Here is a 57,671-nt window from a genome sequence, read left to right as displayed (position 1 = left end):
TATTTCATCACTAATTCTAAATTAAGTCTTAGTTTATTAGAATTAATGTCATAAATAAATTATTGTAATTAAATATGTAATATAACTTAATTATATAATATAAATTTAATTTGGGCGTTAATAAAAAGATACAAAAAGCAGATATTTATAAAAAGTTTAAATTATTTTAATTAATAAGTTTACCTGTAAAAGATAAAATAGTATATAATTTCAATATATTATATTAATTGGAGGGGTTTATGAATAAATTTGCAAAAGGATTAATGGCGGCTATATTATTACCAATGTTATTAGTTGGATGTTCTAGTGGAAAGGGGAAAAGTGATTCTTTAGATAAAGAGGAAACAAAAGAGCAAGTATCAGCTTTTGTGGAGGTTCCAGAAAAACCAGAGATTCTACCAACAGCTACAATAAAAATTAAAAATTATGGAACTATGGAGGCTGAGTTATATCCACACAAAGCTCCTAACACTGTAAATAACTTTATAGAGTTAGCTAATAAAAAGTTTTATGATGGTTTAATAATTCATAGAGTTCAAAAAGATTTTGTAATTCAAGGAGGGGACCCAGAGGGAACAGGAATAGGAGGTCCAGGATATGAAATAAAGGGTGAATTCTTTGAAAATGGATTTAATGTTAATGATATAAGTCATAAAAAGGGTGTATTATCAATGGCAAGGGCACAACAATTAGATAGTGCAGGAAGTCAATTTTTCATAATGACTGATGATGCAACTCAATTAGATGGTGCTTATGCAGCTTTTGGAAAGCTTATTTCAGGAGAAGATGTTTTAGATAAGTTAAATATAGTGAAAGTGAATGGACAAACACCTATAGAGAGAATAGAAATAGAATCAATAAAAATTAATTTAAATGGATATAATGCTAAAGAAGCAGTTAAAATCAAAGGTTAGATTATTGAAATAGTATTTAACTTTGGTAAATTACTTAATTTAGGTTTATAATAAGATAAGATTAAAATTGGGGTGTATCAAAATGACTTTGATACATCCCCTAAATTTTAAGTGATTTTGACATTTTTAGTTTGGAGGGTTTTGCTATGAAGTTAATTTCATGGAATGTTAATGGGTTAAGAGCCTGTGTTACTAAAGGATTTTTAGATTATTTTAAAGAGCAGAATGCTGATATATTATGTATTCAAGAAAGTAAGCTTCAAGAAGGTCAAATTTCATTAGACCTAGAAGGATATTATGATTATTGGAATTATGCAGAGAAGAAGGGGTATTCAGGGACAGCTATTTTTACTAAGGAAAAACCTATTAATGTATTCTATGGAATGGGAATAGAAGAACATGATAAGGAAGGTAGACTTATAACCTTAGAATTTGAAAAATATTTTATGATAACAGTATACACTCCTAATTCACAAGGTGAGCTTAAAAGATTACCTTATAGAATGAAATGGGAAGATGATTTTAGAGAATATTTACTAAAACTTAATGAGAAAAAGCCAGTTATAGTTTGTGGAGATTTAAATGTAGCTCATAAGGAAATAGATTTAAAGAATCCAAAAAGCAATAGAAAAAATGCTGGTTTTACAGATGAGGAAAGAGAAAAATTAACAGAGCTATTAGATGCAGGTTTTGTAGATAGCTTTAGATATATTCATCCAAATGAAGAAGGAAGATATTCTTGGTGGTCATATAGATTTAATGCAAGAAAGAATAATGCAGGATGGAGAATAGACTATTTCCTTGTTTCAGAGAGAATAAAGGAAAATATAAAAGATGCAGATATTCATAGTGAAGTATTAGGATCTGACCATTGTCCTGTAATCTTAGAAATAGAAATTTAGGAAAGTAGATGTTTTATATAGCTAGATAAAAGACATAGAGGATGTATCTGTAATTTGATACATCCTCTGCTTTTTAAAGTTCAGATGAAGCTATATGTTTTTTTAGCATTTCAGATGCTTTAACAAGAGCATCTTTTTCACTGTCACTAAGAGGAACTTCAACTATTTTTTTAGCACCATCTCTAGTAACAATAGTAGGTATAGACATATAAATATCATTAATTCCATATTCACCTTCAAATAAAGAAGATACTGTTAAAATAGAATTTTCATCTCTTAGAATAGATTCCACAATTCTAGCTACAGCCATTCCTATTGCATAGTTTGTATAACCTTTTTTATTAATTATTTCATAGGCTGCATTTTTAACTTTTTCAGGTATAACTCTTTTAAAGTCTTCTTCACAAGTGTCAGAAACTTTATGACAATAATCATCTACATGCATTCCAGCAACATTTGCTAAACTCCATGCAGCTATTTCTGAATCTCCATGTTCTCCAATTATATAGGCTTCTATATCTCTAGAATCAATTTCAAAGTAATCACTTATGAGATATTTCAATCTAGATGAGTCTAAAACAGTACCAGATCCAATGACTTTTGACTTAGGGAACCCAGAGATTTCATAAGCAATTTGAGTAAGTAAGTCAACAGGGTTTGATACAACTAAAAGTATAGAATTAGGACTATATTGTACTACTTGTGGCACAATATCTTTAAAGACTTTAATATTTTTGTTAATTAAATCTAATCTAGTTTCCCCTGGTTTTTGTGCAGCACCTGCTGTAATCACAATAATATCAGAATTTGCTGTATCTTTATAATCTCCCGCAGTAACAGTAACTGGTTTTACAAAAGATGCACAGTGTGATAAATCCATTGCTTCAGCTTCAGCTTTTTCTTTATTTAAGTCAACAATAACTATTTCAGAACATAAGCCTTGAAGCATTAGTGCATAAGCAGAAGTTGAGCCAACAAAACCGGCACCTATTATAGAAATTTTAGATGTTTTTACAGTATTCATAAATAATCACCTCTTTTTTATTTTAGGCATCTAACATTGAATTATACTAGGATTGGACTGTGTATAATGGTAAATAATAAGATACCTAAAAATTTGTTAAAAATAATCATTATTATTAAATAAATTTTAGTTTATAATGATTTTTATTACATAATAACATTAAAATATAAATTTGTGAATAAAAAATGAATATTTTTTATAAAATAATGCAAAAAAGTGAAGTAAACCTTTACATTTGTATAGAAAGTTTAATTTAATTATAATACATGAATTAATAGTTTTGAGAGTTATTTAAATAAGTAATATAATATAAACTAAACGCTTATTTATTGAGGAGGTGCTTTTAAGTTGGGAGGCGGACAAATAAATGATATGTTATCCCGAAGAAAAAACTTAAAATATAGACTTATTTTTGAGGGCACAGTAGTCGGAGCACTAGCTGGAGTTGTAATAGTAATATATCGAGAATTAATAGATATGTTACTACCTAAGTTCACTGAGTTGTATCAATGGGCAAAAGGTGATGTAACAAGAATAATAGGAATATTTGTTTTATTATGTTTATTAGGTGCTATAGTTGGTTTTATGGTAAGATTAGAACCGATGATTTCAGGGAGTGGAATACCACAGGTTGAAGGTGATTTAAGTAGAAACTTAAAAATGAGTTGGTGGAAAATACTTATATTCAAATTTGTGGGTGGAGTTATATCTTTAGGAGCTGGACTTTCAGTTGGTAAAGAGGGACCATCTGTACAAATGGGTGCATCTGTGGGAAAAGGTTTTTCAAGAGTATTTAAGTTTTCAAAGGTAGAAGAAAAATTTCTAATAACAGCAGGGGCCGCAGCAGGATTAAGTTCTGCATTTAATGCACCACTTTCAGGGGCAATATTTGCATTAGAAGAAGTTCATAGAAACTTTTCACCTTTAGTTTTAATATCTGCAATGGCATCGTCATTGGCTTCCGATTTTATACTAAAGTTATTTTTACATCCAGGATTAGCACTAGGATTTAAATCACCACTTTTAGTATTACCATTAAAATATTATTGGATTTTAATAATATTAGGAATTATAATGGGTGTTGGTGGTGCTATATTTAATAAAGGAATTTTAAAAGTTCAAAGTCTTTATGGATGTATGAAGAAAGTACCTATAGAAATAAAAGTAATGATACCTTTTGTTATGACAGGTATAGCAGGAATGACAGCACCTATATTATTAAGTGGTGGTCATAATCTTATAATGAGCTTACCTACATCAAATTATGGATTAGATGTTCTTTTTGCAATGCTTATATTAAAATTTATTTTAACTTTATTTGCATTCGGTTCAGGTCTACCAGGTGGTATATTCTTCCCATTATTAGTTCTTGGCTCTATAATAGGAGATATATTCGGAATTGCAGCATGTCATTATTTTCATATTCCAGAAGTATATATATTAAATTTTATAATATTAGCAATGGCTGCTAACTTTGCATCTACAGTAAAGGCTCCTATAACAGGTATGGTATTAATATTAGAAATGACAGGATCTTTTGAACATATATTAGCATTATCAATAGTAGTAATTATTTCTTATGTAATATCAGAAGCTTTAAATGTAGAGCCAATTTATGAGTCATTACTTGGTCGATTATTAAATAGGGTTGGATTTAAAAATAGAGATGTAATAGCCACTAATAAAATAATTGTAGAACATTCAGTTGAACTTGGAAGTCCTATAGAAGGTAAATTAGTTAAAGATGTAGGGCTACCATCTTGCTGCTTGATAGTAGCTATTAAAAGAGGGGATAGTGAAATTATACCAAGAGGAAATACAAAAATACTAGCTGGTGATTATTTAATGGTAATGACTAGTGAGCAAAAATCAACTGAAATTTTTGATATGTTAGAAGTTAGCGGCGCTTCAGATGTGAAGTGTTGTGAGGATAGAAAATAAAAAATAGACCTAAAATCAGCTAGGAAGCTGATTCAGGTCTATTTTTTTCTTTATGATATATATTCAAATCAAAAATTTTTATTTTTTTAATTAAAATAGTTAATGAAATAATAAGACAAATAGCCTCAGAAATTGCAGCTGAAATCCAAATACCATTGCTTTTAAATATTAGAACCATTATAAATAGGCTTAAAGAAATAATAAATAAGCCTCTAGAAAGAGATATAATTGAAGCATATTTAGGTTTTTCTAAGGCTGAACAAAATCCACCTATTAAAACATTAAAGCCCATTAATAAGAAGGTGATTGAGTAAATACTAAATGCTTTAATAGTAAAGTTAAATAATTCTACATTAGAACTATCTAGAAAAGCTGAGACTATAGGCTTACTAAAGCATATAGACACTAAAAATGCAAAGGCAGAACTAATAGATACTGTTAATAAACTTAATTTTAATAATTTTTTTATAGATTCACGGTCACCTTTTCCGTAATAAAAGCTAACTAATGGTTGCATACCTTGACTTATTCCAAGCATAGTCATTAAAACTAAGCCGTTTATATAACTAATTACACTATAAGCTACTATTCCATTTTCACCAATAAGTTTTATTATAACTTGATTAAAAAGTAATATTACAATTCCGGCAGATAATTCTGTAATTGAATCAGGAAATCCAACTCGTACAGTTCTTGAAAAGTCATTTAAAGTAAATTTAAATTTAGTAAATTTTAATTTAGATTTTTTACTTAAAAAATAACTTAAAAAAATGATTGTTGATAAAACTTGAGATAAACCAGTAGCAAAGGCTGCACCAGCAACACCATAATTAAGTTTTACTACAAATATATAATCAAGAATTATATTAGTTAATGCTGATGATGTAACACCAATAGTAGATAAATAGGGTGCGCCATCTGCTTTACACAGAACTTCAAGATAGTAGGAAACCATAAAAAATCCATTAAAATAAGCTATGATTGATAAATATTCCTTCACAGTTGATAGGGTTGTACTATCTGCTCCTAAAAAATAAGCTAATCTATTAATATTAAAATGTGCTAATAAGAGTATAATTATTGAAGATATTATTAAAATTATTAAAGTAGAAGAAAATATCTTATCAGCATTTTTCTTTTGAGATTTTCCAAGATAAATGGATATAATAGTGGATGCTCCCACTGCAAATAGTAATGCAAAGGCAAAAATGAAACTTATAAAAGGCATAGATATATTTATTGATGCAAGAGCATTGGCTCCAACAAATTTTCCAACAAAAATACCATCTACCATTGTATAAATAGAAAATACCCACATAGCTGCAACAGAAGGCACTAAGTAATGTAGAAATTTTCTACTTAATTTAGTTTCTTTGTATTGTTTATTAGTCATTTTAAAACCTCCTTATTAAAATTTTAAACTATGGTATAATACTAGAGTCAATAGGATTTAATTTAATAATTGGGAAGTGAACGTAAAATGAAGGATTATTATAAAATCGGGGAAATTTCTAAAATATATTCTATAGGTAAGGATTCTTTGATGTATTACGAAAAGTTAGGCATATTAAATCCAATAAGAGATAAGAATGGATATAGATTATATAGTATAAATGATATTTGGAGATTAAATTTAATAAAGGAACTTAGAGCATTAAACTTTCCCATGAATAAAATAAAGGATTATTTAGATTGTAGAACTATAAAATCAACTAAAAATTTATTAGAAGAAGAATTAAATATGCTAGATGAAAAAATAAAGGAGTTTCTAAATCAAAAGGAAAATATAAAAAGTAGACTTTTAAATATAGAAAAAGAATTAGATTTTAATGATTTTGATAAGATAGAATTAAAATATTTTGATGATAGAAAAGCAATTATTCTTAATGGAGATATTGAAAGAGATTCAGAAGCAGATTTTTTAATAAAAAAGCTTCATAAAAAATTTGAAGAGAGATTTAATATTTTAGGTAATAATAATATTGGAGCTGTATTTTCTCTAGAGGAAATAAATAAAAATAATTTTAATTATTATAAGTCAGTTTTTTGTTTCTTAGAAGAAAATGAAGAGTTAAGTAACGTAATTATAGAAAAAGGGAATTATGTAACATGTACTTATAAGGGAGACTATAGTAATAAAAAATCATGCTTAAAAAGAATAATGAAATATATAGATAATAATCACTTAAAAATAAAAAGTGATCCTTTAGAGATATATAAGATAGATATTCATGAAACTGGAAATTATGAAGAATTCATAACAGAAATACAAGTTGCCATAGAGACCCAATAAAGGAGTAGTTTAATTAGTATATACTTTTCTAAGTTGCGGAAAATAATATTGAGATATTAATTAACTAAGAGATAAGGAGAAATTATTATGAGCAACAGAAATGAGAAAAAAATGTCAAATATTAAGAACTTTCAAGAAACTGGAGATAATAATCAATTAAATCAAAATATCAATAACATGAATAAAAGAGATCAAAGAGTGAAAAAAACAGAAAACCAACAATACTAAAATAATTAAATAAAAATTATGTTTTTGATGAGAATTTAAGTAGTAGTTGTAATATAAAGCACCCTCAATAATATATTTATTAGGGTGTTTTTTTTATTGATAAATGAAAATTAACCAATAAATGTATAGAATCAACATGATATTTCCATAATATACATATAAATAAAAATAATGAAAAGAAAATTTTAAGATGTTATGTGTAAGGGAGAGTTTTTATTATGATAAATACTTTATCAATTAGAAAATTAGTGAGTTATTTAAATAATCCAATAGAGCAAGGCGGTTTTTGGTTACCTAATGTACAAAGGTCCTTTGTATGGGATGAAAAGAAAATAGAAAAATTTTTAGATTCCATAATGAGAGAGTACCCAATTGGTCATTTTTTAGTTTTAAGAACTGAAAGTCCAATAAAATATAAAAGGTTTGTTAGTACATTTACAGATAAATTAAAATTAATAAGAATGAGTGAACCTATTAATGAGTATAAAAAATTCTTAGTTTTAGATGGACAACAAAGAATGCAATGTTTATATGTATCTATTTGTGGAAGTTATGAAGGTAAGGAAATGTATTTTAATTTGCTTAGTGGTCAAGAACCTAATGAAGAAAATATAAAATATGAATTTAAATTTATGAATAATGATGAAGCACCATGGTATTTTATTAGATTAAAAGACATAGTTAATTCTAAGGAGAGAAGAGGAGTTGCTAAGAGAAATTTAATTAATAAGATACAAAAGAGCTGTGATGATTTTACAGAGGAAATAAGATGTATAATAGATGATAATTTAGACCAAGTGATAAATAGATTTGTTAGTAAAGAAATAATTTCTTATGATGTATTAGATAATGTTGATAAGTCAAATTATTATGATTATCATGATATTTTAGAGATTATAACAAGAACCAATGAGGGTGGGACTATTTTAGAGAAAGAAGAACTAATTAAATCAATTCAAGTAAACTAATTAAGAGTTTCAATATATTTTTAATTAAGTTCTTAGATAAGAAAGTAAACATGGGATGAGCAGAAGGAGTAAACTAATAAAAAATAAAGGCCTCTTTAAATATATTTTTCTTTTTATTTATAAAATATGAGAAAAAGGAATAAGAATATAAAAGAGATAAATTTAAGGAGGAAGACCATGTCATTAATTTGGGTGGGAATTATAGGTGTAATAGCTTTAAGTGTAGCCTTCTTTATAAGAAAAGATATTATAAAGAAAGATGCTGGAAATGAAAAAATGAAAGAAATAGCCGAATGTATAGCTAAAGGAGCTATGGCATTTTTAAGAAAAGAGTATAAATACTTATTAATTTTTATAATAGCTGTTGCAATTATTATAGGATTTTTCTTAAATGTTATAACTGCTTTTAGTTTTATTTTAGGAGCTATTTTTTCTATTTTAGCAGGATATATTGGTATGAATGTTGGAGTTAAAGCTAATGTAAGAACGGCAAGTGGTGCTATGAAAGGTCAAAGGGATGCCTTAGCAGTTGCTTTTTCTGGTGGAGCTGTAATGGGGCTTTCTGTTGTTGGTTTAGGTATTTTAGGACTTACAATTGTAGCAGTTATATTTGGTATAGATAAAGTAGAGTATATAACTGGCTTTGGTTTTGGTGCTTCATCTATAGCTTTATTTGCTAGAGTTGGAGGTGGAATATATACTAAGGCAGCAGATGTAGGTGCTGATTTAGTTGGAAAAGTAGAAGCTGGAATACCAGAGGATGACCCAAGAAATCCAGCAGTCATAGCAGACAATGTAGGAGACAATGTAGGAGATATTGCAGGAATGGGGGCAGACCTATTTGAATCCTATGTGGGCTCTATAATATCAGCTATAACCTTAGGAGTTATGGCAAGTGTCACTTTAGGAGAAGAAGCATTAAAATTACCGATTTTACTAGGAGGAGCAGGAATAATAGCATCTTTAATGGGAATCTTTTATGTTAAAAAATCAAAAGACACAAATCCTCAAAGAGCTTTAAATAAGGCTATGTATATATCAGTCGTTCTTATGATAATATTTTCTTTTATATTAAGTAATGTATTGTTAAGTAGTATGAAACCTTTTATTTCAGTATTAATAGGAACAATTGTTGGAGTAGTTATAGGAAAAATTACAGAAATATATACATCTGACCAGTATGATTCAGTTAAAAGTATAGTTGAGAAGTCCAAAACTGGTGCTGGAACTAATATTATTGAGGGGTTAGCTATAGGAATGAAATCCACAGTAGTACCTATAGTAGTTATAGGAGGAGGAATTATAAGTTCATATATAGCTATGGGAGGTTTTGAGAATAGTGAATTAGGCCTATATGGAATAGCCCTTTCAGCTATAGGTATGCTTGCTACCTCAGGAACTGTAATATCAGTAGATGCCTATGGTCCAATTGCAGATAATGCTGGAGGCATAGCAGAAATGTCAGGACTTTCAGAAGAAGTGAGAAGTATAACAGATAAATTAGATTCAGTTGGAAATACTACAGCAGCCATAGGTAAAGGATTTGCCATAGGTTCAGCAGCTTTAACAGCTTTAGCTTTATTTGCTTCTTATGCTCAAGCTGTAAAAATTGAAGCTATTAACTTATTAAATCCTTTAACTTTAGTAGGACTTTTAATTGGATGTATGCTTCCTTTTTTATTTGGTGCTTTAACTATGGAGGCTGTTGGTAAAGCAGCAACTAAGATGGTAGAAGAGGTAAGAAGACAATTTAAAGAAAAGAAGGGGATAATGGAAGGTAAGGAAAAGCCTGATTATGAAAGATGTGTTGAGATATCAACAGAAGCAGCATTAAAAGAAATGGTTGTACCAGGACTTTTAGCTATAATTATACCTATTGTAGTAGGGATAATTTTAGGAGCAGAGGCTTTAGCAGGAACTATAGCAGGAGGTGTAGGTACAGGAGTTTTATTAGCTATTTTTATGGCAAATTCAGGTGGAGCATGGGATAATGCTAAAAAGTCTATAGAAGGTGGATTAGAAGGTGGAAAAGGTAGCGAGGCACACAAGGCAGCCGTAGTAGGAGATACTGTAGGAGATCCATTTAAAGATACATCAGGACCAGCTATGAATATATTAATAAAACTTATGACCATAGTATCAGTAGTTTTTGCTTCAGTAATATATGAGTATGGAGGGGTACTACTAAAATTATTAGGTAAGTAGTTATAAATAGAGACTTAATTCAATCAGAATTTGAATAGATAAAAAATAAAAGCTCTTTATTTCTGAGCAATTTTTGCAATAGAAATATTAGAGCTTTTTTATCTCATTAATTTTTAAGTTTTTCAAGATAGAAATAAAATTCAATTCCTTTATCTGTATGGACAACTCCGTATTGGCTATTGTGTAACTCTAAGAGATTTTTAGCAATAGATAATCCAAGACCATAACTTCCAGAATCTCTTTTGCAGTTTCATTTAATTTTAGCAGTGGCTTGGAGATTAAATTAGAAAAAATATAGGCAAAGAAAAAGCAGAAAATAATAAGTAGCAGAATTATAGCTTCATAAAAGTCTTTCATAATAGCACTTGCTTCTTCTATGGTTCTAAAGGGAGAGATAGATATTATAACAGCATCATTTTTACTACTAAGTGAAAATGGAGCTATAGAAACTATCTGTTTACTATTTCCCTTAGTGTTAACTACAGTAGTAATAATTTTACTTGAATTTAAAAATTCCTGTGTATAAAGTTTTTGTTCCTTAAGTTTATTTAAAATGCTATCTAAGGTAGCATCAATATCTTCGTTATTTTTTTGGCTAACTGTTATTTTGCTTATATTTGAATCTATTGGACAAATAGCAATTTTAGCAGTATTATTTAGTTCAAATGTAGTCATGGCATTTATGACAGCTTGAGTATTAACAGGCCAATTATAGTCATAATCTCTTTTAAATTGTAAAAGTGAATTTTGTAAATCTTCACTTTTTTTTTGGAGATAAAAACCTTGGAAAAAGAAGCTTTGAAAAATCATAAAGCCAATAAGAAGAGAGGCGATTAAGGAGAAAATTATTAGTATGAGTTTTTTTGTAATACTATTTTTCATCTTTAACTTCAAATTTATAACCGCTTCCTCTTACAGTTGTTATATATGAAGATTTGCTAAGTAATTTCTCTCTTAACCTTTTTATATTTGTATCTACAGTTCTAATATCGCCAAAGTAGTCAAATCCCCATACATTATCAAGGATTTTATCCCGTGATAAAGCTATGCCTTTGTTTGATGTTAGATATATCAAAAGGTCATATTCTTTAGGGGATAAAGAAACTTCTTCTTCTCCTAATCTAACTTCATGAGATAATTTATTTATGGTTAAACCATTAAAATCTAATATGTTTTTATCAACATTTGTATTTTCTATTCTTTTAAGAAGAGCTTTAATTTTAGCAACTAAGACTTTAGGACTAAAGGGTTTTGTTACATAATCATCTGCACCTAAATCATAGCCTCTTAGTTTATCTTCTTCTTCTTCTTTAGCAGTTAAAAGTATTATTGGAATATTAGATACAGATCTAATGGTCTCACAAACTTTAAAGCCATTTATTTTAGGCATCATTATATCGAGTACAACTAAATCTATATTATGTTCTGAAAAACTGTTTAGAGCTTCTTCTCCATCACTAGCTTCATATATTTTAAAACCCTCTTTACGGAAATAATCTTTTAAGAGAATTCTTATTCTAAGTTCATCTTCAACAATAAGTATGTTTTTTTTCATTACAATCAATCACCCCAAAATAATATTGCTTTTACCTCAAGTATTATTATACAATGAAAATTGGAATTTAGTAATTAAAAAATAGGAGAACTTTAATGAATAATTTAAATATTGATAATAAAATTATAACTTTAGATAATGGTTTAAAGGTTATAACTATAAAAAAAGATACACAGATAGCTTCTTTAAATATAGGAATAAATATAGGTTCGCTATACGAGAAAGATAGTGAAAGAGGATTAAGTCACTTTATAGAGCATATGCTTTTTAAAGGAACTAAAACTAGAAATAATGAAGAATTAAATAAAAAATTGGAGTTTTTAGGCGGAGATTATAATGCCTACACTGATAATTCTAACACTGTATTCACTGTAAGTTGTATAGAAGAGGAAATAGGGAATGCAATTGAATTATTAGGTGATATGTTAATGAATTCAGTTATGGATGAAAATGAAATAGTGAAAGAACAAGGTGTAGTGCTTTCAGAAATAAAGGCAAGTAAGGATGACATAGAAGATTTAAGTTTCAAGAGAACAAGTGAAGTTGCATTTTTAAAATCACCACTTAGATATGATGTTTTAGGAACAGAAGAAACAGTAAGTAATTTTAAAAGAAATGATATTGTAACCTATTATAATAGATATTATACTCCAGATAATGCTACACTAGTACTTGTTAGTTCTTTAAATCATAGTGATGCAATAAAATTAATAAAAGATGTTTTTAAAGAGTGGAAGGGAACTGTAGGAGAGAAAATAAAGATTCATTATGAAAAGAATCATTCAGGACTTTTTACAAGTTATAAAAAACAAATTGAACAAAGTACAGTGATATATTTATATAGTATGGAGAATCTTGAAGAAGAGGATGAAATGCCTTTAAAAATATTAAATCATAAGTTAGGTGAAAGTGCTAACTCTATTTTATTTAGAGAGTTAAGAGAAAATAGGGGACTAGCTTATGATGTATATACAAGTCTAGATTTAAGTAAAGATGTAAGAATAATGAATATTTTCACTGCTGTAAGTGAAGAATCAATAGATGAAACTATTAATGTAATAAACGATTGTATAAAAAAAATAAAAAGTAAAGATATAGTCTTTGATGAAGAAACTTTAGAGCTTATGAAAAAAATACATAAGACATCTGTGTTATCAACTTTAGAGGATTCAAGTGATTTATGTAATTATGTTTTAAATCAAAGTTTAGAAAATCGTCCTATAGATGATTTTATAGATGATATGAAAAAACTTGAAAAGCTTAAGGAGGATGATATTCATAGAGTATGTAATAAGTTTTTAGAGGGAGCAACTATTCATATATTAAAATCTGAGGAGTAATTTAATGAATAAGATTACTAATATAGAAACACAAAAAAGAAACGAGGAAAGAGTCAATATCTATATAGATAATGAATTTGCATTTGCTTGTTATAAAGAGATAGTTTATAAAGAATGTCTTAAAAAGGATATGGAAGTTGAATTAGAGAGACTTCGAAAAATAATTGAAGAAGAAGAATTTTTAAAATGTAAAAATTCAGCCTTAAGAATAGTAGAAAAGACTTATAAAACAGAAAAAGAAATGATAGATAAACTTTTGCAAAAAGGATATGAAGGTATTATAATAGAAAAAACTATAGCTTTTTTGAAAGAGTATAATTTTTTGAATGATGAAAAATATAGTTTAATGTATGCAAGGGACAAGAGTAAAATTCAAGGAAAAAATAAAATAAAATATTCTCTTATGAAAAAAGGTATAGATAAGGATACTATAGAAAATACATTAGAATCAATGGATAATAGTGTAGAAGAGGAAACAGCTTATAATTTAGCAATAAAAAAATATAGAATTTTATCTAAAAAAGAAAATGATAAATATAAATTGAATCAAAAATTAATCAGATTTTTATTGGGAAAAGGTTATGATTATGGCCTGATTAAAAGTGTAATAAAAAAAGTTACAAATGAGGAAGTGGAGGCGAACTATGAATAAATATATTTATTTATTAGCAATAGCAGTATTTATAATACCTCTCGTAATGTCATATTTTAAGAAGTTTGATAAGAAAAGTATATATGATGATTTTAATGGAGGGGCAAGGACTTTGCTTAAACTGGTAGCCTTTGCTATTGGCTATTATATTGTAAAATCAAGTAATGTTATAGAAAGAGGTATATCATCTATAATATCTCATTTTAATTTTTCAATTATAAGTCCAGCTATGACTGCATATATAATGCTTGTAATCATATTCCTTTTAATAATATATATTATATATGTTATTCTTAGAGGAATATTAATAGCTATAAACAATACCATAATAAAATCATCTATAAGAGCTTTAGATGCAAGAAAAAGTGGAAGAAAATCAGGAATTTCAGGAGTTTTATTTAACCTTCCAAATGCTTTATCTTACTTATTAATAGTTTTTCTAGTTGTTACAATATTACCTGTTTCAAATTTAAGTTCATTAAAGAGTGATTTTAATAATATAGTAACTAATACGGAAAGATTAATTAGTGGTAAAAAGCCAATAGATCAAGCCTTTACCACATCTTCATCAAATGATGGAAGTAATGTAATTGTATATTATAATGGTGTAAAATTAAGTACAGCAGTTAAAAGTGATGCAGCTATAAATAATATGGCAAAAGAAATTACTGCTGGAGATACTACTGATTTAGAAAAAGCAAAAGCTATTTACACTTGGGTTGGTAATAATGTAACTTATAGTGACCAAAAGGCAGATGAAATAAACAAAACAGGGGGAGAGGGTATACCATCAGGGGCTATACCAGCTTTCAATACAAGATCAGGTGTATGTTTTGATTATGCTTCACTATATGTTGCAATGGCAAGAGCTGTTGGGCTAAAAGTAAGAATGGTTTCAGGAGAAGGATATACTGGAACGGAATGGGGACCACATGCATGGAATGAAGTTTATATTCCAAGCGAAGGAAAGTGGATACCTGTAGACCCGACTTTTGAAAGTTCAGGGGATTTCTTCAATACATCAAATTTCTATGATACACATAGAGATGCTAAAGTAATAGGGCAATGGTAAAATAAAAGAACCTGTGGTTTTATTCTTAATTTAAGAATAATTCTACAGGCTTTTTTATTAGAATTTATTTAATTTTTTTAGTATGAGAGATATTGCCTTTTCACAATCTTTATCAGAGCTGTCTAAAGACCAAGCTATGTTAAAGTTCCTTAAAGCATTTTTATTGTCATTTAACATAGAGTAACAATAAGCTAAGTTAAAAAAGTATTTGGATTCATGGCATATAACCAAAGCCTGTTTTATCATTTTAATTGCTTTATCATATTTTTTCAATTTTATATAACAAACTCCAGCATTATAATATGCATGGGCTTCATATTGCTTGTTTTCAATAGCTTTATTATAATAATCTAAGGCTATTGAATAATTTTGATCATTGTAAAATTCATTTGCCTTTGAAAAATAATTCATTTCATACCTCCAATAATTACTTTAACTATAGTATTAACAATGAATTCCCAATTTATACCTTAGGCTAATATTAATATTAATATTACTTATATTAAAAAATATTCATCTTAAGTTAATTAAGTGATTAATTTAGTTGACATTAAGTAGAATTGAATAGTATTATAATAGATATTAAGAAACTAAATTTATATTTAGTTATTAAGAATATGTAAGAATAAATTTCTTGTAATTAAAAATGAATTAATAAAAAGCTTTGAGGAAGAGGAGTAGAGATAGGAAGAGTATATAGAGAGAAAAGTCCATAGGCTGAGAGACTTTTTTATTTGATATCTTGAAGGTAGCTTCTGAGCAACTTTAGTGAAATTTAAGTAGTTAAAGTCGGCAATTTTAGTCGTTATTTTAAGAGAGCCCTAAATTATTTTTAGGGAAAAAAGGTGGTACCGCGAGCTTTCGTCCTTTTATGGATGAGGGTTTTTTTATTTTTTAAAGCTTTTATTGAGCAAAATAAAGTATCACATTAAGTAAGTTAAATGAGAATAAGGATGAAAATTTTGTTCAAAATTATTCTATTAAATATTTCATTGCTGTAGCCTGTAGCATTTCAATCTTTTATAAATTAAAAGTAACAGGCACACATCAATAGATAACTTCAACTAAATTTCATATAGAGTTAAAGCTCTATATAAATTAAGTGGAACTTTACAAGAAAAACATTATATCTTCTAGATATAAGAGAAATAAGAGGAGGAATTATAGATGGATAATAACAATGTAAATATTTCTACTACCTATAATCCAAAGGAATTTGAAGAAAGACTTTATGCCAAATGGCAAGAAAAAAAATACTTTACACCAGAAGTTGATAAGAGTAAAAAGCCTTATACAATAATAATGCCACCCCCAAATATAACTGGTAAATTACATTTAGGTCATGCTCTTGATAATACTCTTCAAGATATGCTTATAAGATTTAAAAGAATGCAAGGATACTGCACTTTATGGCTTCCAGGAGAAGACCATGCAAGTATTGCAACAGAAGTTAAGGTTGAAAATGAGCTTATAAAGCAAGGTCTTTATAAAAAGGAAATGGGAAGAGAAGCATTCCTTGAAAAAGTTTGGGAATGGACAGATGAATATAGAGAGAGAATAAGAGAGCAACTTAAGAAAATGGGTTGTTCAGCTGACTTTACAAGAGAAGCATTCACAATGGACGAAAACTTAAGTAAAGCAGTAAGACATGTCTTTGTAAAATTATATGAAGAAGGCTTAATATACAGAGGAAACAGAATAACTAACTGGTGTCCAAAATGTCAAACAGCTTTATCAGATGCAGAAATAGAATATGAAGAACAAGAAGGTAACTTCTGGCATATTAAATACCCAGTTGTAGGTTCAGATGAATTTTTAGAAATAGCTACAACTAGACCAGAAACATTATTAGGAGATACTGCTGTTGCTGTAAATCCAAATGATGAAAGATATAAGCACTTAGTAGGAAAAATGCTTAAATTACCTTTAACAGATAGAGAAATACCAGTAGTAGCTGATGATTATGTTGATGTAGAGTTTGGTACAGGAGCTGTTAAAATAACTCCAGCTCATGATCCTAATGACTTTGCTGTAGGTCAAAGACATAACTTAAAACAAATCAGAATAATGGATGATGCTGGTGTAATCAATGAATTAGGTGGAAAATATGCAGGCTTAGATAGATATGAAGCTAGAAAAGCTATGGTTAAAGACCTAGAAGAACAAGGTTTATTAGTTAAAGTTAAACCTCATGTTCACAACGTTGGAACACATGATAGATGTGGTACTGTTATTGAGCCAATTATATCACAACAATGGTATGTTAAAATGGAAGAATTAGCAAAACCAGCTATAGAAGTTGTTAGAAATAAAGAAACTAAATTTGTTCCAGAAAGATTTGAAAAAACATATTTCAACTGGATGGAAAACATTCAAGATTGGTGTATTTCAAGACAATTATGGTGGGGACACAGAATTCCAGTTTGGTACTGCAAGGATTGTAATGAAATTACAGTGTCAATGGAAGATGCAACTGCTTGTAAGCACTGTGGTTCAAAGAATATAGAACAAGAAACTGATGTTTTAGATACTTGGTTCAGTTCAGCTTTATGGCCTTTCTCAACTCTTGGATGGCCAGATAAAACAGAAGATTTAGATTTCTTCTATCCAACAGCAACATTAGTTACTGGATATGATATTATATTCTTCTGGGTTGCTAGAATGATATTCTCAGGAATACACAACATGGGAGAAACTCCATTTGAGACAGTATTAATTCACGGAATTATAAGAGATGAACAAGGAAGAAAAATGAGTAAATCTCTTGGAAATGGTGTTGATCCACTTGAAGTTATAGATGAATATGGTGCAGATGCATTAAGATTTATGCTTGTAACAGGTAATGCTCCAGGTAATGATATAAGATATATTCCAGGTAGAGTTGAAGCAGCAAGAAACTTTGCTAATAAGATTTGGAATGCTTCAAGATTCGTTATGATGAACCTTGATAGAAATCTTATGGAAAAATATAAAGATAATAAAGACTACAGCTTAGCTGATAAGTGGATATTATCAAGAATGAACACTTTAGTTAAAGATGTTACAGAAAACATGGAAAAATATGAATTAGGAATAGCACTTCAAAAAGTTTATGATTTCCTATGGACTGAGTTCTGTGATTATTATATAGAACTTGTTAAACCAGTATTATATGGTGAAGATGAGTCAGAAAAAGGAAGAGTATTTAATGTTCTATACAGAGTATTAGAAACAGGATTAAAATTACTTCATCCAGTAATGCCATTTATAACTGAAGAAATATTTACTCACTTAAGCACAGAAGTTGAGTCAATAACTATATCAGAGTGGCCAACATATGAAGAAGAACTTAAAGATGAAAAGTCAGAAAAAGATATGGAATTTGTAATGGAAGCAATTAAGTCATTAAGAAACTTAAGAGCAGAAATGAATGTACCACCATCAAGAAAAGCTAAAGTTATGGCTTATGCTTCAGCAGAAGCTAAGGATGCATTTATAAATGGTGCAGCATATCTTGAAAAACTTGCTTCAGCTTCAGAAGTTACTTTCTTAGATAATAAAGAAAACTTAGATAAGAACTTAGTTTCAGTAGTTGTTAAGGGTGGAGAATTATTCTTACCACTATTAGACTTAGTTGATAGAGAAAAAGAGCTTGAAAGATTAGATAAAGAAAAGAAAAAATTAGAAGGTGAAATCAAGAGAGTTGAAGGAAAACTTTCTAATGAAAGATTTGTAAGTAAAGCACCAGAAGCTGTTGTTAATGAAGAAAGAGCTAAAGGTGAAAAATATAAAGAAATGCTTGAAGCTGTATTAGAAAGAATAGAAGCTTTAAAATAGGAGGATGCCATGAATTATAGTGAAGCTATGAATTTTATAGCTAACACTTCAAGATTTGGTATGAACTTTGGTCTTAGTAGAGTAGAAAAAATGTTAGAGCTACTAGGAAATCCTCAAAATAAAATAAAATGCATTCATATAGCTGGAACCAATGGAAAAGGTTCAACTACAGCTATGATTGCATCAATACTAAAGGAAGAGGGGTATACTGTAGGAATGTATACCTCTCCTTATTTAGAAGAATTTGAGGAAAGAATCCAAATAAATGGAGTTAACATACCAAAAGAAAGGTTAGCTGAATTAGTAAGTAAAATACAAAAAGTATCAGAGGAAATAGTAACTTTAGGATTTGATAATCCTACACAATTTGAAATAATAACAGCTATAATGTTTTTATATTTCTCAGAGGAAAATGTAGATTATGCAATAATTGAAGTTGGCCTTGGTGGAAGATTAGATGCTACTAATGTTATAGATCCAGTTTTAGTAGTTATAACATCTATAAGTTACGACCATATGAATATTTTAGGAGAAACTATAGAAGAAATAGCGGGAGAAAAGTGTGGAATAATAAAAAATTCTCCTGTGGTTACATATCCTCAAGTTGAAGAAGCTATGAAAGTCATAGAAGAGAAGTGCAAGGAAAAATCAGTACAATTAATTAAAACTTCAGAGAGCTCAATAAAGGAAGTAATTATTAATAAAAATGATAATATACAAAACATTAAGCTAGAAGTAGGAAGTGAATTAAAAGAATATAAATTAGCCTTAATAGGAAAGCATCAAGTGAAAAATGCTATGGTAGTTTTAAATGTTATAGAAGCCTTTAAAACTTTAGGGGGAAGTGTTAAAGAGGAATCTATTAAAGCTGGTCTTGAAAATGTTAGATGGATAGGAAGAATGGAAAGACTAAATAAAAATCCTATGGTTGTAATAGATGGTGCTCATAATATTGATGGAATAAGAACATTAAAAGAATCAGTTAAGGAATATTTTTCATATAATAAGCTAATATTAATATTAGGGATTTTAGGTGATAAACAAGTTAAGGAAATGGTTAATACTATAGGTTCTTTAGGAGAAGATATAATATTAACAGAACCTCATAATGAAAGAGCAGAATCCTTAGAAGTTATGGAAAGTTATTTAAAAGAAGAAAATAAAAATGTCTACAAAATAATGAATTATAGAGAAGCTTATGAAAAAGCTTTAGACCTTGCAAATGAGGATGATTTAATCCTTATATGTGGTTCTCTATACATGGTAGGAGACATGAGAAAAGAAATAACTAGAAAACTATTTAATATTTAATTAGAAGGTTGTAAAAGGGGTGTTTTAATGGAAAATAATAGTGGATTTTATACTTTGGGTGAAGAAATAGCTAATGCCATAACTCATGGCTTAGGATTATGTCTTGCCATTGCAGGAACTGTTATTATTGTTATTTTAGCTACGTTAACTGGTGATGCTTATAAGGTAACTAGTGTAAGTATATATGGTGCAACATTAATTTGTTTATATCTAGGTTCTACTCTTTATCATAGTATACCTGGAAAAATGGCTAAAAAATTTTTTAGAATAGTAGACCATTCATCTATATATTTGCTAATAGCTGGTTCTTATACTCCATTTACACTAATTTCACTTAGAGATGACTTTGGATGGCTTATGTTAATCTTAGTTTGGACTTGTGCTATAATAGGGATATTTTGTAAAGCCTTTTGGCTTGAGAAATTTACTAAGTTATCGACAATTCTTTATATAGCTATGGGATGGCTAGTTATTTTTAATATTAGTAATTTAGTAAAGAATGTTCCTGTAGCTTCAGTGGTGTTATTAGCTTTAGGAGGTATAGCCTATACCTCAGGATGTTTATTTTTTGTAAAGGATAAATGGAGATTTAATCATGCCATATGGCATATATTTGTTTTATTAGGAAGTGCATTACAGTATTTTTCAATGCTATTTATAATATAGTAAAAATAAAGATGTCGATTTATCTTAATTTTTGATAAATCAACATCTTTTTTTAAAAAATGAATTATTCAGTTTTTTTAGATAATTTAAGTTCTAAGTATTTATCTACATATATCTTTAGTAAAGCAGCAATAGGAACACTTAAAAACATTCCTAGAACACCGCCGATACCTCCACCAACAGTAACTGAAAAAATTATTAATAATGGAGAAACTCCAACTTGATCTCCTAGTATTTTAGGACCTAAGTATAAACCATCAAACTGTTGTAGTAGGAATATGAAAATTAGAACGATAATAGCTAGTTTAGGATTAACAAATAAAGTTAATATGAAAGCTGGTATCATTCCTATAAAAGGTCCAAAGTAAGGAATCATATTTGTAATTCCCACTATTAAAGCAATTAATAGTGCAAATGGAGCTTTTAATATTATTAAACCTATGTAGCATAGAACACCTATTATTATAGAATCAATAGTTTTTCCAATTATAAATTTAGAAAACACTAAATTAGATGTAGATAAAAATTCTATAGTAAAATCTGACTTTTCCTTTGGTAAAATCGCTCTTAGGAATTTAATAAAAAATGCTTTTATTTTATTTTTTTCAGATAACATATAAATAGAGATTATAAATCCAAAGAGAAATTTAATAAAAGAAGATGTAAATCTAATTGTTTGGTCAAGTAATTGTTTCATAAAATTACTTAAAAATTCAGCTAAATTGCTAAAGGTTGATAGAAATACATTTTCTATTTGATTTGTTAAATCAGGAGAAGAAGTATGGATTTTACCAAGTGATTCTGTAATAAAAGATTGTGCTGTATTAATATAATTGGATAGGTTATGTGCTAAATCAGTAATACTTTCTATGATTGTAGGTATTATTACTAAACATAGAAATACTAATATTATTATGGTAATAAGATAAGTTAAAATAATACTTAAGGATTTTTTTAGATTGAATCTATTTTCAAACCATATAGAAATAGGATTTAGTAAGTAAGCTATACCAAATGCCCAAAAGAAAGGCATTAATATTGATAATATAGTACTAAAAAATCCTGAAAAAATAGACTCAATACTAAAAATAAATTTAAGTAATATTATTGAGATTAGTATTATGGGAATTAAATTCAAATAATACTTATTTTTTTTTGTCAATTTTTGTCCCCCTTAAATTTTAACTAACTAATTAATTAAAGCATCTATTATTTTATTATAAATTTCAGATGAATTATTTTTCCATTTAGAACAAAGCTCTTGAGCTTGTGCTTTAGATGGTACATTAACACTTAAATCTAATAATAAACAATCCCCTTCTAATGCTTTTAACGTAACTATAAATGAATCCTTATTGTCTGGAACGTAATCACTAAATATATTTAATTCTTTTTTTATTTGTTCTGTTTTTTCTGATAGATAATCATCTATTATTGCAGTTTTATTAGTTGATAATCTATCTTTAAATAAACTTAAAACAGTATCTCCTTTTTTTGTGAGGAAAACAAATTCTTTATTATCCTTTTCTTCATATTTTATAAATTCAGATTCTTTAAGTTCGGATATATATTGTTGAAGCATAAAATAATTTATGAAGCTCTTTTCCAAAACTATATCTGTCAATTGAGAATGGGATATAGGGTATTTTATAGATTTTATTATATATAATAGTAAAAGCTTATTTTCAGCTAATTCTATTGTATTATCATACATTTTCTTTTTCCTCCATAATTTTGATGCAATAGTTATTCTAATTATAACACATAATTTATAGTATAAGAAACTTTATTTGTTTTTATTAAAAAAATGAAAGGAGACTAGTGAAGTCAATGAAAATAAAGAGAAGAAAAATATATTTTGTTGTGTTATTAATAATAAACATGCTATTAAATTTTAATGTTAGTGCGTATTCAGCGAGTAAAGATTACAAAGATGAAATGCCTATTTATTCAGTGGAAAGTGATGAAAAGTTAGTAGCAATTACTTTTGATGTGAATTGGGCTGAAAAAGATTATCTAGATGATATACTAAAAGTTTTAGATGATTATGATGTAAAGGCAACATTTTTTGTAATGGGAAAATGGGTTATATATCCTGAGGGGAATAAAGAGAAATTAGTAAGAATATGTAATAAAAACCATCAAATAGGTAATCATAGCTATGTACATCCAAACTTTCTGCGAATAAACAGAAAACAAATTGAAAACGAAATTGTAAAAACAGAAAAAATAATATATGATATAACTGGAAAGAAAACTACGGTTTTTAGATTTCCTAGCGGTGCCTACAATAAAGAGGCTGTTAAATGTGTAAATGCTATGAATTATAAATCAATACAGTGGAGTAAAGACAGCGTGGATTGGAAGAATATTGGTCTTGAAAAAGAATATAATAATGTAATGAAAGACATAGATGCTGGAGATATTTTATTATTCCATAATAATGGAGAAAATACTGTTGAAAATTTAAAAAGAATAATTCCAGATTTACAACGTAAGGGATATAAATTAGTAAAATTGGAAGAGTTAATGCATGATGGTGCTTATATTGTTAATGAAAACGGTAAACAATTAAAAATAAATTAACATAAACCTATTGAAAATAGAGAAATATTTGTATTATAATGGAAATGTGTTAATTTATTACAATGATTAAATACCAAAATTAATGAAAAGAATTTATTTAAACAACTGATGGGGAGAGGGGTTAAGATTAACATGGATAATTTAATGTTAAATAACAAGATTTACTTAGAAGGAACAGTTTCATCTGAATTAGAATTTAGTCATGAAATGTATGGTGAGGGTTTTTATACTTTCGATTTAGATGTAATGAGATTAAGTGATTCAAAGGATACTTTGAATATAACAGTGTCAGAAAGATTAATGACAGAACTGGACTTAACTATTGGTAAAGATGTAATAGTGGAAGGCCAATTAAGAAGTTACAATAAATTTGTTGATGGAAGCAACAAACTTATATTAACAGTTTTTGCTAGAAATATAGAACCTTGTTTAGAAAGAAGTAAAAATCCTAATGAGATATTCTTAGATGGATTTATATGTAAAGAACCTATATATAGAACTACACCTTTTGGTAGAGAAATTGCAGATTTATTATTAGCTGTTAATAGAGCTTATAACAAGTCAGATTATATTCCTACAATTGCATGGGGAAGAAATTCGAGATTCTGTAAGGTATTAGAAGTAGGAGATAATATAAGAATATGGGGAAGACTTCAAAGCAGAGAATACCAAAAGAAAATTTCTGAAACGGAAGTTGTTAAAAAGGTTGCTTATGAAGTATCTATTTCTAAAATGGAAAAGGTTGATGAGTCACAATCTCAACCATCAGATATAGAAACACAAGAAATTATGTAAATTATATAATATTTAAGGCTATTCAGTAATGAATGGTCTTTTTTCATCTAAATTAAATTTTTGTTATAAAGTGAGGTTTAATTTACATAGAGTAAAGCTTCATTTGAATTTATAGCAAAGTCACTTAGAAATATATATCTTTTATTTTAAGCTTATAAAGAATTAGAATATTAGTTATGAGGTAAAATATAAAAGAATAATATATAAGTATGTTAAAATAATTAAGATAAACTGAAACTTAATTTAGATAAAGTTTTTACTTTAACTAAATTTTAGTGAAAGTTAACTAGGAGGTTGTGTCTATTCATCCTAAACTTATGGAGGATAGGAGTGTTACAGCCTTTAGTTATGAGATAAAGTAATAGGAGTGTAGAGTTATGGAAAAAGGATATATACAAATATACACAGGAGAAAGTAAAGGGAAAACTACAGCAGCTATGGGCTTAGCTATAAGAGCAGCAGGAAGTGGGCTTAAAGTTTGTATAGTACAATTTTTGAAGGCTTGGAAAACATCAGAATTAAATAGTTTAGAAAAAATAGATAATATAGATGTTTTCAGATTTCAAACTATAAAAAAGTTTACTTGGGAGTTAAATGAAAGTGAACGTAAACAAATAGAAGAAGAAACAAAGAAAGCATATAATTTTATTTTAAATGTATTTAAAGAAAAAAAATATGATGTAGTTATAGTAGATGAAATAATGGGTGCTTTAGGAGCAAAGTTATTAACAGAGCAAGAGGTTTTAGAATTGATGGATAAAAAACCAGATACAGTAGAGCTTGTAATGACAGGAAGATATCCAACGGAAGCAATTATAAATAAGGCTGATTTAGTAACAGAAATGAATGTTGTAAAACATTATTTTAATGAGGGAGTTCAAGCAAGATTAGGTATAGAGTTTTAATTTGTCAATGTATAGCTAGAGAAAAAGCAGAGAGGATGTATCTGTAATTTGATACATCCCCTTGTGTAATTAAATTTTATTTAAAATTCAATATTTAAAACATTGTCCATATCATATTTTCCTGGTGAAGTTACAGTAGACATAAATTCACAAGCTTTTATTGCACCCATAGCAAATAAGTCTCTTGATATAGCTTTATGTGTTATTTCTATAATTTCGCTATCACCAGCAAAAATAACTTCATGGTCACCTATAATTCCACCACCTCTTACAGTGTGAACACAGATTTCATTTTCTTCTCTTTTTTGTATACCTTCTCTACCATAGATTAATTTAGTTTCATCTTTAATAGAATCTTGGATACTATGAGCAAGCATAAGTGCAGTTCCACTAGGAGCATCAACTTTTTGATTATGGTGTTTTTCAATTATTTCTATATCGAAATTCTTATAAAGAACATCTGAAACTTTTCTAAGAATATTATTCATTATATTAACACCAATACTCATATTAGCTGATCTAAATAATGGAATTTCTTTTGAAGTATTTTCTATTAATTCTAAATCTTCTTTTGTATATCCAGTTGAGCATAATATTAAAGCTTTATTTTTAGCTTTTGCTAATAAAACTAAGCTTCCTAAAGTTTCTGCTCTTGAAAAGTCAAGTATTACATCAAAGTCAACATCTATATTATTGACATTATCAAATATAGGGTAACTTCTTGTAACATTTGTATTTCTGTCGAATCCAGCAACTATTTTAACATCTGGAAATTTATTTTCTACCATATTAGTTATTGTAGTACCCATTTTACCACAACAACCACTTAATAAAACTTTAACCATAATATCCTCCAAGTTATTTTAATAAGTTATTTTCTTTTAAAACATCCTTTAATTTAGAAAGATTAACTTCTTCCATATCGCAAAGTGGAAGTCTAAGTTCACCACATTCAAAGCCCATTAAATTCATTGCAGTTTTAACAGGAATAGGGTTTGTTTCTATAAATAAGGAGTTAGCAAGATTTAAATATTTTAATTGAAGATCTAAAGCTTCTTTAGTTTTGCCATTTAAGTAAAGCTCACACATTTCATGAGTTTCTTTAGGTAAAACATTGGCAAGAACAGATATAACACCTTCTCCACCAAGTGATAAAAGAGGAATGATTTGGTCATCATTTCCTGAGTAAATTGAAATTTTATCTCCACAAAGAGCTTTCATTTCTGCTATTTGAGAGAAGTTTCCACTAGCTTCTTTAATAGCTACAATATTGTTAAGATCAGATAATTTTAAAAGTAAATCTGGACTTATGTTCATATTAGTTCTTGATGGAACATTATATAGGATTATTGGAGTTTTTACAGCATCATTTATAGCCTTAAAATGTTCATATAATCCTTTTTGAGATGTTTTATTATAATAAGGAGTAATAACTAGAAGTCCATCAACACCCATTTTTTCAGACCAAATACTCATTTCTATAGAAGCTTTGGTATTGTTACTTCCAGTACCAGCTATAACAGGTATTCTTCCTTTTACTGTTTTTACTGTAAATTCTATAGTGTCTTTTCTTTCTTGAAGTGACATAGTAGTTGCTTCACCAGTAGTTCCACAAACTAAGATAGCATCAGTTCCTTGTCCAATATGCCATTCAATAAGTTCTTTTAATTTGTCAAAATTAACTCCAGTTTCATTAAATGGTGTAACTAGAGCTACACAGGATCCTTTAAAAATTGCCATGAAAAATACCTCCTAAGTAAATTATTTTATTAATAATTCTGCTATTTGTATTGCGTTTAATGCAGCACCTTTTCTTATATTATCTGCAACAATCCAAATATTTAATCCGTTATCAACACTAAAGTCTCTTCTTATTCTTCCAACAAATACTTCATCCTTACCATCGCAATTTAAAGGGGTAGGATATAGATTTTTAGATGAGTCATCCATAACAACTAGTCCTTTAGCTTCCTTAAAAGTATTTATAACATCATCTAAATCGAAAGCTGTATTTAGTTCTATATTAATGCTCTCACTGTGAGAATTTAATACAGGAACTCTAGCTGTTGTAGCAGTAACTCTTAAATCTGAATCGTGTAAGATTTTTCTACTTTCTTCAATCATTTTTATTTCTTCTTTAGTGTATCCATTATCTAAAAATACATCTATATGTGGTAAAATATTGCCCGTTATATTTTGTGTAAATTTTTTGCAAGTACCTTCTTTTAAATCTAATATCCCTTGAATTCCAGCACCTGATACAGCTTGATAAGTAGAGTAAACAACTCTTTTTAAACCATATTTATCAGCTAATGGTTTTAAGGCAACCATAGCTTGTATAGTAGAACAATTTGGATTGGCAATTATACCATTATGCCATTTAATATCTTCAGGGTTAACCTCTGGAACAACTAAAGGTACTTTAGGGTCCATTCTCCAAGCACTACTATTATCTATTACTACAGCACCATAGTTAGCGAATATAGGAGCAAATTCAAGACTAGGTCCACCACCTGCTGAGAATAAAGCAAAATCTATTTTTTTATTTTTTATATTTTCTTCACATAATTCTTCTATTAAATAATTTTCTTTTTTAAATGGTAAAGTCTTACCAGCAGATCTCTTAGAAGCAAATAAAAATAACTCCTTAATTGGGAAATTTCTTTCTTCAAGTATTTCTAAAAATTTTCTTCCTACGTTACCTGTAGCACCGACTATTGCAACATTATACAAAACTATCCCCTCCTAAAATATAAATAATATTATATATTCAATAATAGTTCAAAATGGTCTTAATTAGCAAGTTTTATTAATGAAAAAATTAAGAAAATATTAATTTTTTGAATATAATAAGTATAATGTTTTAGAAAATGGGAAAAATAACTATAATCTATATATTTGAAAGTAGGATAAAATAAGTGCTTTTTCTAAATTTGTTTTTTATAAAATATTAGTTAATGCAGGGTTTTACCTAAATAAGAATATAAGGATACAATTAAAACTTTTGAATATGAATATTATTTTTGAATAATTGTATAAAGTAGGAGGACTTAAAATGAGTAAGACACCTTTGAAAAAAATAATAAAAAGTAAATTAAAAACTAATAAGGAACTTACAGAAGAAGAAAAACTTAGGGAAAAAATGAAGTATGAAATAGCTGATGAATTAGGATTAAAGGACAAGGTTGATAGTTTAGGTTGGGGGGGACTTACAGCAGAAGAAACTGGTCGAATTGGAGGGATAATGACTAAAAGAAAAAAAGAAAGGAAGATACCAAGTAATGATATTATATTAGGTAGACGAAAATATTGACTAAAAATACTTTTAAATATAATATTTTATGTATAATTTAAATTAGATGGGGGAGAAATCTATGGACAGTTATAACAAAATGGCTAGAGTCTATGATGAACTCATAAATGAAGATATAAATTACGAGGAAATAAGCAATTTCTTAGTAGATGCTTGCAAAAAATATGATGTTAACTTTAATTCTTATTTAGATTTAGCCTGTGGAACAGGAAATGTAGGCATATTAGTAGGAAAGTATTTCAAAGATAATTACTTTGTAGATTTATCAGAAGATATGCTTATAGAAGCAGATGCGAAGTTAAGGGCTTCTAAAGTTAAAGGTAAAATAATATGTCAGGATATGTGTGAATTGAATTTATTAAAAAAGTTTGATTTAATAAGTTGTGTTTTAGATTCAACTAACTACATATTAGAAGAAGAAGACTTAGAGAAATATTTTAAGTCTGTATATGAGCATTTAGAGAATGATGGCTTATTTATATTTGATATAAATTCTTATTATAAATTATCAGAGGTTCTTGGTAACAATGTATATACCTATGACAGTGAAGATATATTTTATTCATGGGAAAATATATTTGAAGATGAAATAGTTGAAATGACTTTAAATTTCTTTATTAGAGATGGAGAGTTATATGAAAGATTCACTGAAATACATGAAGAAAGAGCTTATAAGGAAAAACTTATAGAGGATATTGTGAAAAAAGTTGGATTCAATATTGTTTCCAAAAATGAAGGATACAGTTATAATAGTGTAAAAGAAGATAGTGAAAGAATCTTATACATATTAAAAAAGTAACGGAGGAAATTTTTATGAAGGATAAATTAATAAGAGCAACAGCTAAAGATGGAATGGTTAGAATAATAGCAGCTCAAACTAGAGATTTAGTAAATGAAGGAAGTCGTATTCATGGGTGTACACCAACAGCAGCTGCTGCTTTAGGAAGATTATTAACAGCTGGTGTTTTAATGGGATCAACTTTAAAATCAGAGAAAGAAGTTATAACTCTTCAAATGAAAGGTGGCGGACCGGCAAAAGGAGTTACAGTAACTGCTTATTCAGATGGATCAGTTAAAGGATATATTGGTAATCCTAATGTTAACTTACCTTTAAATGTTGCTAATGGGAAATTAAATGTAGGAGAAGCTATAGGTAAAGATGGAATGCTTACAGTAATAAAAGATCAAGGGTTAAGAGAACCATATGTTGGACAGGTTCCAATATATAGTGGAGAAGTGGCTGAGGATTTAGCATATTACTATACTATGTCAGAGCAAGTTCCAACTGCAGTAGCTTTAGGAGTATTAGTAGATACTGACTTAAGCATAAAAGCAGCAGGAGGATATATAATACAATTAATGCCTGGTGCTGATGAACTTTTAGGAGATTTATTAACTTATAGATTAGAAGAAACAAAATCTGTAACTACAATGTTATCAGAAGGAAAAACTATAGAAAATATAATTGAAGAAATATTCGATGGTATGGATTTAAAAATATACAATGAAGAAATAACTCCAGAATACAAATGTGACTGTAGTAGAGAAAAAGTGGAAAAAGTATTTATTAGTATAGGTAAAAAAGATTTAGAAGAAATATATAATGAAGGTAAAGAAGAAGAAATAAAATGCAACTTCTGTGGAACTGGATATAAATTTACTAATGAACAAATTGGTGAATTATTAAAGAATCTTTAAAAAACTTTTTAAAAATAGTTGACAAAAATGATTTAAAATATTATAATTAATAATGTCTTAAGGATGACTTAAGACATTTGGCTCGATAGCTCAGTCGGTAGAGCAGAGGACTGAAAATCCTCGTGTCGCTGGTTCGATTCCTGCTCGAGCCACCATATTGCGGAAGTGGCTCAATGGTAGAGCGTCACCTTGCCAAGGTGAATGTTGTGGGTTCGAGTCCCGTCTTTCGCTCCAATTTAATAAGGCGCTATAGCCAAGTGGTAAGGCAGAAGTCTGCAAAACTTTTATTCCCCAGTTCAAATCTGGGTGGCGCCTCCAAGAAGCAAGTAATTTTAAAAATTACTTGCTTTTTTTTATTCTGTAGTGACTATATGAAATGGCACAAATGGATAAATACATTTAGCTCAGAAAAAGAATCTATTAGAATTAAAAATTTTTTTGTTTATAGTAACATATCTGGTACATATACAAAAGTAAAGGAGTTTTATTATTTTAAAATAGAGTCTTTTATTTAAATTAAAGGGAGTCTTAAACTTCATTTGAATTTTAAAGGGGGACTATCTAGGAAATTAGTATATTATAAAACATAGTAACTAAGATGAGTAAAATAATTTAATATGATTAAAGAAAACGAATTCATAAATAGAAAAAATGTTATAGAAGGTCGAAAAAAAATAATAGGAATTTATATAAAAACTAGGAAAAAGATAGTAATTATGTTAAAATATATTTGATGACATTGAGATGAAAAGGGTGTGAGAATATGAATGAAAAGTTAGTGAGATATTTAGAAACATATAAAAGATTATTCTTTAGAGGTCAAATCGATAACCCTAAAAGTTTAGCTATTTTACAACAAAAAAGAATAAGTTTGGGGTTAAGTGAGGATGAAGTTGAGAATGCATCAAATGAATTAAGTAATAAATTTGATGCATTAATTAGTTTTATTGAAAATATATTGGAATTTAGTGGATTCGATATAGAAAACAAAAGCATAGATAGTGGTGATAGAGAAGAGATTGTTGAATTTTGGAGAGATTTAGATCTATCTGATGATGATGGAAATAAAATTTTAGAATTAATAATCAATAAATTTACTAATAATTCAAGAGAGAGAGAAAATTATGATATACATAAGAATAATTTTGATGCAGAAGTTGAAGAAATATATGAATTTAATAATTATTCTCAAAGTAATTATTCTCAAAGTAATTATGGTCAAGATACATCTAATATTAAGACTAATGATATATTAGAAGAAGAGTTAAACGATGATTATTTAAAAGGTATAGATAATTCTTTGTATAATCAGGAAAATATTTTCGATTATGAAACTAATATAATGGATAAGGGGATAGTTTTGGCTCATAAAAGAGAGAAAACTTTATTAGAAGAATATAAGGAAATATTAGATAAAAATAGAAAAAATAAAACTATAACTATGCAAGTAAGGTTACTTAATTTAGCAATAAGTTATGGAATTGGATTTGAGAGTGAGCTTTTCTCTATAGAAAAAAGAAAAGAAGTTACAGCTACTAATATGGTATCAATTTTTAAGGCAACATATTTTGATTTTTTAAATGATTTAATGATTTCTTTAAAAGAAAGTAATTTAATAGATTTAGATAATATTCCAGAGTATACTTTAGAAGGGTTCTTTAACTATGAAGTAATACTTAAGTATGCTGAGAAAATTGATATTCTTAATAAAGCTATAGATGATGGAGAAGATGAAACAACTTTTGCTTGGCTTGCTAGATCTACTATGCAATTTGAATCAAGGAAAATAATGTCCAAGCTTACTGGACCAGTTATAGAATATGTAATAAAAATAATAAGAAATTGTAAAATGAAAAGGGTAATTTCAAATGAAAAAGAATTTAAAGCATTTAAAGTTATAGATGACATATTAATAATGATGGTAGCTAATCTTACTAATAGAGCATTGTATAACATAAATGAATTAATAACACAAAATTTATATGGTTCAACATTAGATTTAATTCAAATAATTGAGAGTAAGCAAAAGGGATTAGTTCATTTAGAGGAATTAAAGAAATTAGATACAAAGAATGATGAAAAGAAACGTTCCTTTGTTTTAATAAGTGCTTTAAAGGAATATCCTTACTTAGAGGAAGCGCATTTGGGTATTATAGATAGGCTTAGTGAAAATGATATAGAAATTAGAAAATATTTATTAGAATGTGCTTATAAGGTTATTGAACCATCTGGAGAAGGATGTAATTCTATAAATAATGAATTAATAGAGATGGGGAATAAAATATACACTGAATCTATAGAACAATTAAATTATAATGAATTAGAATTTGATGAAATAAGAAGATTTTGTGAAGATTTACAAAATAAATTTAATATAACAGATGCTAATACTATAGTACAAACAGAACTTAATAACTTTGGTAGAGTAATAAGCGTAGTTAATTATAAGAATGTAAATGAAGATATTAGGATTAAGCTTTATAGAAAGGCTATGAATGATCTTAAGAAAAGTAGATGTGATGAAGAAGAAAGAAATAATAGATGTGCTTATTTAAGAGAACATTATAATATTGAAGATCAAAAAATAATAATTGATACAGAACTTTCAAACTTTAACACTATAATTTCAGAAGATGTAGATTTTTCTTTAGTGGACTATGATATAAGAAAGTCTCTTTATGAAGAAAAGTTAAATGCATTACAATATGAATATGATCAAGATAAACTAGAAGCTGCAATTATTGAGGCAAGAGTTAATTATAAAATTAATCTCATAGAAGCAAGAGATATGGAGCTTATGAAATATGGTAGGTGGTTTGGAGAACTAGATTTAAGTGATAAATCTGGAGATTCTATGTATAAGTATGTAAGAGCTTTATCACAAAATATACTTATGCAACCTATTAGTGAAGATAAAAAAAGTGAACTTTTAAATGAATTAAAGGAAAGAAGTGGATTTTCAACTCACGAATTTTATGCTATTCAAAATAAAATAGGAAACTCTGAAATAACACTTAATGACGAGGACGCTGTGGAATTAGAATTTATTGATAAAGCTTTAGAAGTATTCTCTAAATATCAAAGTATGTCCTTAGAAGCAAAGCTATGTAGTTTTAAAGATGAAGATTTCCACTGTGGAGTTTTCATTAGAAATTTTGAAGAAACAAGAAATGAATTAAGGGATAAAGAATTATTTACCTTAAGAAAAGAAAATAATAAAGATGGTTTCTTAATAACTTCAAAGGCTATATATCATTCAAGTTGGGATAGAGCATTATTATTTAAGGATATAAAGAAAATAATATGGAAAGAAGAGAGTGAATTTAAAAATTCTCAAAGATACTTTAGGCCATATATATTCTTAGCAACAACAGCAGGAGAATATAAATTTGAATTTATAGGATTTAGACAAATAGATATATTTAAGAATTTCATAACTGATTTAATAAATTCTTATAAAATGTTAGTTGGTGAAGAAAGGTGTAAATACGAAGAGTGTAGTGTTAAGAGTAATAGTTTAAGAGTAGAGGATATGCTCCGTGGAAATAATGTATTTGCAAGATATAAAGGAAATCCAACATCTTTAGATGAACTTATAGCTTACGTTGTAAAAATATCTGATATAAATGTTAGAAGACATATTAAATATCAAGACCCAAGGTCCTCAATAGATGGAAAAATTAAAAATGCTATAAATTCTTATGCTAGCCTTAAAAATGGAGAAAGACCAATACTATGTTTTGATAGCACTATATTTAAGTCAGGTAAGGAAGGTTTCTTATTAACAACTAGAGGAGTTTATTGTAAAAATAAATTTGGAACACCTTGGTTTGTTTCACATGAAGATATGAAATTTATAAAACTTGATGAGGAAAATCTAATATTTAATGATAGACAAACTACTATGATAACGGTAGAAGAGTCTGCTAGAAGTATTATTAGGGAAATATTAGAATTCTTATCTTTTATGCTTAAAAATATGAATTAAGATTTAATTGAGGATGTATCAAATTGCAGATACATCCTTTCTGCTTTTTAGCTAGTTATCTCGGCAGATGAAAAAAATACATTTATAAAAGTAATATAAATTAAGATGCTGATTTAATACAGCTCCAATTTTTAAAATTACCTAGAGCTCGGTGTCTTTTCATCATCTAGCTATCAGATAAATAATTAAAGAAAGCATGTTTTACAGATAAATATAAAAAATATATAATTAAAGTAAAATATATATAAGGGAAAGTGAAGGACCATGAAATTAACAGGTGTAAAAAAATTAACAAATTCTAAGTTCTTAAATATGTATAAGCTTGACTTAATAAATAAAAGTGGAAATAAAAAAGAATATTTTGTGGCAAGTAGAAGAGAAGAAGAAGAATTAGCTGCTCTTACTAAAAATCACAATAAAGCAGATGCAGTTATGATAATTCCTATTACAGAAAATGATGAATTTATAATATTAAAGCAATTTAGACCTGCCATAAATGATTTTATTTTTGAATTTCCAGCAGGATTAATAGACTCAGGAGAGGACATTATAGGAGCTGCAAAGAGGGAACTTTTTGAGGAAACGGGACTTGAGGCTATAAATTCAGAAATTATTTTAAAGCCTAGTTATACCTCTGTTGGGATGACAGATGAAAGTATAAGTGTTGTTAAAATGTTAGTTAAGGGTGAAGTAACTTCTGATAACGCTGAAGAAGATGAAGAAATTGAAGTTATAAAAATAAAAAAAGCTGAAGGAAAAGAATTTGTTAAAAATAACAATGTTTCAATAAAAACAGCTTTAGCTATATTAACTATTTAATTAAGAATACTTACTCTAGTTTAGGGTAAGTATTTTTTTTTGATAAAATTTTTGTAAATAATTCCATTTAAGGATTAATATGATAATATTTATTTATAAAGAATCTGTGGGGGGATATTAATGAAAAGGAATTTAAAAAAAATTACCGCTACCTTTATGAGTTTTCTATTTTTATTTACTTTGGTGTTAGTTGATGGAAAAGTGGCATATGCCTTAGCAAAACCAGCAACTCCTAATTTACAACATAATAATTGGAGTGGAGAGCCAAATTATGAAATCACCATGAATATATGGTGGGGAGAAAATGGAGACAAATGGAGATTATATGAGAATAATAAGCTTATACATGAAGAAAGTTTGGTAAATCAAAGCCCTCAGGCACAATCAGCAAGTTTTAAGATTACAGGAAAAGCTAAAGGAACTTATAGTTATAAGTGCGAGTTAGTTAATGGAGCTGGAGTAAGCGAAAGTTCAGTAATAAATGTTACTGTAACAAAGGAAGTAGATAATAGTAAACCAGAGGTGCCATCTAATTTAAAAGCCATGACTAATGGAGAAAATTCTATAATAGTAACATGGAATAAAGTAGATGAAGCAAATTCTTATGAGTTAGAAGTTGATGGTACAGTTAATTCAATAAATGGAGAACAATATAATCATGAGGGGTTAAAAGCAGGTTCTACTCATAGTTATAGAGTTAGAAGTAAAATGCTAATGGTGTTAGTGACTGGAGCAGTGTGGTGACAGCAAAAACTTCTGAAGCACCAGAAGTAGTTGAAAAACCAACAGTACCTCAGAACTTAGTGGCAAAGGCTAAAGATAGTAAAACTATAGAATTAAGTTGGGTTTCTAGTAATAATGTTGATTATTATGAATTATCCCTTGATGGAAAAATAGTAAAGGTAAATGACAATAAATATACACATAGTGGTTTAACAGCAGAAAGTAAACATGAATATAAGGTTAGAGCTGTTAATAAGGTTGGAGCAAGTGAATTTTCTAATTTAGTTTCAGCAACTACTTTAAAAGAAGATAGTAACAAACCAGAGCTAGGAAATGATGGTTTACCTGAAAGAGTTATTGTAGGATACTGGCATAACTTTGATAATGGTTCTACAACAACTTCATTAAAGGATACATCTTTAGATTTTGATTTAATAGATGTTGCTTTTGCTGAATCTTTAAGTGATCAAGCTACTATGATTTTTGAACCTTATAATAATACAAAGGAAGGTTTTAAGGAGGAAATTAAATACTTACAAAGTAAAGGAAAGAAAGTTATCATATCAATTGGAGGACAAAATGGAAGATTACATCTTGATACAAAGGAAAAGGAAGATGCTTTTGTTAATTCTATGGTTGATATAATAAAAACTTATGGTTTTGATGGTATGGATTTAGATTTAGAAGGTGGAGCTGTTTCCTTAGATGCAGGAGATACAGATTTAAATAATCCTACAACTCCAAAAGTTGTTCATTTAATAAATGGAACAAAGAGAATCAGAGAAGAAGTAGGTGGAAATTTCATTTTAACAATGGCGCCAGAAGTAACTTATGTTCAAGGTGGATTAATTTCATATGCTGGTCCATGGGGCGCATATTTACCTGTTATTAATGGACTTAGAGATGAATTAACTTTATTGCATGTTCAACATTACAACCATGGTTCACAAGAAGCTTTAGATGGAAATACTTATATGCAAGGAACTGCTGATTTTGAAGTGGCTATGGCTGAGATGATGATTACTGGTTTTTATTTAGGAAGAGGTACTACTAATTACTTTGAAGGATTGCCAGCTGAAAAAGTAGCTATAGGCTTACCATCATCAACAAAGGCAGCAGGAAGTGGATATATTTCTGAAGAAGAGGGAATAAAAGCTTTAAATTATTTAATAAATGGACAAGATTTTGGTGGCAAGTATAAGCTTCAAAATAAGGAGGGTTATAAGAAGTTTAGAGGAGTTATGACTTGGTCAACAAATTGGGATGAGACTACAGGATTTAAATTTTCAAAGGCATATAGAGAATTTTTTGATTCTATAAACTAAGAATTAATTTAGGTAAAAATAATATAAAAACAAACTTTGTCAGAGTTATTAATGATAAAGTTTGTTTTTTATTTTGAACTATTTAATAGAAATAATGTTTTATCATAAAGTTGAAAAAATATTAAGTAACTCTCTAAAGTTATTACAAATGCCGACGATTAATTTGTATGTAGACTTTAGAAAGGGGAATTGAAGAATATTTATGAAAATAAGATTAGATTATTTCAAGAACTACAAAAAATCCTTAAGGTTCAAAATGCTTACAAATATATTATCAATTTGTATAGTAAGCATGATAATTATAGGAGGAGGGAGTTATTATTTATCAAAGAATATTATTGAGAATAATATAAATGACGAAATTAATTATGTGTTAGCTGATTATGAAATGCAAATGTCGAACTTTATAAGTCATAGTAAGGAATATTTAGATTCTATTTATTATAAAAATGCTTATGGAAAAACTTTAGAAGAGATAACTGTAAATATAGCACAAGATATGAATAATTATTCAAATAATCAGTACATAAAAGGTCTTTTCTTTATAGATAGCAATAACACTATTTATGGGAATAAAGTGAATTTTGAAAATGAAAAATGGTTTGAGAATTTAAAAGGAAAAAAGGAATTAGAAAAAGTTGTTTCTAAGGTTTATCCTATGACTGGAGAGGAAAATGGAATAGTAGTAGCTATGAAGATTCCTAATGGATATATAGGTGGTATTGTAAATTTAGATAAATTAAAAGAAATTTCTACAAGTATAAAAATAGCAGAAACAGGTCATGGATTCGTTATTGATAAGGATGGAAACTATGCAATACATCCTTCAAGAAAGATAACTGAGAATATAAGAACTGTTGATAATGGAGCAGTTGCAGAGTTAGGTGATCCATTAACAGCAGGAGATAGAAAAATAACTAAGTTCCATGTAAATGGTAATAATCAATTGTATGCTTCAGCAGTAATAGAAGGAACAAATTTAGTAGCAGTACTATATGCAGCTGAGGGAGAATTTTTTGGACCATTAACAACTATAAAATACATGACAATAATAATAGTTATTGTAGCTCTTATATTATTAAGTTATATAATATATATATCAATAAATAATATAACAAAAGGAATAAATAAAATAGCTAATGAAAGTAAAAAAATAGCAGAAGGTAATTTAGCAGTATTAAATTTATCTAAAAGTAATAGAGAAGATGAACTTGGAGTTTTAGAAAATAATTTCTTAATTATGGCAGAAAATTTAAAGGATATTATAGAAGCTATAGATACGAGTACTAAAGAAACTATAATGAGTATGGAACAATTCCAAGAAACTATAGAAAGCAATACTGAAAGTGCAAGTAATATAACTGAAATTACTATAAAAGTAGGGGAAAAAGTAGAAAGTGGTTCAAAAGGTATAGGAATTTTAAATAGTGCAATAATGGAATTGAATGACAATATGAGTCAAATAAGAGAAAATGCAAATGGATTAAAGGAACATAGTAAGGAAGCTTCATCAGAAATTGAAAATGGTGGAGAAGCAATGAATAATGCTATTATGGTAATAAGTGATATTAAAGAAAGGACATTTAAAGTTGGAGAATGTATGTTATCTTTACAAGAAAGTTTTGTTAAGATAAGAGATATTTTAGAAGATATAACTTTCATTGCAGAACAAACAAATCTTTTATCACTTAATGCTAGTATAGAAGCAGCTAGAGCTGGAGAATCAGGAAGAGGATTTGCTGTTGTAGCTAATGAAATTAAAAAACTAGCAGATAGTTGTAAGGAATCAGCTATTAAAACTGGAAGTATTTTAAGAGAAAATGAAAGTGAATTAAAGGTATTATTAAGCGAAGTTACGGGAAGTAAGACTATTGTAGAAGATGGTTTATCTAGAATAGAAAATACTAGAAAAACTTTTGAAAATCTTTCAAATAGTTTTATGACTTCTATAAGTAGAACAGAATTAATAATAGATAAGATAAATAATTCAAGTGAAAAAACAGAAAAAATATCAGAAAGTTCTATAAATACAGCAGCTACATCAAATGAAATTGCTAGTGAAATGTCAGAGGTTTCATCCTTATTAGAAATGCAATTAGCAGGTGTAGAGGAACTTACAGCAAGTTCTACTACAATGCTTGAGGAAAGTAGTAAACTAAGAGATTTAACAAATAAATTTAGAATATAATTCAAAGGGGATGTATCAAATACAGATACATCCCCTTTACCTTTTATCTAGCTACATAGGTTCATCATTTGTGACCACTCATCTACGTAAAGAAGCTCTAATATTTTTTTCTACAACAGTTTCTAAAATTTCCAAACTCACTTTGTTTGACTGACAGTCCAAATCTGTGATTTGGTAACTGAAAGTTACTCAGTGCATTTAGCACTGAGCTTCTTTTAAAAGGGAACTTACGAAACTATTGTTCAAAAATAAAGAGCTTCTAGTACTAGTTCAATGTTCACAGCATTTTGTACCTATATAGCTATCTCGGCAGATGAAAAAATACATTTATCTGATAGCTAGAGGCTGTAATACTCCTATCTTTTTTAAGTAGGAGATAAACAGCCTCACGCTTCTAGATAACTGCGACTAAGCATTCAGATGGAATCAAAACTCCACCTGAATTAAGTCTACGTTTATGAAAGTAATATAAATTAAGGTGTTGATTTGATACAGCACCTGTTTTTTTTAGTTATATAACTATTTTAGAGGTTGATTTAATACAATCTCTTATTTTTTTAGTTTATATTTATATGCTAATTCATTAACATTTATGCTAATCAGAGAGTAAAATATATTAAAGCTTAAAATAAAGTAAGAATGCTTCCTCTATCAATTAATTTTCCTTCATCTAGATATATTGGTTCAACATTGTGTTTAAAAAGGAAGTCTTTTATATCATTTCCATAAGAATGGTTTTTTAAGTCACCTAAAAAGGCCATTTTGTCCTCAGAAATTAATCCACAGGTTCCACCAATAAATCCATAAGATAATCCAGGAAGTATTATATCACCAGAAGGAATTAGTAGTACGTCTAAAGGGTATTTCTTTAAGGTATTGTAAATTCCTAAATCTGAGGTTATTAAAGCTTTATCATTAACTATAGCTATGGAACATTTGCTATAACCTTGTTTTATATTTATTAGCTCTTTGTCAGAAACATGTTTTAATAAATTTTTATCTGTAAATTTAAAATTATGTATAAAAAAATCTTTTAAATTAACAGCATTTAAAAAAATATTTTTAGGATATTTTTCCTCTAATTCTTTAGAAGAATATTCAAAATCTATATTATATTGATTTAGTGTTTCTAAGGAAAGATTAGAGTTTTTTGCTAAAATTATTTTTTTTGAATTAATAATATTTAGTTGGATATCAGGATGACCTGAAATAGCATCATATAAATTATTTGATTTAGGAACCTTAATTATGTTTAAACCTTCATCTAATAAGAGGTTTATTTGTTTTTCTGTTAATCTATAATCTACAAAAGAAATATTCATATGGATTCTCCTTTAATTTTCTTTAAAAACATCTTACTAAATAATGAGGAATTTGTCGATTATTCACTAGTTTTTTTTCGTATAGCAGTGCTGTTTTAATCCATACTAAGTATAAAGAAAGGAGTGAGAAATTTGCTTTTAATACAAGTAGCATTTGAAGGTGAAAGAGACTTTGTAAAGGATTTACAAGAACTAAGAAATATTCTTAAAACTAAGAGTATAAATATAGGGATGTCAGAGTCCATAGAAAAAAATACTCACTTCATTAAAATATTTTGTAATGATATAGAAGAAGGAAAAAATACAGAAAATATAGAAACTATAAAAAATAAAGTATTTACTTATGTAGCAAATTTAATTTATAAAGAAATAATTAATGAATATAGAAAAAGAGAACTTTTAGAATATATAACAGAAAATTATTTCTTTTTAAGACATGACGAAATAATAGAAATAGACTCACAAGTAAACAAAATATTACTAGGAAAAGAAAAAATAAGTGATGATGTAGGAATTTCTTTGCAAAATAAAATTAATTATTTAAATGATATAATAAAAGAGTTTCTTTTTGAAGAAGGTAAGATAAATATAGATGGATTTATTAGATTTAGATTAAAATCTATGAGAAATCATGTTCAATTTATAGTTGATAAAATTATAGAATTATATATGGTAGAAAAAGAATATAATGAGTTTATAAAACTTCTAAAATATTTTGTAGAAATTCAAGAAAGTAAAATTGATCTTATAAATATAACTATAAAACCTAATGGTGAATATGTAGTAGAAGATAAGGATGGAAAAAACTTATTTGATGAGTTTATAAAAGATTTAATAGAAAATAAAGAAAGTAAGGATGCTAATGCTGAGGATATCATAATTAGTGGACTTATAACTAATGCGCCAAAACATATATCCATAATAAACAAGGATTATTGTTTAAATAAAGAATTTCTTAATACTATATCTTCAGTTTTTGGAGATAGAGTATTATTTGAAAATAGTACAAAAATTTTATAAAAAATTATTGACAATAATGAATAATCGTGATAAATTATATTTGTTAAGTAGAAACAGCCGTTTCTCACCTTACGGCAAAGCTTAGTAAGGTTGGAGTAGTTTATTACACTTTTTATAGTTTGTGATAACAAAAGGACGGCTTATAGCCGTCCTTTTTTTATATATTTGTGTTGGCTAAATTCTATCGGAGGTGAAAGATATTAATAAAAAGATTGCAATGAATGAAGAAATAAGAGAAAAGGAGATAAGAGTTATCTCTGGAGATGGTGAGCAATTAGGTTTAATGTCATCAAAAGAGGCATTAAAAATTGCGGAGGAGAAAGACCTTGATCTAGTTATGATTTCTCCAAATGCTAAGCCACCAGTTTGTAAAATAATGGATTATGGCAAATTTCTTTATGAGCAAACAAAAAAAGACAAAGAAGCTAAGAAAAAGCAGAAAGTCATAAATATTAAAGAGATAAGAGTTAGTCCAACTATAGAAGAGCATGATATTGATATAAAAGCAAAGAATGCTCGTAAATTCTTAATTGATGGAAATAAAGTTAAAATCACTGTTAGATTTAGAGGAAGAGAAGCTGAGCATTCAGCTGTTGGAAATGTAATACTTGATAAATTCTTCAATAAACTTGAAGAACATTGTATTATAGAAAAACCTGCTAAATTGGAAGGCAGAAACATGATAATGATTTTGGCTCCAAAAAAAGCATAACTTGAGAGGAGGATATCACTATGCCAAAAATGAAAACTCATAGAGGTGCAGCAAAAAGATTTAAAAAAACAGGAACAGGAAAGTTCAAAAGAGCTAAAGCTTACAAAAGCCATATCTTAACAAAGAAAAGCGCTAAGAGAAAAAGAAATCTTAGAAAAACTGGATATGTTTCAACTACACAAGAAAAAGCAATGAAGAAATTATTACCATATCTATAAGAAAAACGATGGAGTAGGAGGTCTGTAAAATGGCAAGAGTTAAGAGAGCGGTAAATGCTCGTAAAAATCATAAAAAAGTTTTAAAACTTGCAAAAGGTTACTATGGCGGAAAAAGCAAATTATTCAAAACTGCTAATGAGTCAGTAATCAGAGCATTAAGAAATGCTTATGTTGGTAGAAGATTAAAGAAAAGAGATTATAGAAAATTATGGATAGCTAGAATAAACGCAGCTACAAGAATGAATGGTCTTTCATATTCAAAATTCATGAATGGTTTAAAATTAGCTGGTGTTGATATAAACAGAAAAATGCTTTCTGAAATAGCTATAAATGATCCTAAAGCATTCACTGATTTAGTAGAATTAGCTAAAAAGCAATTAAACGCTTAATATATTAATGCGACTTATATAGTCGCATTTTTTTTTAAAGTTTTTTACACATATAATTATTTTTAGTCAAAGGGGAAAGAAAGTAAGGAATTTATCTAATAGCTAGAGGTGTAATACTCTTATCTTCTATAAGTAGGAGATAAATAGCCTCATGTTTCTAGATAAGGAGCACTAAATATTCAGATGGAGTCAAAACTCTACCTGAATTAAGTATAGGTTTATATAAAGTTTTGATTAAGATTGTGTTAAAACTTTTTTACAAGAATAATAGATTATAAAATAATATTTATAATATTAGTTAAAGATATAATATAAGTCTAGCTAAATTTAAATTAAATTAGATTTATAGTTTAAAATTTTAATTAAATAGTATTATTCTTTATTACTTGGAGGTGAAGAAGTGTACGTTAATCTAGGGAAGAAAATTAGATTTAACTCTGTCCAAATACTTGCCTTAGGATTTTTTTCTCTTATATTGGTTGGTGGTTTCTTATTATCCTTGCCAATAGCGAGTAATAGTGGTCAAAGTACAAGTATAGTAGATTCCTTATTTATAGCTACATCAGCAGTATGTGTTACTGGGCTTATAGTTGTAGATACAGCAACACATTGGAATTACTTTGGGCAAACAGTGATAATAATACTTATTCAAATTGGTGGTCTTGGCTTTATGTCATTTACTACTTTATTAGCTATATTAATAGGGAAGAAAATTACATTAAAAGAAAGATTGCTATTACAGGAGTCTATGAATACATTTAGTATCCAAGGTTTAGTTAAATTAATAAGGTATATATTAATATTTACCTTTGCAGTAGAAGGATTAGGAGCCTTATTACTATCAACTCAATTTATACCTCTTTTTGGTGTAAGTAAGGGGATTTATTATAGTATTTGGCATTCTATATCAGCTTTTTGTAATGCTGGCTTTGATTTAATGGGGACATATTCAGGTAAATATTCTAGTTTGACAGCTTTTGCTAATAATCCTGTTGTAATATATACAATATCAGCCTTAATAATAATAGGTGGTCTTGGATTCACTGTATGGAGTGAAGTTTACAATTATAAGGAAAGAAAGAAATTTTCCTTACATAGTAAGGTTGTATTAACAGTGACTGGAGTGTTAATCATTGGAGGAACAATATTAATGTTATTCCTTGAATATAAAAACCCATTAACTATAGGAAATATGCCTTTATTTGAAAAGTTTAATAATGCCTTTTTTGCAGCTGTAACTCCTAGAACTGCTGGAATGAATACAATATCAACATCTGATATGACTTTAGGTGGACAATTTTTAACAATAATACTTATGTTTATAGGTGGTTCACCAGGATCAACAGCAGGTGGATTAAAAACAGCTACCTTTGGAGTTCTTATGATAACATTAATATCTATAATAAGAGGAAGAGAAGATATAGAAGTATTTAAGAGAAGAATATCAAAGGATACTGTATATAAAGCTTTTGCCTTATTTGTTTTATCTTTGTTATTAGTTATTGTTGTTACCATGCTTTTATGCATAACTCAACAAGGTGTACCAGATGGAGATAAATTTAATTATTTATTGTACGAAGCAAGTTCAGCTTATGGAACTGTAGGATTAACCTTAGGCTTAACACAGCATCTTAATACAGCTGGTAAAATAATAATAATGATTACTATGTATTTAGGAAGAGTAGGTCCTATGACAGTATTATTAGCATTAACAAATAGAATGAGTAAAAAATCTGGTATAAAATATCCAGAGGACAAAATATTAATTGGGTAGGAGTGATTTTAATGGCACGTAAACAATTTATTGTAGTAGGACTTGGTAGATTTGGTTCATCAGTTGCTAAAACTTTGTATGGTTTAGGAAATGATGTATTAGCTATAGATTCAAATGAGGATGTTGTACAGGAAATTGCTGACCATGTAACTCATGCAGTACAAATGGATGCTATAGATGAAAATGCAGTTAAAAGCTTAGGAATAAGAAATTTTGATGTTGCAGTTATAACAATAGGTGCAAATATTCAAGCTAGTATAATGGCTGCTTTGGTATTTAAAGAGCAGGGAGTAAAGTATATAATAGCTAAAGGAAATAGTGATTTACATGCTAAGGTATTGTATAAGATAGGTGTAGATAGAGTTATCTTACCTGAAAAGGATATGGGAGTTAGAGTAGCTCATAACTTAGTATCCTCTAACATTTTAGATTATATAGAACTTTCTCCAGATTATAGTATTATAGAAATAGAGAGCTTAAAAGAATGGCATGGCAAATCTATAAGAGACTTAAGTTTAAGAGCTAAATATGGAATAAATGTTATGGCTATAAAGAGCGGAAATGATGTTAATATTTCACCATCACCAGATGATGTGGTTGAAGCTAATGATGTTATAGTAGCAATTGGTTCTGTTGAGGATTTAAATAGACTAGAGGATAAAATATCTAGATAAAGGAGAAATTGTTTTGCTATTTATAGAAAGTAAAAATAATAATCTTTTTAAAGAAATAAAAAAATTAAAAGAAAAAAAGTATAGAAATCAAAATAAACAATTTTTAATAGAAGGATTAAGGTTTGTTGAAGAAGCTATTAAAAATAATGCTAAGATAGAAAAAGTTCTATATACAGAAAGTTTTAATGAAAAACATGGTGATAAACTAAGTTTAGATTCTAATATAGAACAAATAGTATTAAGTGAAAATTTACTAAAGGAATTAAGTTTTACAGAGAAACCACAGGGAATCATAGCTGTGGTTTCTATTGAGAAGAAGGAGATGAAGGGAGGGGATATTGTAGTTCTTGTGGATAAGGTTCAAGATCCAGGGAATATGGGAACTATAATTAGAACAGCCCATGCAGTAAATGCTTCAGCTCTTATAATTACTAAGGGAACAGTTGATATTTATAATGATAAAACTCTAAGGTCAACTATGGGCTCTATATTTAAAGTTCCAATTATAGAGGATAATGATTTATCTATTATAAAAACATTAAAAGAACAAGGTTTTAAATTAGTAGTTAGTTCTCTACAAGGTGAAAATAATTTCTTTGAGGAAGATTTAAGAGATAAGGTTATTATAGCAGTGGGGAATGAAGGAAATGGAATATCTGATGAGGTATATTTATTAGCAGATAAAAAAGTAAAAATTCCAATGCCTGGAGATGCTGAATCACTTAATGTTGCGGTAGCTACATCAATTATGTTATATGAAAAATTAAGACAGAATGTTATAAAATAGTCTTGAATAATATAAAAGATATGGTTATAATTATTTAAGAAGTAAATATTAATAAACGTTGAAAGAGAACAGTATATATGGGAAAATTCTTTTAAGAGAGGAAAAATCTAGGCTGGAAGTTTTTCTAAAGAATCCATGTAGAAATTTCACTCTTGAGTTCTAATTGTGAAATAATATTAGCAATTAGCGGTTAGTAACCGTTATTTCTTTAAGTGAACATTATATTTATAATGTTAATTAGGGTGGTACCGCGGATATATCCCGTCCCTTTTGGGGACGGGTTTTTTTTAGTTTAATTTAATAAATCGAAGGGAGAATTTAAAATGCAAGAACAATTAAAAAGCATAGAAGAAAAAGCACTTCAAGAGTTAAAAGCAGCTCAAGATAGTGGAACAATCGATAATATTAGAGTAAAATATCTTGGTAAAAAAGGAGAATTAACTTCAATTTTAAGAGGTATGAAGGATTTATCTAATGAAGAAAGACCAGTTATAGGTAAATTAGCTAATGAAGTAAGAGCTAAAATAGAAAATGTTTTAGAAGAAGTATTAACTTCAATAAAGAATAAAGAAAAAAATGAAAAGTTAAATAGTGAAATCATTGATATTTCAATGCCAGGAAAAAGAGAAAACATAGGTAAAAAACATCCATTAGAGTTAACTCTTGACCACATGAAGGAAATTTTCATCTCAATGGGATTCACTGTAGAAGAAGGTCCAGAAGTAGAAAAGGATTATTATAACTTTGAAGCTTTAAACATACCAAAAGATCATCCAGCTAGAAGTGAGCAAGATACTTTCTATATAAATGATAATATAGTTCTAAGAACTCAAACTTCACCAGTTCAAGTTAGGGTTATGGAAAAGCAAGCGCCTCCAATAAAAATGATATCTCCTGGTAAAGTGTTTAGATCAGATGCAGTTGATGCTACTCACTCACCAATATTCTATCAAATGGAAGGCTTAGTTATAGATAAAAATATAACATTTGCAGATTTAAAAGGAACTTTAGAATTATTTGCACAAAAGATGTTTGGAGACAAAGTTAAAACTAAATTCAGACCTCACCATTTCCCATTTACAGAACCATCAGCAGAAATGGATGCTACATGTTTCGTATGTAATGGAGAAGGATGTAAAGTATGTAAAGGTGAAGGATGGATAGAATTATTAGGTTGTGGAATGGTTCATCCAGATGTATTAAGAAATTGTGGTATAGATCCAGAAGAGTATAGTGGATTTGCATTTGGATTCGGTGTAGACAGAATGGTTATGCTTAAGTATGGTATTGACGATATAAGACTATTATACGAAAGTGATATGAGATTTTTAAATCAATTCTAGGAGGATGATATTATGAAAGCACCAATAAATTGGTTAAAAGATTATGTTGATATAAATATTACAGCAGAAGAGTTAGGAGATGCCTTAACTTTATCAGGTTCAAAGGTTGAGGAAGTTATTAAGGCTGGAGATAACATTGACAAGGTTGTTACATGTCATATAAAATCAATAGAAAAGCACCCTGAGGCTGAAAAGCTTCAAATATGTCAATGTGACATTGGAGAAGAGGAACTTTTACAAATAGTTACAGCAGCTACTAACATGAAAGAAGGGGACATTGTTCCTGTAGCACTTCATGGTTCAACTTTAGCTGATGGAACAAAAATTAAAAAAGGTAAATTAAGAGGTGTAGTTTCAAATGGTATGTTCTGCTCAGAAGAAGAACTTGGAATTGCAGGGGACGAACCAGTTCATGGTTTAATGATATTACCACAAGACACTCCAGTAGGAAAAGATATAAAAGAAGTTCTAGGATTAAATAAAGCTATTTTAGATCTAGAAATAACTTCAAATAGACCAGATTGTTTAAGTATAGTTGGAATGGCTAGAGAAGTTGCAGCAACAACTAAAACTACTTACAAAATGCCTTCAATGGATTTTAAAGCAACAGCTTCAGAAAATATAGAAGACATATTAAAAGTAAATGTAAATGATAAGCTATGTAAAAGATATATGGCAAGAGGAGTTAAAAATGTAAAGGTAGCTCCATCACCACAATGGATGCAAGAAAGATTACTTGATGCAGGGGTAAGACCTATAAATAATATAGTTGATATAACAAATTTTGTTATGCTTGAGTTTGGTCAACCAATGCATGCTTTTGATAAAAGAGAAATCAAAACATCAAATATAGTAATAGAAAAAGCAAAAGATGGAGAAAAGTTTGTAACTTTAGATGGTGAAGAAAGAACTTTAGATAGTTCAGTATTAGTTATTAAAGATGGAGAAACTTCAATTGCTTTAGCAGGAATAATGGGAGGAGCTAATTCAGAAATAAAAGATGATACAACAGAAGTTATTTTTGAATCAGCAAATTTTGAAGGAGTTAACATTAGAGTTAATTCTAAAAAATTAGGCTTAAGAACAGAAAGTTCATTAAGATTTGAAAAAGAAATAGATCCTAATTTAGCTCAATTAGCTATAGACAGAGCTTGTTTCTTAATAGAAGAATTAGGTTGTGGTGAAGTTTTAAAAGGAACTATTGATATATATAATGATAAAAAAGAAAAAGGGCATATGACAGTAAGCTCAAGTTGGGTTAATAAATTCTTAGGAACTGATATATCAGCAGAAGAAATGAAAAATTGCCTAGATAGCTTAGACTTAATGACAATTGTAAATGGAGATGACTTAAACATAGAAGTTCCTACATTTAGAATAGATATTGCTATTAAGCAAGATATAGCTGAAGAGGTTGCTAGAATATATGGATATAATAATATTCCAACAACAATAATAACAACAAATACAAATAAAGAATCTAAAAATGCAAAACAAAGACTTGATGATCTTGTAATTAGCACTATGATAGCTTCAGGATTAAATCAATCAATAAGCTATTCATTTGTTAGTCCTAAAGTATTTGATTCAATTTGTGTACCAAATGATAGCAATTTAAGAAAAGTTGTTAAAATAAAGAACCCATTAGGGGAAGATTATAGTATAATGAGAACAACAACACTTCCTTCAATGATGGAATGTTTAGGAAGAAATTATTCAAGAAGTAACGATTTAGTTAGATTATTTGAATTAGGTAAAGTTTACATTCCAAATGAAGATGAAAATGAGCTACCACTAGAAAAAAATATTTTAACTATAGGAATTTATGGAGAAGTAGATTACTTTAACTTAAAAGGTTTAGTAGAAAATCTATTAGATACTTTAGGTATAAGTAAATTTGCATTCAAGAGATTAAGCGATAATGTTAGCTATCATCCAGGAAAAACTGCTTTATTAACAGTTGGAAAAGGAATAGAAGCTGGTGTTCTTGGAGAAATCCATCCAGATGTTGCAGAGAATTATGGCCTTGATGTTGAGTGTTATGTAGCTGAGTTAGATTTAGATAAATTATATGAAGTTGCTAATGTTGAAAAGAAATATACAGCACTTCCAAAATATCCAGCAGTTACAAGAGACATAGCTCTATTAGTAGATGATAGTTTATTAGTTAGTGAAATAGAAGATACAATAAAAAGAGCTGGTGGAAATCTAGTTGAGTCAATAGACTTATTTGATGTTTATAAGGGTGAACAAATACCTGAAGGTAAAAAGAGTATAGCTTACGCTATAGTTTATAGAGATCCTCAAAAAACACTTAATGACGCGGCAGTGAATAAAGTTCACGATAAAATCCTAAGATCTCTTGAACATAAATTAGGTGCTCAGTTAAGATAGTTGTATAGAACCTAGAACAATTAGTAAAAAGAGGTGTAGTATGGCGACAGTAACTGTAAGAATCAATGGTATGGAGTACAACTTAAAAGGCAAGGAAGATGAAGCATATTTAAAAAATATTGCAGATTATGTAGAAAAGAAATTGCAAGAAATATTAGAAAAGAATAAAAAACTTAGTATTTCTGCTGCATCTGTGTTAACTGCCATAAATCTAGCTGATGAAGCCTTTAAAAGTAATAAGGATTACGATGAACTTTTAAGTAATTTTGAAAATTTACAAATTGCTAATAAAAGTTTGAAAGAAGAGCTACGAGATATAAAAGAAGATAGTACTTTTAAATTTGATAAGCAAGAGCAACAATATGAACAGTATATAGATAGTCTTAGACAAGAGCTTGAAAGAATAATTAATGCTAAGGAAATTATAGAAGAAGAAAAAAGGGTTCTAGAAAGTGAAAAAGAATACTTAAATCAAATAAAATTAGCATTAGAAGAAAGTTTAAAAGAAGAGCAAGAAAAAACTAAAAGTAATTCTGATGAAGAAAAAATAAATGAATTACTAAATGAAGTTACAGCTCTTAAAGAACAACTTAACATTATGGAAGAAGAAAATAAAAAAAATATTTCTGAAAAAGAAACTCTTAAAAAAGAAAATAAAGAGTTGAAATTTAATGTTCAAAGTTGTAAATATAAGATTATTGACTTAGAGAAAAAATTCCTAGATAGTCAAATGACTGTTGTTAAGGAAAGAGTAAAAAGTAACCCACTAATAAAACCTAAAAAATAATTTTTTAATCTATAAAAAAAGGGAGGATGTATCGAATTACAGATACATCCTCTCTGTATTTTATCTAGCTATATAGGCAGATAAAAAAATATATTTATAAAAGCAATATAAAATAAGGTGCTGATTTGATACAGTTCCTGTTTTTTAAGTGATTATGGAATTCTTAAGTCCAATTGTGTATAATAGAGTATTATATAGAAATTAAAAGTTTAGATTTTATTGTGAAGTTCTTTAAGGATTTCTTTATTTTTTTGTCTTAAATGAGAAAAAAGTTTTTTATTTTTAATTCAATAAACTAGAAGTTTATTAAAATAAAGAAAAAAGTGAGCAGTGTAAGGTACTAGATATTAGATAGAATTATAGTATAATATATTTTAGACTTAATATAGGGAGCAATAATTACATAGAGAATTGTATTTCATTTAATAAATAAAATATTTAGTTTATTTAATTATAGAAGAAAAATATACTAGTTAGTTATTAAGGAAAAAGTGGAATTGAAAATCAAAAGATATTAGTAGGAGAAATGATTTTATGAATAGAGAAAGAATAGAATTACTAGCACCAGCTGGAAGTATGGAAAGTGTTATTGCGGCTGTAAATAAAGGAGCTGATGCTGTTTATTTAGGCGGAAATAGATTTTCAGCTAGAGCAGCAGCTACAGAATTTGATGATAAAAAAATAGAAGAGGCAATAGATTATTGTCATAGTTATGGAATTCCAGTTCATATAACATTAAATACCTTAATAAAGGAAAGTGAATTTAATGAAGCTATAGATTATGTTGGATTCCTTCACAAAATAGGTGCTGATGCTTTAATCATTCAAGATACAGGTATAGTTAATGTTATAAGAGAAAAATATCCTGATTTAGAAATACACGCATCAACTCAATTAAGTATTCATAATGGAGAAGGTGCTTTATTCTTTGAAGAGAATGGATTTAAAAGAATAGTTTTATCAAGAGAATTATCTTTAAATGAAATAGAATATATATCAAAGGATTTAGGTGTTGAAACAGAAGTGTTTGGACATGGAGCTTTATGTGTTAGTTATTCAGGACAATGTCTAATAAGTAGTGTAATTGGTGGAAGAAGTGGTAACCGTGGTAGATGTGCTCAAAGTTGTAGACTTCCATTTACTCTTATTAGAGAAAAGGATGGAAAGGAAACTAGCGGTTATTTATTAAGTCCAAAGGACGTATGTAATGTTGAAAATATGGGAGACTTAATTAAAGCTGGTGTAAGCTCATTAAAAATTGAAGGAAGACTTAAAAAGCCAGAGTATGTTGCTGGGGTTATAGAAAGTTATAGAGGGGCTATTGATGATGTTTATAATAAAAAACAAAATTCAAAGCTAAATAAAGAAAGAAAAGAAAGACTTCTTAAACTATTTAACAGGGAAGGTTTCTCAAGTGCCTATCTTTATAAACATACAGGAAAAGATATGATGGCATTTAAAACTCCTAAAAATACAGGAGTTTATATAGGAAAAGTAAATTCTAATGGAGAAGTTGTTTTAGAAGATAACCTAAGTGTTAAAGATGGAATAAGAATTGGTGATGATGGATTTGTAACTTCAAAAATAATTTTAAATGGAAATGAAGTTAAGGAAGCTAAAAAGGGAGATAAGGTAAAAATATTCCCTAAAAAATATAAAACAAATGATGCTTTATATAAAATGTCAGATACTAAACTTATGAGTGAACTTAAAGTTTCTTATGAAAAGCTTTATGGTAGAAAAATAGAATTAGCTGCTAAAGTAAGATTTAAAGTGGGTATGCCATTTAAAATTGAATTAGAATACAATGGAAAGAAATATTCTAAAGAAGGAGAAAAAGTTCAATTTGCTGAGAATAGTCCTTTAGATATGGGAAGAGTTGAAAAGAATATTTCTAAGTCTGGTGAAATTCCATATAAAATAACTCAAATAGAGTTTACAGATTTTGAAGATGGATTTATGCCAATGGCAGCAATAAATAACTTAAGAAGAGAGTTATTAGAAGAAATAAAAGAGTATGAAATACAAAAGCATAAACATGTTATAGAAAAAAGAGAAAAGAAAGAATATGTAGTTGGCGAAAGAAATCTTCCTAAGTACATGGCATTTGTTTTAATGCCAGAGCAAGTTAAGGCAGCTAAGGATGCAAAGGTTCCAGCTATAGTTGTTGATATATTTGGTAAAAATCAAGGCTTTATAAAAAGAAATGTATTTAATGAATTAGAAGGCTTTGAGGGAGAAGTTTATTTAAATGTACCTACAATTATAAAAGGAGAATTTGAGACTATTGCAAAAACTATAGAATCATTATCAGATAAAATAGATGGAATAGTAACAAATAATACAGGAATAATAAGAAGATTTAAAGATAAAATTAAAATAATAGGTGGATATAAATTAAATATATTCAATAGCTATGCTTTAGAATTTTACAACAAAAATATAGAAGGTGCAGCTTTAAGTATTGAGTTAAATAGAAAAGAAATAAGAAGTCTACTTAAAAGAGGGGCAGAGGGAGCACAATTCTTCCTTTATGGAAAACCAGAATCAATGGTTAGTGAATATTGTCCTATAGGTAGTACATTTGGTGGAAAAACTACTAAGAGAGAATGTAGTGACCAATGTATAACAAGTACATTTAGAATGAGAGATAGAATGAATGAAGAGTTTGTTGTAACAACAGATATATTCTGTAGATCTCATATACATCATCCAGTACCAGTTAACTTAAGCGAAGCTAAGGAAGAGTTAGAGGAAATGGGAATAAAATCATTTAGATTAGATTTCATAGATGAAGATTATGAAACAACATTTAAAGTTTTAGATGCTGTAATGAAAGATAAACCTATTGAAGTAGATAAATTTACAAAAGCTCAATACAGAAGGGGAGTACTTTAATTAAGCTTATTATATGAATTTAGAGAAGGGAGATTAGATTGTTATGAATAGTAGAGTTTTGACTGCTCTAGAATTTGATAAGATAAAAGCTGAAGTTGAAAAGTATGCTATTACAACTTCAGCTAAGGAAGTCATAAGCAACCTTGAGCCTTATGATTCCCTATATGATGTTTTAGAACATTTAAAAGAAACTAAAGAAGCTGTTGAGCTTTTAGTTAAAAAGGGAAATCCTCCTTTTGAAGGACTTTATGATGTTAAGGAAGCTCTAGTTAGAGTTGGGAAAGGTGGAAGCCTTAACATATCAGGTCTTTTAAGAATTGGTAATTTACTTAGAGTTTCTAGAAGATTTTCTGAGTTTATGAAAAGAAAAGAAGAGGAAGAAAGTTTTCCTATTTTAGAAGCCATGGCAGAGGGATTAGTTGAATTTAAAGCTTTAGAAAATAAAATAACTACTTCTATTGTAGGAGAAAATGAAATAGCTGATAGAGCTAGTGAAAAGTTATATTCTATAAGAAGAGAGTTAAAGGATAAGAATTCCTCAGTTAGGGAAAAGGTTAATGCCATAGTTAGAGCTAACGCAAGCTATCTTCAAGATGCTCTTTATACAATGAGAGGAGATAGATATGTAATTCCTGTTAAGGCTGAATATAAGTCACAGGTTCCAGGTCTTGTACATGACCAAAGTTCAACAGGAGCTACTTTATTTATAGAGCCTATGAGTCTTGTTAATTTAAATAATGAGATTAAGGAATTGCATTTAAGAGAAAAGGCTGAAATTGAAAGAATTTTAGAAGAATTAACAGCTCTTGTATATGGAAATATAGATGAAATTAAAAATAATTTTGATATAATTGTTGATCTTGACTTCATATTTGCTAAAGCTAAGTATGGAAGTCATATAGATGGAATTTGTCCTAAAGTAAACAAAGATGGAATTATAGATTTAAAACAAGCAAGACATCCTTTAATTCCTAGAGAGAAAGTTGTTAGTTCAGACATTTATTTAGGCAAGGATTTTAGTAGCTTAGTTATAACAGGACCTAATACTGGTGGTAAGACTGTAACTTTAAAAACTACAGGTCTTATTGAACTTATGGGATTATCAGGATTATTAATTCCTACTAACGAAGGTTCAACTATAAGTTTCTTTGAAGAAATATTTGCTGATATAGGTGATGAACAAAGTATTGAACAAAGTCTTTCAACATTCTCAGCACATATGACTAATATAGTTAAAATAATGGATAAAGCTGATGAACATAGTTTTGTTCTATTTGATGAACTTGGTTCTGGAACAGACCCAACAGAAGGTTCTGCTTTAGCTATAGCAATTCTTGAGGAATTAAGAAAAAGAGGAAGTAGAATATTAGCAACAACTCACTACAGTGAACTTAAAGCTTATGCTCTTAGAAATGAGGGAGTTGAAAATGCTTCTGTTGAATTTGATGTTCAAAGTTTAAGACCTACTTATAGACTTTTAATAGGAGTTCCTGGTAAGTCAAATGCCTTTGAGATTTCGAAAAGACTTGGACTTGATGAGTATTTAATAAAGAATGCTAAAGAATTTATTACAAGTGATTCTTTAGAATTCGAAGATTTAATACAAAGTCTTCAAGATAGAAAAATAGAAGCAGAAAAATTTGCAAGAGATGTAGAGAACTATAAAGCTCAAGCTAAGATGTTTAAAGATAAATATGAAGCTAAGCTAGAAAGAATAGATAAGGTAAGAGATAATGCTTACTCAGAAGCAAGAAGAGAAGCAAAAGAGATTTTAAATGCTGCTAAGGAAGAAGCTGAAGAAATCTTAAAGAACATGAGAGAAATGGAAAAAATGGGTGCTTCTAATGAAATGAGAAGAAAGCTTGAAGCAGAAAGAGCTAAGCTTAAAAATAAAATTTCAGACACAGAAGCAAATCTTCAAAAAACTATGGAAGATAACCAAGGTGAACTTATAGATAAAGTAACTGTAGGTATGGAAGCTATGTTACCAAGATTAAATCAAAAGGTAATAATCTTAACAATGCCAGATAATAAAGGTGAAGTTCAAGTTGAAGCTGGAATAATGAAAGTTAATGTTAAGCTAAAAGATTTAAGAAAAGTAAAAGTTTCTAAGGAAGAAAAGAAAATAAAGAAAAGAGAAGCTAAATTAAATCTTAAGCAAGTTTCATCTTCAGTAGATGTTAGAGGAATGGATACACAAGAAGGCTGGTTAGTAGTAGATAAATACTTAGATGATGCTTATGTGGCAGGTTTAGGAGAAGTAACAGTAGTACACGGAAAAGGAACAGGTGTATTAAGAAAATATATTGGTAATATGTTAAAGACACATCCACATGTAAAATCAAGTAGACTTGGTGTTTACGGAGAAGGTGGAGATGGAGTAACTATAGTTATTTTAAAATAAAAAATAATTAGAGTTCTATTGAATTAGACATTAAGAGAAGGGATGTATCAAAATAGAGATATATCCCTTCCACTTTTATAATTTAAAATGGAAAGGAGAAGAATTTATGATTATTGTTAGTGCATGCTTGTGTGGTGTAGATTGTAAGTATAATGGTGGAAATAATAAAAGTGAAAAAGTAATTGAGTTTCTAAAGGATAAGGAATATAAAATGATTTGTCCTGAAGAAATGGGGGGACTTCCTACGCCAAGAGTTCCTAGTGAAGAAGTTTTTGATTTAGATGGAACTATGAAGGTTATGAGTAAGGAAGGAAAGGATGTTACTGCTGAATTTCTTAAGGGAGCTGAACTTTCTTTAAAAGTGGCTAAAGAGTGTGATGCAGAATTAGCTATTTTAAAGGCTAGAAGTCCATCTTGTGGAAAGGGCGTAATTTATGATGGAACTTTTAGTGGAACTCTTACAGAAGGAAATGGAGTTACAGCAGATTTATTTATTAAAAATGGAATAAAGGTTTTAAGTGAAGATGATTTTGAATAAGGGTTTAAAGAATATAATTATTAGAAATTATAATTCAGAGGATTGTAATAACTTAGCAGAATTATTTTATAATACAGTACATTCAGTTAATGCAAAAGATTATAGTGAAGAACAATTAAATGTATGGGCAACGGAAAAGCTTGATTTAGATCAATGGAACAATTCTTTTTTAGAACATTTTACAGTTGTTGCTGTGGAAGATGATATTATAGTAGGTTTTGGAGATATAGATAAGACTGGATATTTAGATAGACTTTTTGTTCATAAGGACTATCAAAGAAGAGGAATTGCAACTGCAATTTGTAATGAGTTAGAAAAAGTAATTAATAGATCAAAAATTACTACCCATGCTTCAATTACTGCAAGACCATTTTTTGAAAAACGAGGTTATAAGGTTATTAAAGAACAAGAGGTTGAACGAAGAGGAATTGTATTAAAGAATTACTTTATGGAAAAATAAATGTTTATTAATAAGAAAGTAAAAAACATATAGGAGCTAGATTTAGATGTGTGATTTAAAAAATTAATTCAATACTTATAAAGCTTAGGAGAGAGAAATAATATGTATTTAAAAAAATTCAAAGGCAAGATGCCTTTGAATTAATTTTTTTTAACCATTAAAAGCTGATTTTGGAGTATTGCTAAGATTTCCATAATACATGTATCCAATTATTCCATTATATTCAACCTTAGCATATTTTTCTCCACCTACTTCAGCAGGACCAAATGTTTCTCCTACCATTTCATTAGGTTTTATATGAGTGAAAACATTGCCACCGTAATAGATAACATTTACTGTTTTTCCTCTTACATTTAAGTGATAATTCATTCCATTTACAGGAACTATTATATTGACGGGATTAGGTTTATGGTTAATTGGATCAATAAGTGGTAAATTACTAACTGCCTTTGAGGTTCCAATGTAATGAGCAGTTTTTAATTGATCTTTTGAAACTAATTGCATAGCTTTTTCGCCAGTGGCTACATTATCCAAATTTAAATAATCATCTGAAATAAAGGCTAATTTTCCGTTATAATCTACAGCTGCTACATTTGCAAGGGTAGGCTTATGAGTTTGATTGTTATAGTTAACTAGAGTTTGAGATGTCCATAAAACCTTTAATTTAGTTCCTATAGGGAGTTTAACTTCTACTTTATTACATGGAATACCAAAAATATCACCT

At 28.3% G+C, this 57,671-nt stretch carries 50 protein-coding genes, 3 tRNA genes and 3 other annotated features (1 of these 56 cut by a window edge); of the genes, 41 read left to right on the top strand and 12 right to left on the bottom strand.

Going from position 1 to position 57,671, the window contains the following annotated elements; all coding sequences use genetic code 11:
• The first annotated feature begins 239 nt into the window (after positions 1–239).
• Together ARA19_RS11805 and ARA19_RS11800 are read left to right on the top strand one after the other, a co-directional pair.
• Positions 240–914, top strand: coding sequence for a peptidylprolyl isomerase (locus tag ARA19_RS11805; protein WP_055071168.1), 675 nt, complete (start codon positions 240–242; stop codon positions 912–914).
• 146 nt (positions 915–1,060) lie between these two features.
• Positions 1,061–1,816, top strand: coding sequence for an exodeoxyribonuclease III (locus ARA19_RS11800; protein ID WP_055071167.1), 756 nt, complete (start codon positions 1,061–1,063; stop codon positions 1,814–1,816).
• 73 nt (positions 1,817–1,889) lie between these two features.
• Here ARA19_RS11800 and ARA19_RS11795 read toward each other — a convergent pair whose 3' ends face one another.
• Positions 1,890–2,840, bottom strand: coding sequence for an L-lactate dehydrogenase (locus tag ARA19_RS11795; RefSeq protein WP_055071166.1), 951 nt, complete (start codon positions 2,838–2,840; stop codon positions 1,890–1,892).
• Positions 2,841–3,188: 348 nt separating this feature from the next.
• On the opposite strand from ARA19_RS11795, the gene ARA19_RS11790 reads away from it, so the two are divergent.
• Entirely contained in the window at positions 3,189–4,781 is a 1,593-nt protein-coding gene (locus ARA19_RS11790; RefSeq protein ID WP_423230608.1) for a ClC family H(+)/Cl(-) exchange transporter, read from the top strand.
• 19 nt (positions 4,782–4,800) lie between these two features.
• Here the strand turns inward: ARA19_RS11790 and ARA19_RS11785 are convergent, their stop codons facing one another.
• Positions 4,801–6,174: an MATE family efflux transporter gene (locus ARA19_RS11785; protein ID WP_055071165.1), complete on the bottom strand. Its 1,374-nt coding sequence runs from the start codon at positions 6,172–6,174 to the stop codon at positions 4,801–4,803.
• A gap of 87 nt (positions 6,175–6,261) precedes the next feature.
• On the opposite strand from ARA19_RS11785, the gene ARA19_RS11780 reads away from it, so the two are divergent.
• From ARA19_RS11780 to ARA19_RS11770, 4 genes are all read left to right on the top strand, one after another.
• The gene (locus tag ARA19_RS11780) at positions 6,262–7,074 is read left to right on the top strand and encodes a MerR family transcriptional regulator (protein WP_055071164.1); all 813 of its coding nucleotides are present in this window, start codon (positions 6,262–6,264) and stop codon (positions 7,072–7,074) included.
• A gap of 87 nt (positions 7,075–7,161) precedes the next feature.
• Positions 7,162–7,302 carry a hypothetical protein gene (locus ARA19_RS17635; protein WP_157452252.1) on the top strand — a complete coding sequence of 47 codons (141 nt, stop codon included), beginning with the start codon at positions 7,162–7,164 and terminating at the stop codon, positions 7,300–7,302.
• 218 nt (positions 7,303–7,520) lie between these two features.
• Positions 7,521–8,270, top strand: coding sequence for a DUF262 domain-containing protein (locus ARA19_RS11775; protein WP_055071163.1), 750 nt, complete (start codon positions 7,521–7,523; stop codon positions 8,268–8,270).
• 177 nt (positions 8,271–8,447) lie between these two features.
• Positions 8,448–10,475: a sodium-translocating pyrophosphatase gene (locus tag ARA19_RS11770; protein ID WP_055071162.1), complete on the top strand. Its 2,028-nt coding sequence runs from the start codon at positions 8,448–8,450 to the stop codon at positions 10,473–10,475.
• A 189-nt stretch (positions 10,476–10,664) separates the two neighbouring features.
• Here ARA19_RS11770 and ARA19_RS11765 read toward each other — a convergent pair whose 3' ends face one another.
• The gene (locus ARA19_RS11765; protein ID WP_147574393.1) at positions 10,665–11,357 is read right to left on the bottom strand and encodes a hypothetical protein; all 693 of its coding nucleotides are present in this window, start codon (positions 11,355–11,357) and stop codon (positions 10,665–10,667) included.
• Entirely contained in the window at positions 11,347–12,030 is a 684-nt protein-coding gene (locus tag ARA19_RS11760) for a response regulator transcription factor (protein ID WP_055071160.1), read from the bottom strand. Before ARA19_RS11760 ends, ARA19_RS11765 begins: the two co-directional genes overlap by 11 nt.
• Positions 12,031–12,125: 95 nt before the next feature.
• On the opposite strand from ARA19_RS11760, the gene ARA19_RS11755 reads away from it, so the two are divergent.
• Genes ARA19_RS11755 through ARA19_RS11745 form a run of 3 tightly spaced genes read left to right on the top strand, consistent with a single transcriptional unit; the run spans position 12,126 to position 15,094 of the window.
• Positions 12,126–13,370 carry a M16 family metallopeptidase gene (locus ARA19_RS11755; RefSeq protein WP_055071159.1) on the top strand — a complete coding sequence of 415 codons (1,245 nt, stop codon included), beginning with the start codon at positions 12,126–12,128 and terminating at the stop codon, positions 13,368–13,370.
• 4 nt (positions 13,371–13,374) lie between these two features.
• Positions 13,375–14,022 (top strand): recombination regulator RecX, encoded by a 648-nt coding sequence (gene recX, locus ARA19_RS11750; RefSeq protein ID WP_055071158.1) that lies wholly within the window; start codon positions 13,375–13,377, stop codon positions 14,020–14,022.
• Positions 14,015–15,094 carry a transglutaminase-like domain-containing protein gene (locus tag ARA19_RS11745; RefSeq protein ID WP_055071157.1) on the top strand — a complete coding sequence of 360 codons (1,080 nt, stop codon included), beginning with the start codon at positions 14,015–14,017 and terminating at the stop codon, positions 15,092–15,094. The genes recX and ARA19_RS11745 overlap by 8 nt, the downstream gene beginning before the upstream one ends.
• 57 nt (positions 15,095–15,151) lie before the next feature.
• Here the strand turns inward: ARA19_RS11745 and ARA19_RS11740 are convergent, their stop codons facing one another.
• Positions 15,152–15,505: a tetratricopeptide repeat protein gene (locus ARA19_RS11740; protein WP_055071156.1), complete on the bottom strand. Its 354-nt coding sequence runs from the start codon at positions 15,503–15,505 to the stop codon at positions 15,152–15,154.
• Between the two features lie 244 nt (positions 15,506–15,749).
• Positions 15,750–15,966: a binding site (T-box leader), on the top strand.
• Positions 15,967–16,261: 295 nt separating this feature from the next.
• Between ARA19_RS11740 and ARA19_RS11735 the strand changes: the two genes are divergently transcribed.
• From ARA19_RS11735 to trhA, 3 genes are read left to right on the top strand one after another with little or no spacing between them, the layout of a single operon-like run.
• Positions 16,262–18,910 (top strand): valine--tRNA ligase, encoded by a 2,649-nt coding sequence (locus tag ARA19_RS11735; RefSeq protein ID WP_055071155.1) that lies wholly within the window; start codon positions 16,262–16,264, stop codon positions 18,908–18,910.
• Positions 18,911–18,919: 9 nt separating this feature from the next.
• Entirely contained in the window at positions 18,920–20,221 is a 1,302-nt protein-coding gene (locus ARA19_RS11730; protein WP_055071154.1) for a bifunctional folylpolyglutamate synthase/dihydrofolate synthase, read from the top strand.
• A gap of 27 nt (positions 20,222–20,248) precedes the next feature.
• On the top strand, positions 20,249–20,887 hold the full coding sequence (trhA, locus tag ARA19_RS11725; RefSeq protein WP_055071153.1) for a PAQR family membrane homeostasis protein TrhA: 639 nt from the start codon (positions 20,249–20,251) through the stop codon (positions 20,885–20,887).
• 64 nt (positions 20,888–20,951) lie between these two features.
• Here trhA and ARA19_RS11720 read toward each other — a convergent pair whose 3' ends face one another.
• Both ARA19_RS11720 and ARA19_RS11715 read right to left on the bottom strand, forming a co-directional pair.
• Positions 20,952–22,049 (bottom strand): AI-2E family transporter, encoded by a 1,098-nt coding sequence (locus tag ARA19_RS11720; protein WP_055071152.1) that lies wholly within the window; start codon positions 22,047–22,049, stop codon positions 20,952–20,954.
• Between the two features lie 27 nt (positions 22,050–22,076).
• Entirely contained in the window at positions 22,077–22,601 is a 525-nt protein-coding gene (locus ARA19_RS11715) for a DUF4364 family protein (RefSeq protein WP_055071151.1), read from the bottom strand.
• 116 nt (positions 22,602–22,717) lie between these two features.
• Between ARA19_RS11715 and ARA19_RS11710 the strand changes: the two genes are divergently transcribed.
• The 3 genes from ARA19_RS11710 (at position 22,718) to ARA19_RS11700 (ending at position 25,173) form a co-directional block, all read left to right on the top strand.
• Positions 22,718–23,473 carry a polysaccharide deacetylase family protein gene (locus tag ARA19_RS11710; RefSeq protein ID WP_055071150.1) on the top strand — a complete coding sequence of 252 codons (756 nt, stop codon included), beginning with the start codon at positions 22,718–22,720 and terminating at the stop codon, positions 23,471–23,473.
• A gap of 132 nt (positions 23,474–23,605) precedes the next feature.
• Positions 23,606–24,268: a single-stranded DNA-binding protein gene (locus ARA19_RS11705; protein WP_055071149.1), complete on the top strand. Its 663-nt coding sequence runs from the start codon at positions 23,606–23,608 to the stop codon at positions 24,266–24,268.
• A 377-nt stretch (positions 24,269–24,645) separates the two neighbouring features.
• Complete coding sequence (locus ARA19_RS11700) at positions 24,646–25,173, top strand: cob(I)yrinic acid a,c-diamide adenosyltransferase (RefSeq protein WP_055071148.1); 528 nt, start codon at positions 24,646–24,648, stop codon at positions 25,171–25,173.
• An 80-nt stretch (positions 25,174–25,253) separates the two neighbouring features.
• On the opposite strand, the gene dapB is transcribed toward ARA19_RS11700, so the two are convergent.
• The 3 genes from dapB to ARA19_RS11685 are packed head-to-tail and all read right to left on the bottom strand — an operon-like array spanning position 25,254 to position 27,906.
• Positions 25,254–26,018, bottom strand: coding sequence for a 4-hydroxy-tetrahydrodipicolinate reductase (dapB, locus tag ARA19_RS11695; RefSeq protein WP_055071147.1), 765 nt, complete (start codon positions 26,016–26,018; stop codon positions 25,254–25,256).
• Between the two features lie 13 nt (positions 26,019–26,031).
• Positions 26,032–26,913, bottom strand: a complete 882-nt coding sequence (gene dapA / locus ARA19_RS11690) for a 4-hydroxy-tetrahydrodipicolinate synthase (protein WP_055071146.1) — start codon at positions 26,911–26,913, stop codon at positions 26,032–26,034.
• A 21-nt stretch (positions 26,914–26,934) separates the two neighbouring features.
• Positions 26,935–27,906 (bottom strand): aspartate-semialdehyde dehydrogenase, encoded by a 972-nt coding sequence (locus ARA19_RS11685; RefSeq protein WP_055071145.1) that lies wholly within the window; start codon positions 27,904–27,906, stop codon positions 26,935–26,937.
• Positions 27,907–28,228: 322 nt separating this feature from the next.
• On the opposite strand from ARA19_RS11685, the gene ARA19_RS11680 reads away from it, so the two are divergent.
• The 11 genes from ARA19_RS11680 (at position 28,229) to ARA19_RS11630 (ending at position 39,227) form a co-directional block, all read left to right on the top strand.
• Positions 28,229–28,486 (top strand): alpha/beta-type small acid-soluble spore protein, encoded by a 258-nt coding sequence (locus tag ARA19_RS11680; RefSeq protein ID WP_055071144.1) that lies wholly within the window; start codon positions 28,229–28,231, stop codon positions 28,484–28,486.
• A 61-nt stretch (positions 28,487–28,547) separates the two neighbouring features.
• Complete coding sequence (locus ARA19_RS11675; RefSeq protein WP_055071143.1) at positions 28,548–29,285, top strand: class I SAM-dependent DNA methyltransferase; 738 nt, start codon at positions 28,548–28,550, stop codon at positions 29,283–29,285.
• 14 nt (positions 29,286–29,299) lie between these two features.
• The gene (gene hslO, locus ARA19_RS11670; protein WP_055071142.1) at positions 29,300–30,184 is read left to right on the top strand and encodes an Hsp33 family molecular chaperone HslO; all 885 of its coding nucleotides are present in this window, start codon (positions 29,300–29,302) and stop codon (positions 30,182–30,184) included.
• Between the two features lie 79 nt (positions 30,185–30,263).
• Positions 30,264–30,339: transfer RNA gene (locus tag ARA19_RS11665), tRNA-Phe, on the top strand.
• Between the two features lie 4 nt (positions 30,340–30,343).
• Positions 30,344–30,418, top strand: a tRNA-Gly gene (locus ARA19_RS11660).
• A 9-nt stretch (positions 30,419–30,427) separates the two neighbouring features.
• Positions 30,428–30,502 (top strand) — tRNA-Cys (locus ARA19_RS11655).
• A 445-nt stretch (positions 30,503–30,947) separates the two neighbouring features.
• A complete protein-coding gene (locus tag ARA19_RS11650) occupies positions 30,948–34,172 on the top strand; it encodes a hypothetical protein (RefSeq protein ID WP_055071141.1) in 3,225 nt (1,074 codons plus the stop codon).
• 264 nt (positions 34,173–34,436) lie between these two features.
• The gene (locus ARA19_RS11645) at positions 34,437–34,991 is read left to right on the top strand and encodes an NUDIX hydrolase (protein WP_055071140.1); all 555 of its coding nucleotides are present in this window, start codon (positions 34,437–34,439) and stop codon (positions 34,989–34,991) included.
• Between the two features lie 120 nt (positions 34,992–35,111).
• Positions 35,112–35,735: a chitinase N-terminal domain-containing protein gene (locus tag ARA19_RS11640; RefSeq protein WP_055071139.1), complete on the top strand. Its 624-nt coding sequence runs from the start codon at positions 35,112–35,114 to the stop codon at positions 35,733–35,735.
• On the top strand, positions 35,729–37,039 hold the full coding sequence (locus ARA19_RS11635) for a chitinase (protein WP_084764479.1): 1,311 nt from the start codon (positions 35,729–35,731) through the stop codon (positions 37,037–37,039). Before ARA19_RS11640 ends, ARA19_RS11635 begins: the two co-directional genes overlap by 7 nt.
• A gap of 202 nt (positions 37,040–37,241) precedes the next feature.
• The gene (locus ARA19_RS11630) at positions 37,242–39,227 is read left to right on the top strand and encodes a methyl-accepting chemotaxis protein (protein ID WP_055071137.1); all 1,986 of its coding nucleotides are present in this window, start codon (positions 37,242–37,244) and stop codon (positions 39,225–39,227) included.
• Between the two features lie 623 nt (positions 39,228–39,850).
• Here ARA19_RS11630 and ARA19_RS11625 read toward each other — a convergent pair.
• Positions 39,851–40,549 carry a DUF6873 family GME fold protein gene (locus tag ARA19_RS11625; protein WP_055071136.1) on the bottom strand — a complete coding sequence of 233 codons (699 nt, stop codon included), beginning with the start codon at positions 40,547–40,549 and terminating at the stop codon, positions 39,851–39,853.
• Positions 40,550–40,681: 132 nt separating this feature from the next.
• On the opposite strand from ARA19_RS11625, the gene ytxC reads away from it, so the two are divergent.
• The 14 genes from ytxC to ARA19_RS11555 all read left to right on the top strand — a co-directional run bounded on the left by ytxC (position 40,682) and on the right by ARA19_RS11555 (position 56,947).
• The gene (gene ytxC / locus ARA19_RS11620; protein WP_055071135.1) at positions 40,682–41,569 is read left to right on the top strand and encodes a putative sporulation protein YtxC; all 888 of its coding nucleotides are present in this window, start codon (positions 40,682–40,684) and stop codon (positions 41,567–41,569) included.
• A gap of 39 nt (positions 41,570–41,608) precedes the next feature.
• Positions 41,609–41,733 (top strand) — a sequence feature (ribosomal protein L20 leader region).
• A gap of 53 nt (positions 41,734–41,786) precedes the next feature.
• Entirely contained in the window at positions 41,787–42,281 is a 495-nt protein-coding gene (gene infC / locus ARA19_RS11615) for a translation initiation factor IF-3 (RefSeq protein WP_055071134.1), read from the top strand.
• Positions 42,282–42,301: 20 nt separating this feature from the next.
• Positions 42,302–42,499 carry a 50S ribosomal protein L35 gene (gene rpmI, locus ARA19_RS11610; protein WP_055071133.1) on the top strand — a complete coding sequence of 66 codons (198 nt, stop codon included), beginning with the start codon at positions 42,302–42,304 and terminating at the stop codon, positions 42,497–42,499.
• Between the two features lie 29 nt (positions 42,500–42,528).
• Positions 42,529–42,888, top strand: coding sequence for a 50S ribosomal protein L20 (rplT, locus tag ARA19_RS11605; RefSeq protein ID WP_055071132.1), 360 nt, complete (start codon positions 42,529–42,531; stop codon positions 42,886–42,888).
• A 400-nt stretch (positions 42,889–43,288) separates the two neighbouring features.
• The gene (locus ARA19_RS11600; protein ID WP_055071131.1) at positions 43,289–44,662 is read left to right on the top strand and encodes a TrkH family potassium uptake protein; all 1,374 of its coding nucleotides are present in this window, start codon (positions 43,289–43,291) and stop codon (positions 44,660–44,662) included.
• An 11-nt stretch (positions 44,663–44,673) separates the two neighbouring features.
• On the top strand, positions 44,674–45,336 hold the full coding sequence (locus ARA19_RS11595) for a potassium channel family protein (RefSeq protein WP_055071130.1): 663 nt from the start codon (positions 44,674–44,676) through the stop codon (positions 45,334–45,336).
• A gap of 13 nt (positions 45,337–45,349) precedes the next feature.
• A complete protein-coding gene (locus tag ARA19_RS11590) occupies positions 45,350–46,123 on the top strand; it encodes a TrmH family RNA methyltransferase (RefSeq protein ID WP_055071129.1) in 774 nt (257 codons plus the stop codon).
• 49 nt (positions 46,124–46,172) lie between these two features.
• Positions 46,173–46,395, top strand: a binding site (T-box leader).
• 51 nt (positions 46,396–46,446) lie between these two features.
• Complete coding sequence (pheS, locus tag ARA19_RS11585) at positions 46,447–47,466, top strand: phenylalanine--tRNA ligase subunit alpha (RefSeq protein WP_055071128.1); 1,020 nt, start codon at positions 46,447–46,449, stop codon at positions 47,464–47,466.
• Between the two features lie 12 nt (positions 47,467–47,478).
• Entirely contained in the window at positions 47,479–49,860 is a 2,382-nt protein-coding gene (gene pheT, locus ARA19_RS11580) for a phenylalanine--tRNA ligase subunit beta (RefSeq protein ID WP_055071127.1), read from the top strand.
• Positions 49,861–49,900: 40 nt separating this feature from the next.
• Positions 49,901–50,647, top strand: a complete 747-nt coding sequence (locus ARA19_RS11575; RefSeq protein WP_055071126.1) for a cell division protein ZapA — start codon at positions 49,901–49,903, stop codon at positions 50,645–50,647.
• A gap of 534 nt (positions 50,648–51,181) precedes the next feature.
• Positions 51,182–53,545: a U32 family peptidase gene (locus ARA19_RS11570; RefSeq protein ID WP_055071125.1), complete on the top strand. Its 2,364-nt coding sequence runs from the start codon at positions 51,182–51,184 to the stop codon at positions 53,543–53,545.
• 43 nt (positions 53,546–53,588) lie between these two features.
• Entirely contained in the window at positions 53,589–55,949 is a 2,361-nt protein-coding gene (locus ARA19_RS11565; protein ID WP_055071124.1) for an endonuclease MutS2, read from the top strand.
• Positions 55,950–56,055: 106 nt separating this feature from the next.
• Entirely contained in the window at positions 56,056–56,487 is a 432-nt protein-coding gene (locus tag ARA19_RS11560; protein ID WP_055071123.1) for a 2-thiouracil desulfurase family protein, read from the top strand.
• Between the two features lie 13 nt (positions 56,488–56,500).
• Entirely contained in the window at positions 56,501–56,947 is a 447-nt protein-coding gene (locus ARA19_RS11555; protein ID WP_055072113.1) for a GNAT family N-acetyltransferase, read from the top strand.
• 150 nt (positions 56,948–57,097) lie between these two features.
• Here ARA19_RS11555 and ARA19_RS11550 read toward each other — a convergent pair whose 3' ends face one another.
• Positions 57,098–57,671, bottom strand: the 3' portion of a protein-coding gene (locus tag ARA19_RS11550) for a hypothetical protein (RefSeq protein WP_055071122.1). The gene runs 383 nt beyond the window's last position; only the last 574 of its 957 coding nucleotides appear in the window; its start codon lies beyond the right edge, outside the window — the gene reads right to left on this strand; the stop codon is at positions 57,098–57,100.

Origin of the sequence: Clostridium massiliamazoniense (assembly GCF_001403635.1) — a bacterium.
Classification (GTDB): Bacteria; Bacillota; Clostridia; order Clostridiales; family Clostridiaceae; genus Sarcina; species Sarcina massiliamazoniense.
The sequence above is the reverse complement of the archived record's forward strand: the minus strand, read 5'-3'. Positions and strand labels throughout refer to the sequence as shown.

Excerpts from the sequence above, each read along its gene's own strand:
- ARA19_RS11805 (WP_055071168.1), top strand. The coding sequence starts at position 240 with ATGAATAAATTTGCAAAAGGATTAATGGCGGCTATATTATTACCAATG.
- ARA19_RS11800 (WP_055071167.1), top strand. The coding sequence starts at position 1,061 with ATGAAGTTAATTTCATGGAATGTTAATGGGTTAAGAGCCTGTGTTACT.
- ARA19_RS11795 (WP_055071166.1), bottom strand. The coding sequence starts at position 2,840 with ATGAATACTGTAAAAACATCTAAAATTTCTATAATAGGTGCCGGTTTT.
- ARA19_RS11785 (WP_055071165.1), bottom strand. The coding sequence starts at position 6,174 with ATGACTAATAAACAATACAAAGAAACTAAATTAAGTAGAAAATTTCTA.
- ARA19_RS11780 (WP_055071164.1), top strand. The coding sequence starts at position 6,262 with ATGAAGGATTATTATAAAATCGGGGAAATTTCTAAAATATATTCTATA.
- ARA19_RS17635 (WP_157452252.1), top strand. The coding sequence starts at position 7,162 with ATGAGCAACAGAAATGAGAAAAAAATGTCAAATATTAAGAACTTTCAA.
- ARA19_RS11775 (WP_055071163.1), top strand. The coding sequence starts at position 7,521 with ATGATAAATACTTTATCAATTAGAAAATTAGTGAGTTATTTAAATAAT.
- ARA19_RS11770 (WP_055071162.1), top strand. The coding sequence starts at position 8,448 with ATGTCATTAATTTGGGTGGGAATTATAGGTGTAATAGCTTTAAGTGTA.
- ARA19_RS11765 (WP_147574393.1), bottom strand. The coding sequence starts at position 11,357 with ATGAAAAATAGTATTACAAAAAAACTCATACTAATAATTTTCTCCTTA.
- ARA19_RS11760 (WP_055071160.1), bottom strand. The coding sequence starts at position 12,030 with ATGAAAAAAAACATACTTATTGTTGAAGATGAACTTAGAATAAGAATT.
- ARA19_RS11755 (WP_055071159.1), top strand. The coding sequence starts at position 12,126 with ATGAATAATTTAAATATTGATAATAAAATTATAACTTTAGATAATGGT.
- recX (WP_055071158.1), top strand. The coding sequence starts at position 13,375 with ATGAATAAGATTACTAATATAGAAACACAAAAAAGAAACGAGGAAAGA.
- ARA19_RS11745 (WP_055071157.1), top strand. The coding sequence starts at position 14,015 with ATGAATAAATATATTTATTTATTAGCAATAGCAGTATTTATAATACCT.
- ARA19_RS11740 (WP_055071156.1), bottom strand. The coding sequence starts at position 15,505 with ATGAATTATTTTTCAAAGGCAAATGAATTTTACAATGATCAAAATTAT.
- ARA19_RS11735 (WP_055071155.1), top strand. The coding sequence starts at position 16,262 with ATGGATAATAACAATGTAAATATTTCTACTACCTATAATCCAAAGGAA.
- ARA19_RS11730 (WP_055071154.1), top strand. The coding sequence starts at position 18,920 with ATGAATTATAGTGAAGCTATGAATTTTATAGCTAACACTTCAAGATTT.
- trhA (WP_055071153.1), top strand. The coding sequence starts at position 20,249 with ATGGAAAATAATAGTGGATTTTATACTTTGGGTGAAGAAATAGCTAAT.
- ARA19_RS11715 (WP_055071151.1), bottom strand. The coding sequence starts at position 22,601 with ATGTATGATAATACAATAGAATTAGCTGAAAATAAGCTTTTACTATTA.
- ARA19_RS11710 (WP_055071150.1), top strand. The coding sequence starts at position 22,718 with ATGAAAATAAAGAGAAGAAAAATATATTTTGTTGTGTTATTAATAATA.
- ARA19_RS11705 (WP_055071149.1), top strand. The coding sequence starts at position 23,606 with ATGGATAATTTAATGTTAAATAACAAGATTTACTTAGAAGGAACAGTT.
- ARA19_RS11700 (WP_055071148.1), top strand. The coding sequence starts at position 24,646 with ATGGAAAAAGGATATATACAAATATACACAGGAGAAAGTAAAGGGAAA.
- dapB (WP_055071147.1), bottom strand. The coding sequence starts at position 26,018 with ATGGTTAAAGTTTTATTAAGTGGTTGTTGTGGTAAAATGGGTACTACA.
- dapA (WP_055071146.1), bottom strand. The coding sequence starts at position 26,913 with ATGGCAATTTTTAAAGGATCCTGTGTAGCTCTAGTTACACCATTTAAT.
- ARA19_RS11680 (WP_055071144.1), top strand. The coding sequence starts at position 28,229 with ATGAGTAAGACACCTTTGAAAAAAATAATAAAAAGTAAATTAAAAACT.
- ARA19_RS11675 (WP_055071143.1), top strand. The coding sequence starts at position 28,548 with ATGGACAGTTATAACAAAATGGCTAGAGTCTATGATGAACTCATAAAT.
- hslO (WP_055071142.1), top strand. The coding sequence starts at position 29,300 with ATGAAGGATAAATTAATAAGAGCAACAGCTAAAGATGGAATGGTTAGA.
- ARA19_RS11650 (WP_055071141.1), top strand. The coding sequence starts at position 30,948 with ATGAATGAAAAGTTAGTGAGATATTTAGAAACATATAAAAGATTATTC.
- ARA19_RS11645 (WP_055071140.1), top strand. The coding sequence starts at position 34,437 with ATGAAATTAACAGGTGTAAAAAAATTAACAAATTCTAAGTTCTTAAAT.
- ARA19_RS11640 (WP_055071139.1), top strand. The coding sequence starts at position 35,112 with ATGAAAAGGAATTTAAAAAAAATTACCGCTACCTTTATGAGTTTTCTA.
- ARA19_RS11630 (WP_055071137.1), top strand. The coding sequence starts at position 37,242 with ATGAAAATAAGATTAGATTATTTCAAGAACTACAAAAAATCCTTAAGG.
- ARA19_RS11625 (WP_055071136.1), bottom strand. The coding sequence starts at position 40,549 with ATGAATATTTCTTTTGTAGATTATAGATTAACAGAAAAACAAATAAAC.
- infC (WP_055071134.1), top strand. The coding sequence starts at position 41,787 with ATGAATGAAGAAATAAGAGAAAAGGAGATAAGAGTTATCTCTGGAGAT.
- rpmI (WP_055071133.1), top strand. The coding sequence starts at position 42,302 with ATGCCAAAAATGAAAACTCATAGAGGTGCAGCAAAAAGATTTAAAAAA.
- rplT (WP_055071132.1), top strand. The coding sequence starts at position 42,529 with ATGGCAAGAGTTAAGAGAGCGGTAAATGCTCGTAAAAATCATAAAAAA.
- ARA19_RS11595 (WP_055071130.1), top strand. The coding sequence starts at position 44,674 with ATGGCACGTAAACAATTTATTGTAGTAGGACTTGGTAGATTTGGTTCA.
- pheS (WP_055071128.1), top strand. The coding sequence starts at position 46,447 with ATGCAAGAACAATTAAAAAGCATAGAAGAAAAAGCACTTCAAGAGTTA.
- pheT (WP_055071127.1), top strand. The coding sequence starts at position 47,479 with ATGAAAGCACCAATAAATTGGTTAAAAGATTATGTTGATATAAATATT.
- ARA19_RS11575 (WP_055071126.1), top strand. The coding sequence starts at position 49,901 with ATGGCGACAGTAACTGTAAGAATCAATGGTATGGAGTACAACTTAAAA.
- ARA19_RS11570 (WP_055071125.1), top strand. The coding sequence starts at position 51,182 with ATGAATAGAGAAAGAATAGAATTACTAGCACCAGCTGGAAGTATGGAA.
- ARA19_RS11565 (WP_055071124.1), top strand. The coding sequence starts at position 53,589 with ATGAATAGTAGAGTTTTGACTGCTCTAGAATTTGATAAGATAAAAGCT.
- ARA19_RS11560 (WP_055071123.1), top strand. The coding sequence starts at position 56,056 with ATGATTATTGTTAGTGCATGCTTGTGTGGTGTAGATTGTAAGTATAAT.